Below are 57,671 nucleotides of genomic sequence, written 5' to 3'. Positions count from 1 at the left end.
CCGATATTTTGCGTGCGGTAGCAGAACAAGGCTACCAAGAGCCGACGCCGATTCAGCGTCAGGCCATTCCTGTGGTGCTGGCTGGTCGTGACCTGCTGGCGAGCGCCCAAACCGGCACCGGTAAAACCGCCGGCTTTACGCTGCCGTTGCTGCAGCGTCTGACTGCAAAACCGTCCACGGCGCGTGGCCGCCGCCCGGTGCGTGCGTTGATCCTGACTCCGACCCGCGAACTGGCGGCTCAGGTTGGCGAGAACGTGCGTGAGTACAGCCAATATCTCGATATCCGTTCGCTGGTGGTATTCGGCGGCGTGAGCATCAACCCGCAGATGATGAAACTGCGCGGCGGCGTTGACGTGCTGGTGGCGACACCGGGCCGTCTGCTCGATCTGGCGCACCAGAACGCGGTTGATCTGTCACAGGTTGAAATCCTCGTGCTGGATGAAGCGGATCGTATGCTTGATATGGGCTTCATCCACGACATCCGTCGCGTGCTGGCGCGTCTGCCTGCTAAGCGTCAGAACCTGCTGTTCTCTGCCACCTTCTCTGACGAGATCAAAACGCTGGCGGAAAAACTGCTTACCAACCCAGAACAGGTTGAAGTTGCGCGTCGTAACACCGCCTCTGAGCAAGTTTCACAGCAAGTGCATTTCGTGGATAAGAAGCGCAAGCGGGAACTGCTGTCGCTGATGATTGGTCGTGATAACTGGCAGCAAGTGCTGGTATTCACCCGTACCAAACACGGCGCCAATCATCTGGCTGAGCAGCTGAACAAAGACGGCATCACCGCCGCCGCGATCCACGGCAACAAGAGCCAGGGCGCGCGTACCCGTGCATTGGCTGACTTCAAATCCGGCGGCATTCGCGTACTGGTCGCGACCGACATCGCGGCGCGTGGTCTGGATATCGAAGAGCTGCCACACGTGGTGAACTACGAGCTGCCAAACGTGGCGGAAGATTACGTGCACCGTATCGGTCGTACCGGCCGTGCGGCTGCTACCGGCGCGGCACTGTCGCTGGTGTGTGTTGATGAACACAAACTGCTGCGTGACATTGAGCGTCTGCTGAAGCGTGAAATCCCGCGCATCGAGCTGCCTGGTTTCGAAGTCGATCCCAGCATCAAAGCCGAGCCAATCCAGAACGGTCGTCAGCAGCAGGGCGGCGGTCGCGGTCAAGGTGGACGTGGTCAAGGCCAGGGTCGCGGTCAGGGCGGCAACGTTTCTCGCCCGCACAGCGGCAATGCGCCACGTCCGCAGGGTGAAGCGCGTTCCGCGCGTCGTCCAGCGCAGGGCGCAAGCCAGGCTGCGCCAGCCGCCAACAGCGGTCGTCGTCGTCCGGCACCAAAGAAAACCGGGAACGCCTAACGTCATGAGGGTGTTGCTGGCGCCGATGGAGGGCGTGCTTGATTCGCTGGTGCGTGAGCTGCTCTCCGGGGTGAATGATTATGACTTGTGCGTGACCGAGTTTTTGCGCGTGGTCGATCAGCTGCTGCCGGTAAAATCCTTCTATCGTTTGTGTCCTGAGCTGCATAACCACAGCCGCACGCCGTCAGGCACGCGCGTTCGCATGCAGCTGCTCGGGCAATACCCCGAGTGGCTGGCCGAGAACGCCGCGCGCGCGGTGGAACTCGGTTCCTGGGGCGTTGATCTCAACTGCGGCTGTCCGTCGAAGCTGGTCAACGGCAGCGGCGGCGGTGCCACCTTGCTGAAAGATCCCGAACTGATCTATCGCGGCGCGAAAGCGATGCGTGAAGCGGTGCCGGATCATCTGCCGGTGACGGTAAAAGTGCGGTTAGGCTGGGATTCTGGCGATCGTCGTTTTGAGATTGCCGATGCGGTGCAGCAAGCTGGTGCCAGCGAGCTGGTGGTGCACGGTCGTACTAAAGAAGACGGTTATCGCGCCGACAGCATTAACTGGCAGGCGATTGGCGAAATCCGCCAGCGTCTGCGCATTCCGGTGATCGCCAACGGTGAGATCTGGAACTGGCAGGACGCGCAGGATTGCATGCGCATTACCGGCTGCGATGCGGTGATGATAGGGCGCGGCGCGCTCAACGTGCCGAATCTGGCGCGCGTGGTGAAGTACAACGAAGCGCCGATGGCGTGGCCCGACGTGGTTGCCTTGTTGCTGAAGTACACTCAGCTGGAAAAGCAGGGCGATACCGGCATGTATCATGTCGCGCGCATCAAGCAGTGGCTTGGCTACCTGCGCAAGGCGTATCACCAAGCCGACGGCTTGTTCAGCGAAGTGCGCACCCTCAAAGTCTCCGCCGACATCGCCACCGCAATCGAGCGCCATGCCGCAGCAATAATCAAATCCTCGTAGAGTCGCCATTCATGGCGACCTTCTCAACAAGTGCATAAACTTTATAACTAAAAAACCCGCGATCTCTTAGCACGCTAAGGTTATAGTGACCGCCTACTTTAATCCTGATCCCCGACGCCACTTTCCATGTCTGACGCCGCTGTACTGAGTAACGCTCAGTTAAATAAACGTATTCTCTCCGTCATTGTTTTCACCTTCTTTTGCTACCTTTCGGTGGGTTTGCCGCTCGCGGTGCTGCCGGGATTCGTGCATAACCAGCTTGGATTCAGCTCGTTCATCGCCGGATTAATCATCAGCCTGCAATATTTCGCTACGTTATTAAGCCGCCCGCACTCCGGTCGTCTGGCGGATCGCTTTGGTCCGAAGCGCGTGGTGATGATGGGATTGGTGTTCTGCGGCATGAGCGGCGTGTTATCGATTATCGCCGCGCTGTGCAGCGACATGCCGCTGCTGAGCCTGGCGCTGCTGGCGGCGGGGCGCTTGTTCCTCGGCGTGGGCGAAAGCTTCAGCAGTACCGGATCGACGCTGTGGGGCATGAACATTGTCGGTCCGCTGCAAACCGCGCGGGTGATCTCGTGGAACGGCGTAGCCACCTATTTCGCCATGGCGATTGGTGCACCGCTCGGCGTGCTGCTGAATCAGTGGTTTGGCATCAGCGGCTTTGCTGGTTTAGTGGCGATCATGGGCGTTGCCGGATTCTGGATGGCGAGTCGCAAAGCGGGCGTCAGCGTCTCCGCCGGCGTGCGCATTCCGTTTCATCGCGTGGTCAGCCGCGTGTGGATGTTTGGGCTGGCGCTTGGCTTTGGCACCATTGGTTTCGGCGTAATTTCCACCTTTATCACGCTCTATTTCGCCAGCCGCGACTGGAGCGGTGCGGCGTTCGCGCTGACGCTGTTCAGCCTCGGCTTTGTGATTGTGCGTCTCGGTTTTGGTCGCTACATCACGCGTTTCGGTGGCCTGAAAGTGTCGCTGGTGTCATTTGTGCTGGAGTGTGCCGGACTGCTGCTGATTTGGCAGGCCGACAGCATCTGGCTGGTGGATTTGGGCGCGTTCCTCACCGGCGGCGGTTTCTCGCTGGTGTTCCCGGCGCTGGGCGTGGAAGCGGTGAAGCGTGTACAGCAGCAGGATCAGGGTTCGGCACTCGGCACCTATTCGGCGTTTCTTGATTTAGGACTGGGATTAACCGGTCCGGTGGCGGGCTTGCTGATTGGGCATTGGGGCATGCAATCGGTCTATCTGGCGGCGGCGCTGATGGTGCTGGGCGCGTTTGCTATCACGCTGCGTCTGCACCAGCAACACGGCCGGCAGACGGCCGCGCAAGCGCTGAGCGAATAACGCTTCATCGGCAAACCCCCGTGCGCCGCCGTTGTTTACCGCAGTTAAAAGTGGATAAACAGGGCGTAAAGCAACCCCGAAAGTAACACGGACACCGGCAGCGTCAGCACCCACGCCATCGCCAGATTGCGGATGGTGGCAAGTTGCAGACCTGAACGGTTGGCGGCCATCGTACCTGCGACGCCGGATGAGAGCACATGCGTAGTAGAAACCGGCAGGCCAAACGCGTCGGCCGCGCCGATGGTCGCCATCGCTACCAGCTCAGCGCTGGCACCTTGCGCGTAGGTCAGATGGGTTTTACCGATGCGTTCGCCCACTGTCACCACAATGCGACGCCAGCCAACCAGGGTGCCGAGACCCAGCGCGATCGCCACCACCACTTTCACCCACATCGGGATAAAGCGCGTGGCGGCATCCAGCTCTTTCTTCACCGCCGCCAGGTTGCGCGCGGTCTCTTCCGGCAGCGCTACTTTGGCGCCTTGCAGATGCTTAATGGTTTCGGAGGCCAGATACATGTCGTTTCGCGTGTTGGTCACCGCCTGCGCCGGGATATTCTCCACTGCGCCGTAGCGACGAATCTGGTCGCCGATATCGCCCAGCATCATGCCGAGCGCCGGCAACACCTGTGGACGAGTCTGGCTGGTGCGCACGAATTCGGTCAGCACCTCGCGCGGCGCGGGCATGGCGGCGGGCGCCGGTTGCAGCGTCAGCAGCTGCTGTTCCGTCACCTGGGTCAAGGCGGCGACGCGCGGAATCTGCTCCGGCGGCAGCGAGCGGTTCAACGCGTAGGCAATCGGCATGGTGCCGACCAGAATCAGCATGATTAGGCCCATGCCCTTCTGCCCGTCATTCGAGCCGTGCGCGAACGATACGCCGGTGCAGGTGAGGATCAGCAAGCCGCGAATCCATACCGGTGGCGGCTGATTACCTTTCGGCGCTTCATACAGCTGGCGATTGCGGATAAAGGCTTTCATCGCCAGCAGCAGCAGCGCGGCGCAGACGAAGCCAACAATCGGCGATAGCAGCAATGCGTAACCGACTTTAATTGCCTGATCCCAATCCACGCCGCTGGTACCGCTGCGGCCATGCAGCAAGGCGTTCGCCACGCCAACGCCGATAATCGAACCGATCAGCGTATGCGAAGAGGAGGCCGGCAAACCAAAATACCAGGTGCCGAGGTTCCAGATAATCGCCGAGAACAGCAGCGCATAGACCATGGCAAAGCCGTGGCCGCTGCCCGCTTGCAGAATTAACTCCACCGGCAGCAGCGAGATGATGCCGAACGCCACCACGCCGCTGGAGAGCAGCACGCCCAAAAAGTTACAGAAACCGGACCACATCACCGCCACGCCCGGCGACAGTGAATGGGTGTAGATCACCGTGGCGACGGCGTTGGCGGTATCGTGGAAACCGTTCACAAATTCAAAACCGAGCGCAATGATCAGCGCCACGCCGAGCAGCAGGAACGGTATGTAGCTGGTGACCGGCGCACCGGTCTCTTCAACGTCATTAAACAGGTTGATGCCGGCATACAGCAGGCCAGCGATCAGCAACAGTACAAAGATCAGACGTGAGGCAGGGCCGTTGCCGCGGTTAAGGTTCGGGCGTCCGCTGTGGGACGAGGAGGTCGATGCAGGTAAACTGTTTTCAGCCATAAAACACCTCAGTGTTAACTCACGATGCTCGAACGGCACCCGTTAATGGCAGTGTGATACGTGGTTTGTATGACAGAATGATGATGGCGCACGCCCGGTGTCATCTTGCTGCAACATCCCTGTCGCACGCTGTGGATCTGACCGCTCGGGAATGACCTGCTAATGCTCCAGCCCGTACTACCGCTCGCCTCGCTGCCGGACTTCAATAACGACGTCGCCGGACTGATTCATGGTTATCTGTTTACGCCCGCGTCGCTGCCACAGCGGCTCAATGCACGCGAAGCGGCCCAGCTATCGCAGCAGCAGCTGCCGGAGTCGACCTTTATCTGGCTGCACATCAACCTTAATCACGCGCGTGCTGAACGCTGGGTTCAGGACCACTTTGGCGTAGACCACGATTTTTTCGACGAGATACATTCTGCTTCGCCGCGCACCCGTTTAGCCCAGCAAAACGATGCGCTGCTGGCTGTACTCAATGACGTCACCTTCAGTAAAGAGGAGCGCAGCACCCAGAACGCCACGTTGTGGATGTGGTGCTGCCCGCGTGTGGTGGTCACCGCGCGTTTTCGCCCGGTTGGCATGATCGAACGCATGCATCAGCAGATGAATGAACTGAAGTTCGCCGAGCCGGATGCGATGCTGCTGTGGCTGCTTGGCGAGCAGGAAGCGCAGCTGGAGCAAGTGGTGCGGCGTTCCAGTCAGGCGGTGGATGCGATTGAAGAGCGCTTGCTGAGTGCGGCGATCAAAACCAATCGCCGCGAGCTGGGACAACTGCGTCGTATGCTGCTGCGCGTGCAGCGTTTGCTGGCACCGGAACCGGCGGCGCTGTTCCGCTTGCTGAATCGTCCGCCCAAATGGCTAAAGCGTGAACCCCTGGGCGAGCTGCGAATTTTCACCGAAGAGTTCAGCGTGGCGCTGAATGATTTGGCGAGTTTGATGGAGCGGATTCGTTTGCTGCAGGAAGAGATTGCCGCACGATTGATGGAGCAGAGCAACCGCACGCTGTTTTTGCTGACGGTGATCACCGTGCTGGCGCTGCCGATCAATATCGTGGCGGGATTTTTTGGCATGAACGTGGGCGGGATTCCGCTGGCGAATAATCCGCACGGCTTTTTGCTGCTGGTGTTAGTAGTACTGGCGTTTACCCTGGTGGCGGGTTGGCTGGCGTTTCGACGACCGCGTGATTGATTGACGTTGCGCGATGAATCGCGCCGCTACGGTAGGTGCATGTATCTGTAGCGGCGCAATTTATTGCGCTTCTTAACTCACGATTACAGGCTGGTGGCCGGCTGCGCTGCTGGCGCTGCGCCGTTGATACCTTGCGGCGTCATTGGCTCTTCTTTCGGCAATGCGTCAGAAGACTCCTGAACCGGCACCGGTGCTGGCTGCACTTCGCCAGCTGGACCGTTGATTTTGATCGGCATACCGTTACGCGCCTGGATAGCGTTGTTGACCGCATCCTGGTTGGTGCTGGCATCGGCAATCACTTTGGTCACAGCGGAAGTCAGGTTGATCGGCACCACTTCGCGTGAATTGAACTGCTCTTCGGTGGTCGACAGCGGATTGTGTACTTCCACGTAGCGCGAACCATCTGGCTCAACGGTGGCTTTCACCGGCTGATCGATGAACTGTACGCGGGTGCCAACTGGCACGTTGTCGAACAGCCATTTGATGTCGTCAGCACGCAAACGCACACAGCCGTGGCTTACGCGCAGGCCGATACCGAAGTTGGCGTTAGTGCCGTGAATCGCATACAGGCGGCCGATATAGAGCGCGTGCAGGCCCATCGGGTTATCCGGACCCGCCGGGAACACCGCAGGAATGCTCTCGCCGCGTGCCGCATATTCTGCGTGCATCGCTTTGGTTGGCGTCCAGGTTGGGCCATCTTTCTTACGCTCAACCTTGGTCGTCCAGTTGACCGGCGTATCTTTACCCAGCTCGCCGATACCGATTGGCAGCACGACCACGGTCTTGGTGCCTTTCGGGTAGTAGTAAAGACGCATCTCAGCGCTGTTGATCACGATGCCTTCACGCGGCGCGTCAGGCAGAATCAGCTGCTGTGGGATGATCATTTTAGTGCCAGCTTTTGGCAGATAAACGTCAACGCCCGGATTGGCTTCCAGCATATTGCTGAGGCCCATCTGATACTGTGCAGCAAAGGCTTCCAGCGGAAGTTTGCTGTCATCAGGGACAGTGATTTCAATGTTTTCGCCGATCAGACGGCTGTTAGCCGGCGGCAGCGGATAGACTACTGCAAATGCCGACTGGCTGAACGCCGCCAGTGCGAGGGCGAGTGAAGCGAACGCGCGAATGCTCATTTTCATGTTTTTCAAGTCGTTATGGCCATGTTTCAGGCTTGTCAGTGTGTCGAATCCATCGTGGTCAGTATGACCCGCTGCGCATTATATGTGCATTGGCGCATTGATGGAAATCAGGATTTTTACTGGCTGCATATACTTTACGCAATTCCTTGTCTTTACCCGACAATTCCCTTCGATCCGCAGCCCAAAATGTGAATTTTCACGGCTGCCACAGCGTCACTTCATTACTCAGTTTGCGATTGAGGAAAAAAGCGGCACTGATTAACGCCAGATGCGTCAACGCCTGCGGCATGTTACCCAACGCTTCGCCGTGTGAAGTGAACTCTTCGGCGTACAAACCAAGCGGATTGGCGTAACTCAGCAGCTTTTCAAACTCAAAATGCGCCTCATGTACGCGACCGGCTCGCGCCAGACACTCCACATACCAGAATGAGCAGGCACCGAAAGATCCTTCTCCGCCGGTTAAAGCATCGGCAGGCGTCTCGTGAATGTTATAGCGTCGGACTAAACCGTCGCTCACCAGATGCGTTTTAATCGCGTCCAGCGTCGAAATCCAGTCGGGATCGGTGGAGCTGACAAAGCGCACCAGCGGCATCAGCAGCATTGAAGCATCCAGGAAATTGCCGCCGCGCGTCGCGGTGAAATGGCCCAGCTCCGGGTTCCAGAAGTTCTGCCAGATATCGTCGCGGATCTCGCTGCGCACCTTATCCCAGCGGTCGTACGGCATCGGTAGCGAACGTTTCAGGCCAAGGCGCAGTGCGCGATCGAGCGCGACCCAACACATCAGGCGTGAATGCAGGAAATGTTCCGGCTCGCCGCGCATTTCCCAGATCCCGGCATCGGGCTGATTCCAGTTCACGCAGACGTAATCGATCATATCGGACACATACTTCCAGCCGCGATGCGAAATTGCCTCGCCATATTTATTGGCGAGGTAGATGGCATCCATCAATTCGCCGTAAATGTCGAGTTGCGTCTGGCGCCAGGCATCATTGCCGATGCGCACCGGACGTGAATTGGCGTAGCCGGAAAGATTGAGCAACTCGGTTTCGTGCAGTTCGGTACCGCTGTCGAGGCGATACATCACCTGCAGATGCGGCGTATCGTCGTGGCTGTGCTCGACGCAGCGGCCGACCCATTTGGTAAAGTCGCGCGCTTCTTCGGTGTAGCCGAGGCGCATCAGCGCGTACATGCTGAATGAGGCATCGCGGATCCACGAGGCGCGATAATCCCAGTTGCGCTCGCCGCCCAACTCTTCGGGTAAGCCGAAAGTAGCGGCGGCGGCGATGGAACCGTGCTGATGCGAAGTGAGTAACTTCAGCGCCAGCGCCGAACGCGTCACCATCTCCTGCCAGCGGCCGCGGTAGGAACTGTGGCTGCTCCAGCGTCGCCAGTACTCCAGCGTGTCATGAAAACAGTGCTCGGTGGCGATGGTGGCCACGTTAGGATCGTCATCGTTACCAAAGACAAACTCAGCGGTTTCCCCGGCTTTCAGGGTAAATTCCGCTACCGCGCTGTGGTTCTCGCGCGTCATCACCACCGAAGCGCTGAGGCGCAACGCCGGTTGCCCCGACGCAAGGAAGGCGATACCGCCGGGCCGCAGTTCGGTGGTGGTTTCGGCACGCGCGTAGTCGTGGCGTGGCGCACACAGCAGATGAAAGGTGGCGGTGCCGCGTACCATCTTTACGCGGCGCACGATACGCGGCACTTTGCTCTGCTCATCGCAGATCGGCATGTAATCGGTGATCTCTGCCACGCCCGCGTCATCCAGCCAGCGGGTTTGCAGAATATTGGTATCCGGTAAATAGAGCTGTTGCTGGCGGGCATTTTTCCAGTCCGGCGCGAGGGAGAACAGGCCGGCCTCATCGCTGTCCAGTAGCGCGGCGAAAACCGACGGGCTATCGAGCGCCGGCCAGCAGAGATAATCGATGGTGCCATCGTTAGCAATCAGTGCGCAGGTGCGTAAATCACCAATCACGCCATGGTCGTCTATTCTGCGTTTAATCTCGCTCATCGTGCCCCCTTTGCCGTAGGTAATTGGTAACTATAGACGAAACGGCAGATTCGGCGGCCCCGAGGCACAGAAGGATAACTTCTATACTGTAAAGACACCCTCAATCAGGAGAATGTTATGAGCTTAGGAAAACAGAAAGTCGCTGTGGTTACCGGATCCAGTTCAGGCATTGGCCGCAGCTGTGCGGTGATGCTGGCCGAAGCGGGTTATACGCTGGGCATCACCTGGAGTTCGGATGAAGAGGGCGCCCAGGAAACCGCGCGCATGGTGGAAAGTCGTGGACAGCAGGCGCAGGTGCGGCAGGTTGACCTCTCCGATCCGCAAGCCGGCGCACAGCAACTGACGCAGCTGATCAACTCACTGGGGCGCATTGACGTATTGGTGTGTAATGCCGGCGTGATGACCAAAGCCGACTTTCTCGATGTCACCTTTGAGGATTGGCGCAAAGTGTTCAACGTGGATGTCGATGGCGCGTTTCTTTGCGGGCAGATTGCCGCGCGTCATATGGTTGATCAGGGCGACGGCGGACGCATCATCAACATTACGTCGGTGCATGAACACACGCCGCTGCCGGATGCCTCCGCCTATACCGCTGCCAAACATGCGCTCGGCGGCTTGACCAAATCGATGGCGCTGAGTCTCTTACCGCACCATATTCTGGTGAACGCGGTCGCACCGGGCGCAATTGCCACGGCGATGAACGATATGAAAGATGACCAGCAAGGACGACGTATGCCGGAAATCCCGATTGGGCGTCCCGGCGATACGCGTGAAGTGGCGAGTTTAGTGACATGGCTCTGTTCGGAGTGGGCAACTTATACCACCGGACAATCGTTTATTGTCGACGGTGGTTTTATGTTGGCCAATCCGCAGTTTAAGGGGTACCACGCGTAATCAACCGGCGCGGCGGTGATTCCAGTGGCGAATGATGTAACGCAAGACGATGCCAAAAATCACCGCCGCCGCCAGCCACAATAGCGGCTTGAGGTGCTGATCGATCTTGTGCAGCCACGGCGCGACAATCTGTCCGGCAAAGTAGCCAAGCGAGACAAAGATCAGCGCCCACAGCGCCGCACCAACCACGTTCAGAATGAAGAAACGCAGCGGCTTGAGGCGGCTGGTGCCAATAATGATCGGCCCGACAATGCGGAAGCCGTACATAAAGCGCACGCCAATCACGAACAGGCTCGGGTGTTTTTGAATTAGCCGCTTAGCCTTGCCAATTGTTTCCTGATGTTTACTGAAACGGCGCAAAATGCGCGTGCCATAACGGCGTCCCAGCCAGAACAGCAGCTGATCGCCAATAATGCCGCCGACCATCGCCGCCAGCACCACGCCGCTGAAGTGCAATAAGCCTTCATGCGCCGCCACACCGCCTAACAACGTGAACGTTTCCCCTTCGGCAATACAACCAATCAGCAGCGCCAGATAACCGTATTGGGTGATTAATCCATTGATATCGAGATGCAAATTATCCTCCCTGCAAAGTGTGAAATCGCTATTAGTGTATACCAGCGGCTTAATTTGTGTGGTGGCCCGCAAAAACGGTGACGACGATTATACTTGAGCTAACGCTGCCTCCGTTGATCAGGCCGTTGGCTGTAAGGGCAGCCCATCGCAGCAAAGGAGTAAATGTATGAATCATGTCTGGGGTTTACTGGCGCATCCAGGTCAGGAAATGCGCGATATTAAACAGGAAAATGAGAGCGTTTCGCACCATTACACCCATCATGTTCTGCTAATGGCGGCGATCCCGGTGATCTGCGCCTTTATCGGTACCACGCAGCTGGGCTGGAATCTGGGCGAAGGGCAGTTTGTACAACTCAATCTACTGACCGGTATCGGTCTCGGCATTCTGTTCTATCTGATTATCCTCGGTGGCGTGGCGGTAATGGGCCGCGTGATCCACTGGATGGCGCGTAACTATCCGCAGCGTCCCAGCTTGCAGCGCTGTACGGTGTTTGCTGGCTATGTGGCCACGCCGCTGTTCCTCAGCGGGCTGGTGGCGCTCTATCCGCTGGTGTGGCTGTGCGTGCTGGTGGGCGCGATGGCGCTGGTTTACACCGGTTATCTGCTTTACGTCGGCATCCCGGTGTTCCTGAGCATCGACCGTGATGAGAGCTTGCGCTTCTCCGGATCGACATTGGCGATTGGTGTGCTGGTGTTTGAAGTGCTGCTGGCGCTGACGGTGGTTCTGTGGGGTTACGGGCCACGGTTGTTCTGAGGAAGGCCTGGTCGGCATCAATGGCGACCTTCCCGCAACACGCACCCACCTCGTAAGGTCGTCATTCATGGCGACCTTTTTAACGCCCGGAAACAATCTCAATAAGAAATTTCTCAGGTAAGTGCGTATGATACTGCTGCCAGCCCGCATCCCGTCTGGATTGTTGCGGGCGGCCTGTGTCTCAACACAGCGCAAAACTCCTGACCGGATTTTTTTGACACGATGTCTGCAAAAATGCGTATTTCCTTGCTGTCGCTGGCGCTGTTTGTCGCCGCGCCAGCCGCTATAACGCCCGCGCTCGCTGCGCCGGCAGCACTCGCAAACCTGGCGCCGATTGCCCAACCGCAAATCGCCTCCGGCAGTGCCATGATTGTCGATCTGGAAAACAACAAAGTGCTGTTTTCCAGCCATCCTAACCGCGTACGTCCGATCGCCTCACTCACCAAAGTGATGACGGCGATGGTGGTGTTGGATGCCAAACTGCCGATGGATGAAATGCTGTCGGTGGATATCAGCCATACCGCTGAGATGCGCGGCGTGTTCTCCCGCGTCAAACTGAACAGCGAAATTAGCCGCCGCAACATGCTGCTACTGGCGCTGATGTCCTCGGAAAACCGCGCTGCCGCCAGCCTGGCGCATCACTATCCGGGCGGTTACGATGCGTTTATTCGCGCCATGAACGCCAAAGCACGCTCACTTGGCATGACGCACACGCGCTATGTCGAGCCGACGGGCCTGTCGATTCAGAACGTTTCCAGCGCGGAAGATCTGGTCAAGCTGTTGAAAGCCACGCGACAGTACCCGCTGATTGGCGAACTGAGCACCACCAAAGAAGACACCGCCGTATTCCAACATCCGAGCTACGCGCTGCCGTTCCGTAACACCAATCATCTGGTGTACAAAAACGACTGGCGCATCCAGCTGACCAAAACCGGTTATACCGATGAAGCCGGGCACTGTCTGGTGATGCGCACGGTGATCAACAACCGTCCGGTGGCGCTGGTGGTGCTGGATGCCTTTGGTAAATACACCCATTTCGCCGATGCTAACCGTCTGCGCGACTGGCTGGAAACCGGCAAAGCCGCACCAGTTCCGGCCGCTGCGCTGGCGTACAAAAAGCAGAAGTCAGGTTTGACCGCGAATAATGAATAACTGGATTTAAAGCACGCACATACCGTAGCGGCGCAATCTATTGCCCATTGCAGATTCTGCAGGATGCGCAATAGATTGCGCCGCTACAGATTGAGCGTTGTGTTGTTACGCTCATCTGCAAAAACGCTTATCGTTAGCGCCAAAGTTTTACACCTTCATTCCTATAGTTTCAGTGTCGGCAACGTCTTAAACTAGCCGCCATTCACGATCGCACTTGCGTTTATCGGCTGTTATTACGCTGGAATCTCATTCATATGTTCAAGTTTCGTCATCTGTTTACCCCGTTTTTACTGCTGCTTGTGCTGTTAGCTCCCACGCTGAGCGTGGCTGCGGATACGCCGCCCAACGATCAGGCAGAGGACGCCGCACCCAAGGTGAATGCCTCGGTCGAGCTGCCTAAGATGCAGAAAATTCTCGACAAAATTAAAGGCCAGGTCTCGGGCGATACCAATGAAAGCCAGCTCAACCAGCTTAATGAGATGGCGCTGGAGCTTTCCGGTAATGCCGAAACCCTCGGCCAGGCGTTGATCCCGCAGGGCCAGCAATTGGATGCACAATTGGCGGTTCTTGGCCCGGCACCGAAAGCCGATAGCGGCGTGAAAGAGACGCCTGAAGTGACGCGCAAACGTGCGGCGCTGGAGAGCCAGAAAGCCAAGCTGGACGATCAGATCAAACAAGCCGATGGCATCAAAAACGGTGCGCTGGTGCTGTCATCGCAGATCGTCAACCTGCGTCGTGACCAGCTGAAAAGCCAGCTGGCGCTGAACTCTGGCAGTATCCTTGGCCCGCGCTTCTGGGCGCCGCTGGTTAGCAGTCAGGATCTTGATGGCGAGAAGATCAGCGAGTTCATTACTGAATTGCAGGACACCGCCGCGCTGTCGTGGGAATCTGGCTGGCGTTTCGGCACCGTGGCCTGGCTGTTTGCCGCGATGCTGGTGATGACGCTGGGCCGTCGCTACAGCGAAGAGTTCTTTGCCTGGGTCAGCATTCATAAGATGCCGGAAGGGCGCTTACGTCGCAGCTTCCTCGCCGCCACCACCGCGCTCACCACGCTGGCCGCGGTGGTGATCACCTTTAACTTCATCGCGCTGGCCTTTACGCGCCGTGATGAAGTCTCGGGTGATGTGCAGGATTTTGTTGATCGACTGGTGCAGCTCAGCGTCTATTGCGGCTTGATTGCCGGCTTAGGCCGCGCGTTCCTCTCCACACGTCGCCCAAGCTGGCGTTTGCCGGCCATCTCCAACGAAGTCGCGCAAGCGCTGAAGCCGTTCCCGCCGTTCACTGCGGCGCTGGTGTTTATTTTCCAGACGGTGGAAGCCTTCAACTACAGCGTCGGCACCAGCCTGAATACCACCATTTTTGCTAACGGCTTGACCGCGCTGCTGATTGGCAGTACCGGACTGGCGATCGGCATGCGCATCAACCGCGTACGCCGCCGCATGGTGCAGGAAGGTCAGCAGCCTGAAGCGCGTTCAACGTTGGTGGGATTGGTGCAGCTGGCGCTGATGCTGACGGCGCTCGGCATTCTGATTTCACTGATCATCGGTTACGTCACGCTGGCGCGCTTCCTTAGCTATGAAGTGATTTGGTGCGGCATTTTGTTTGGTTCGTTCTACTTCCTCAGCCATCTGGTGAATGACGGCTGCGAAAGCCTGTTCTCCACCAGCAATGCCACCGGCAAGCGCCTGCAAACCACGCTGAATATTGATGAGCGTTACCTGCAACAGGCGGCGACGCTGCTCAGCGCGCTGGGTAAAACCGTGCTGATTGCCATTCTGGCGCTGGCACTGCTGAACGGCACCTTTGCCTCATCAACGCCGATTGAGCTGATCCAGAAGGTGATTGAGTTCTGGGGCGGCAAAGGGCTGGAGTCGCTGAACATTGTGCCGGCACACATGGTGAACGCGATTCTCTGTCTGGTGGTGGGCATTTACGTGCTGCGTTCGGTGCGTCGCTGGCTGGATAAAGATTTCCTGCCCAAAACCACCATGGACGTCGGCATGCGTGTGTCGCTGGTGACGCTGTTCAGCAATATCGGTTACGTGCTGATTATCCTGCTGACGCTGTCGATTATGGGCCTGCAGTGGAACAAACTGGCGTGGATTGTGAGCGCCTTGTCGGTCGGTATCGGTTTCGGCTTACAGGAGATTGTGAAGAACTTTATTTCCGGCCTGATTCTGTTAACCGAGCGTCCGGTGAAAGTGGGCGATCTGGTGAGCATCAGCGGCATTGAAGGGGATATCCGTCGTATTAACGTGCGCGCCACCGAAATTCAGCTCGGCGACAAATCGACGGTGATTGTGCCGAACTCGCAATTTATTTCGCAGAACGTGCGTAACGCCACCATGGGTAACGCGCAGGGCGTGGTCACCATCTTGCTGACGTTCCCGCTGGATATCGATCCGGTGCGGGTGCGTGAAATTCTGCTGGAAGTGTATCAGGAGAACGAACGTATTCTGGAGACGCCGGAGCCGTCCGTGTCGTTCAAAGATTTGACGCCAGCGGGTATCGTGTTGAGCGTCACCGGCAACGTTGCCGGCCAACGCCAGATTTCCGGTGCCAAGAGCGATCTGCTGTTCGATATTCTGACGCGTCTGCGTAAAGAGGGCATTATGCTGTCGACGCCGCAGACCATGATCATCGAGCGCCGCGCCGTGGCCGCAGCACAAGATCAGCAAAGCGATCCGTTGCCATAAATGCGTAGGGTGGCCATTTATGGCCTAATGCTCGTCAGTTAAGCCGACGACGAGTGCGCAGGCCGGGGCCACTTTTGGTCCGGCGGTCCTCGCGCCGCTTGCGCGGTACCTTCACTTCGCTCGTTTGCCTGACGGACCGGCGGAGACGGGACGTCCCTGTCCCGGCTCCGCCTTTCGCCCGCGTCCTGCGGGCTCTCCTGGCTTCCTCGTTTCGTTCAGCGCTGCGGATTGCCGGTCCAAAAGCGTCCCCGGCCTGCTCCTAAGCTTCAGTGAGTGCTGCTAAAAAGGGCACATTTACCGCCACCGCCCGGTCTCAAACTTTCACCGCCCAACCCTTCTGCTTACTGGTTTTCCCAATTCCTGGATTAAAACTGTTGGTGGGATCGAGCTGCTGATAAAACGCCTGCAGCTGCGGTTTTGCCTGATACAGATGGCCCACGTTATGCTCGGCCGGATACTCGGCGCCGCGCGCGGCTAAAATCGCCAGCATCTTCTCTTTTAACGCATGCGCATCCACGCCTTTTTTCACGATGTAATCCTGATGGAACACGTGGCAGAAGAAGTGGCCGTAGTAGAGACGGTGGCTCAGATCGTTATCGAACTCGGGCGGCAGGCGTTCAAACCACGCTTCATCATTACGACGCAGCGCGATATCCAGCGCCAGAATGTCTTCCACTTCATCGGCATGCACCGCGTGATAGCGTACCGCAGCACCGGCGGCGGCAAAGCGATGCAGGAACGCGTGCGCACCCTCTTTGGCGTCACAGGCGAAGAACGCGCCGCCGCCTTCGCGGAAATATTCGGTCAGATAGGCCTGCGCTTCGGCAACGCCGTCGCCGGACATCTTCAGCATCAGGTGATGCTCATATTTGTCGCGATACTGCTTAAGGCGTTTAGGCAGATGCGCCGGTAGCCAGCTGCTGACGCGCTGCAATAAACGATCGGTGAGATGCGGTTTCACCCAGCTCAGCTTGCCCAGCCAGGCATCCACGCGGCCTTTCAGGGTGAAAAACAGCGGCATTTTGTCGGTGCCGAGTTTATCAATCATCACGAAGGTATCTTTGCCGTACACCTCGGCGATGTCGAAAATGTCGCGGTGCATATATTCGCCCGCCACCGGCAGATGGGTAAATTCCGCCAGTATATGGCGGCGAATATCGCCCAGTTCCGCCGGATTATTGGTGCCGATGTAGAACACCTGTTGCTGCGGTTCGGTGGGGAAGGTATCCAGACGCACGGCAAACACCGCCAGCTTACCGGCGCAGCCGGAGGCTTCAAACAGGCGACGCTCATCGGCGTTGAAGCGCGCTGGCGTCTCTGCATGGATATCGCGTACACGGTCGGCGTATTCATGATCCGAGGCGTGACGTTCATCCCAGCGCACATCGCTCTGCTGCCAGCGATCGTCATCCAGCCGACCCAACATCTCTTCCGGCGAATGGCCTAGATCGATGCCGAGATGGTTCACCAGCTTGAGTTTGCCGCTGGCATCAATCTGCGCAAACAGCGCCATTTCGCTGTAGGCCGGACCGCGTTTGATCAGCGAACCGCCCGAGTTATTGCAAATCCCGCCCATTACCGAGGCGCCAATGCAGGAGGAACCGATCACCGAATGCGGCTCGCGGCCAAGCGGCTTCAGCGCTTTTTCCAGCTGATACAGCGTGCTGCCGGGGAAGGCGAGGATCTGTTTGCCGTTGTCGATCAGCTGCAACTTATCCAGACGCAAGGTGCTGATGATCACCACTGGACGATCGTAATCGTTGCCGTTTGGCGTGGAACCTTCGGTCAGGCCGGTGTTGGCGGCCTGCATCAAAATGATCGCATCGGCGCTCACCAGCGCCTGCAACGCACGCCACAGCTCAAGCAGCGAACCGGGGAAAATCACCGCCAGCGCTTCGCCTTCGCCCGAGCGAAAACCTTTACGGTAGCGCGCGGTCTGTTCCGCGTCGGTTAACAGGTTCGACGATCCGACCAGACGACGCAGTTCGGCGAGCAGAGTAGGGTGCGAAGTGTTGTTATTCATTGGCCTATCCTTGTCTTTAACATGGCGCTTTTACTGTAGCATGCGCCAGCGACAGGAGCGCGGTGTGACATGGTGGCTACCTGCTATCCTCATCTTGTGGCAAACTGCCCCGGTTATTTCGATATTGCGCAGTCACTTAAGAGAACCCGACCTGATGAAATGGATTTACTCTGTTAGCCTCGCTGTCTCCTTAGCCATGCAACCCGCTTTCGCGGACGATCTGTTTGGCCCACATCCGATGACTGAACAGGCGCGCGACGCCTTTGTGAATCAGCTGCTCAGCAAAATGACCCTTGATGAAAAAATCGGGCAGATGCGTTTGATCAGCGTAGGACCGGATACGCCAAAATCGGCGATTCGCGACATGATTCAGCACGGTCAGGTCGGGGCAATTTTTAACACCGTGACGCGTCAGGATATTCGCGCCATGCAGGATCAGGTGATGCAGCTCAGCCGCCTGAAAATTCCGCTGTTCTTCGCCTATGACGTGGTGCACGGTCAGCGCACCATTTTCCCGATTCCACTTGGCTTGGCGGCAAGCTGGGATCTGGATGCCACCGCTGAGGTGGGACGCGTCTCTGCTTATGAAGCCGCGGATGACGGCCTCAACATGACGTGGGCGCCGATGGTTGATGTGTCCCGCGAACCTCGTTGGGGACGCGGCTCGGAAGGCTTTGGTGAAGACACCTTCCTCAGCGCGCAAATGGGCAGCAGCATGGTGAAAGCCATGCAGGGCAAAAGCGCGGCGGATCGCTACTCGATCATGACCAGCGTGAAGCACTTCGCGGCCTACGGCGCAGTGGAAGGTGGACGAGATTACAACACCGTCGACATGAGCCCGCAGCGCCTGTTCCAGGATTATCTGCCGCCGTATAAAGCCTCATTGGATGCGGGCAGCGGTGGCGTGATGGTGGCGCTTAACTCATTGAATGGCACACCGGCCACGGCAGACAGTTGGCTGCTGAAAGACATCCTGCGCGGCGACTGGAAGTTCAAAGGCATCACCATTAGCGATCACGGTGCGATTAAAGAACTGATTAAACACGGCGTAGCCAGCGATCCACAGGATGCGGTGCGCATTGCGATGAAATCAGGCATCGACATGAGCATGAGCGACGAGTACTACAGCAAATATCTGCCGGGCCTGGTGAAGAGCGGCGCGGTGAGCATGGCGGAAGTGGACGATGCCGCGCGCCATGTGCTGAACGTCAAATATGACATGGGCTTGTTTAACGATCCTTACAGTCATTTAGGGCCGAAAGAGAGTGATCCGCAGGACACCAATGCGGAAAGCCGTTTGCATCGCGCCGAAGCGCGTGACGTGGCGCGTAAAAGCATTGTGCTGCTGAAAAACTGGCGCGAAACGCTGCCGCTGAAGAAAGACGCCACCATTGCGTTGGTGGGTCCGCTAGCGGATAGCCAGCGCGACATCATGGGCAGCTGGTCGGCCGCCGGCGTGGCGAAACAGTCGATTCCGCTGCTGCAAGGCGTGCGCAATGCGATGGCGGGCAAAGGCACGGTGCTGTACGCCAAAGGCGCTAACATCACCGACAACAAAGGCATTCAGGACTTCCTCAATCTGTATGAGCAGGCGGTCAGCGTGGACAAGCGTTCACCGCAGGAGCTGATTGACGAAGCGGTAGCGCAGGCGAAAAAAGCTGATGTGGTGGTGGCTGCCGTGGGTGAAGCGCAGGGCATGGCGCATGAAGCCTCCAGCCGCAGCGATTTGGTGATCCCGGAAAGTCAGCAGAAGCTGCTGGCCGCACTGAAGGCCACCGGCAAACCGCTGGTGATCGTGCTGATGAACGGCCGTCCGCTGACGGTGGTGAAGGAAGATCAGCAAGCCGATGCGATGCTGGAAACCTGGTTTAGCGGCACCGAAGGCGGTAACGCGATCGCCGATGTGCTGTTCGGCGATTACAACCCGTCGGGCAAGCTGCCGGTCTCCTTCCCACGTTCGGTGGGACAGATTCCGATTTACTACAACCACTTGCCAACCGGTCGTCCCTACAACTTCGCCAAGCCGAACAAGTACACCTCGCACTACTACGATGCGGTGAACGGTCCGCTTTATCCGTTTGGTTACGGCCTGAGCTACACCACCTTCACGGTGTCGCCGGTGAAGATGTCGTCACGCACTATGCCGCGTAACGGCTCGGTGGAAGCGTCAGTGACCGTGACCAATAGCGGTAAACGCGATGGTGCAACCGTGGTGCAGCTCTATCTCAACGATCCGGTCGCCAGCATTAGCCGTCCGGTGCAGGAGCTGCGCGGCTTCCAGCGCATCATGCTGAAAGCCGGTGAATCGCAGACCGTGAAGTTTAAGATCGACGTTGATGCGCTGAAATTCTGGAACCAGAAGATGCAGCAGGTTGCCGAGCCAGGCAAATTCAACGTGATGATTGGACTGGATTCAGTGCGCACGCAGGATGCGCAGTTTGATTATCTGTAAGTAAGATTGTTGCGCTCTTTCGCTCGGTCAGCATGAATGCTGACCCTACATGTTATGCTTCGGTGATTTGTAGGGTCGGCATTCATGCCGACCAGGCCAATGAGCGCACAAACCCATGAACATCCGCGAACGCATCCAACAGCAAGTCTTCCGCCTCAACGGCCTGTCACTCAACGAATTCGACATCTCGCAACCGCCTGGCGATCCCGGTTTATTTGGCCCGGACCACGTTATCTGGCGCGTCCATGGCGACTTCCCCTCGATGCTGTGCGGCGGTATCAGCGCCTTAATGCTGCAGATGCTGCATCCGGCGGCGCTGGCGGGCGTGTGGGATCACTCCAATTTCCGGCAGGACATGATGGGCCGCCTGCGGCGCACCAGCCAGTTTATCGCCGTCACCACCTTCGGTAACACCGCCGATGCCAACATCCTTATCGACCGCGTCAAACGGATTCACCTGCGCGTCACCGGCGTCGATAACGCGGGCAAGCCGTATGCCGCCAGCGATCCGCATCTGCTTACCTGGGTACACGTTGCGGAAACCAGCCGTTTTCTGGCGGCGCATCTGCGCTACAAAAATCCGCAGCTCAGCCTGGCCGATCAGGATCGTTACTATCAGGAAGCGGCATTAGTTGCCGAGGCGCTTGGCGCACAGCGGGTGCCGAAAAGCGTGCAGGCGGTTGAGGCGTATCTACAACTGATGCGGCCCGAGTTGCTCTGTGATGCGCGCACGCTGGAGGTGATGCAGTTGCTGATTAACGCGCCTGCACCCAGCTGGCAGGCGAGACCGGCAATGCGCGTGATGCTGAAAGCGGGGATGGGATTGTTGCCTGACTGGGCACAACAGCAGATTCAGCAGCCGGTTGGGCCGCTGACGCAGTGGCGTGTGGATCGGGAAATGGCGGTGATTGCCGGGCTGCTGCGCTGGTCGATTCAGCGCGGCGCTTATACCCGCGCCATGCAGCGCATGGGCCGCTAAGCGTTACAAATGCAGCTCATCCTCTTTCTGCGTGTAGGTGCGCGGTGTGCGCGCTTCACGTTTTAGTGCCTGCTGACGTTGCTGATAATGGTGCAGCATCATGCCAAGTCCGAGGCCAATCAGCGCCAGCGGCAGCAGGCTGTAATAGATATCAAGCGGTAATAACACCAGCAACGCCACGCCGCCCAGCAATAGCGTCAGCGACGTCATCACCCATGTATAACGGATAAACAGCCACACCAACATCGCGAAAATAACCATGTCACGCAGGTTCAGATCGAGGTTTTGCAGCACCATGATGGCAGCTCCAAAGAGGTGAATGCGCAAACCATATCACGCGAAATGGTAAAAGAATCGCAAATTAATCTGAAGCTTGTCAGCGTGTTAAGCGGCAATTGATAAGCCGCACTCATCTTTCCCTTCTGGCACTTTGAGAGTTTTACCCTTGTGTCACATGGCACGAGTGCCGATCCTGCTCTATTCTCGGGGAAAATGGATTCCTCCAGGTAATATCGAGGCGTTATGACCCACCAACCTCTGATTGCTGAGGTGCCGAATCAGCAACACACACTAACCGCGATCGTCGAGCAGGATGCGCGTACGGCCTATTTTTATATCTGGCCGAATGACCTGTTTCGCAGCCAATACGCGGTGCGCGGCTGCTGGCTGCGTAACCTGCTGCCTGCGCCCGCGCAGGAAGATCGTGAAGCGATGGAGCAGGGCATCGCGCCGCTGCTCAGTGCCGAGTATTGCCGCACGCTGGAAGCCGAGCCGATGCTCGATCCCGCCGGCTTGCAGGTGCTGTGGGAGCCCAGCGACGACGGCGCCGCGCTGTGGTATTACGGTCAGCTGCTGGCGGTGATCCCTGGCTGGAGCCTGTATCAGGATAAGCAGGTGAGTTTTTCTGCTGCCTGCATCAAAGAGAATCGCCTGACCGCACCGCTGGGATCGGCCTCCACCAACGATTACTACGCGCGCGCTGAACAGCAGCGTCACTTCTGGCGTGACTGGCACGACGGACACTTGTGGGATGTGGTGCAGCGCGAGCTGATGCAGTGTTATCAGGCGCAGTTTGGCGAATCGGTAAAATATTACTCCATCGATCAAGGCAACTGGCCGCCAATGGCGATTTCGCAGCACTTGCACAATGGCGTTTGGTATTTCCTGACGCTGGGCATGGGGATCCGTCCGATGCCGCAGGTGGATCACCTGTTTGACGAGCTGGCGCCGCAGTATCGCCGCGTCGAGCTGGCGATGGCGGTAGACGGTGAAGTGATGACCGAAGCCAATGCGGTGCAGATGGCGAGCGCGCTGGCTGAGTTTGCCCATCTGCCGTGGGCGCGCCTGACCTGGATTGGCGAAGGGCATACGCTGGCGTCGGAAGTGGCGCCGGTTGGCTTTGAAAGCTTCCTGCTGGCCAACGATCTCGCTCCCGAAGCGGCGCAATTCCGCCTGCCGAAACGCGATGGCGATCGCGTGAATCTGCTGTGGTCCACGCCAATTACTGAAGCCGAACGCCAGTTTGCGCAGGCTGACGATCGCGGTGGGCAGCAGCTGCTGCAACGTTTGCTGGCGGACGGCAATAATCATGTGTTCCGGCCGCGCCAGGAAGTGGTTGAAACTCCCGCTCCGTAAATCAGGTCGGCATCGATGCCGACCCTACGATTTTAAATTATCACCCAAATCAACTATTTCACTGCTTTGTGATCGTGCTCACCTCAAGTTCCCCATTAACACGCCGTTAACCTCGATCAGGCAACTCGCCAACCAGGGTAAGGGCACACATAATGTTCAAAACAACACAATCCCGTTTCACCGCGACGCTGGTCGCCTTTTTTGCCGGTCTGATGCTGGTTACCGTGCTGGTAATTAATCAGTTTATCGCTCCGCAACTCTCCGAAAATGAAAGTCGTCTGGTACGTTACGAAGTGGACGGCCTGGCCGGACGCATCGTCGAGCAGATGAACCGCGTCCAGGCACAGCAGCGCGCCATTACCGAAGCCGCAGGCGTGATGGACAGCGCAGCCATTGATACCTTGCTGCCCGCCTTAGTTAACCAATATCAGGACAGCAACGTGTTCGGCGGTGGCATCTGGCCGTTACCGAACCGTCGCGATCCGGCCAAAGAGAAAAACAGCTCGTTCTTTGCGCGCAACGCCAGTAACCAGCTGCAGGTCAACACTTACTGGAACTCGGACGCCGCCGACAAATACTGGGAGCAATCCTGGTACAAAGATGGTTTGGCTGCGCCGAAGGGCCAGTGCGCGTGGGCGAAAGCGTATCAGGATGCCGCCAGCCCGCAGCCGCGTACCAACTGTGCAATGGCGATCTATCGCGATGGCACCGTATGGGGCGTAGCGACCATTGACGTAACGCTCGGCTTCTTCAACCAGCTGGCAAAACAGATGGGTGAGGCGATTCAGGGCCGCGTACTGATCGTTGAAGCTGACGGTAAAGTGGTGGGTAACGCCGCGCTGGTGGATGGTGCGCCGAAGCTGGAAAACCTCGCCGATACCCAGCTGCCGATGGCGTCCGCGTTAAAAGGTCTGCTGGCGCAGGCGGGCAGCCAGCCCGCGCAAACCACCTTTGCAGGTGAAGATGGCGAACACACGCTGTTCGTGCAGGCGATTGCCGGTAGCCCGTGGTATCTCGCCAGCGATGTGCCGTCGAGCTTGCTGGATGCGCAAACTCACAGCATGTTGACGCGTCTGGGTCTGGTGCAGATTCCGCTGGCGGTGATCCTGCTGTTGGTGCTGCTGGGCTTTGTGCGCGCCATGATGAAACGCCTCGCGGTGCTGAACAGCAACATTGAAGCTTTATCGACCGGCGGTGCCGATTTGACGCAGCGTCTGCCCGCCAGTAATAGCCCGGAATTCAACGCCGTGGCGCAGAGCTTCAACCAGTTCATCGCCTATCTGCAAGGCCTGATGCGTCAGGTGGGCGATAGCGCGCTGGCGATTACGGCGGCTTCGCGTGAAATTGCCAGCGGCAACGCCGATCTCTCGGCGCGTACCGAATCGCAGGCCAGTTCGATTGTTGAAACGGCAGCATCAATGGAAGAGCTGACCGGCACGGTGCGTCAGAACGCCGATAACGCCACGCATGCGAATCAGCTGGCGGATGGCGCGTCGCAGGTTGCGGCACGCGGCACCGAAGTGGTGCGTCAGGTGGTCACCACCATGGGCGCGATTAATCACTCTTCGCGCAAAGTGGTTGATATCATCAGCGTCATCGACAGCATCGCCTTCCAGACCAACATCCTGGCGCTGAACGCCGCGGTAGAGGCGGCGCGCGCCGGTGAACAGGGGCGCGGTTTTGCCGTGGTGGCCTCGGAAGTGCGCAACCTGGCACAGCGCTCGGCTAACTCGGCGCGTGAAATTAAGAAGCTGATTGAGGAGTCGGTGGCGAATATTGATACCGGCAGCCAACTGGTGGAGCAGGCCGGGCAAACCATGGATGAGCTGATGCAGGGCGTCAGCAGCGTGACTACGCTGATGAGCGAAATCATGTCAGCGAGCCGCGAGCAGAGCATGGGCATCGATCAGGTTAACGTGGCGATTACCCAGCTGGACGGCAGCACTCAGCAGAACGCCGCGCTCGTCGAGCAGGTTTCAGCCGCCGCGCAGTCGATGCAGCAGCAAAGCGTGCAGCTGGAGCAGGTGGTGCAAAGCTTTAAGCTGTAAGTTTTGTGGAGTCGGTCGCCATGCATGGCGACCGCTATCAAACCGCTTGCGAAAACTGATTACGAATCTCTTCACGCACGGTATGCAGCGTAGTATTGGCACCTGTGCAGCGATCAACTAACTTACCCTTCAATAAAAGATCAAAAATCGGCGATTGCGGGCGATTCAGTCGATTTTGAATCAACTGCACCTCTTAACAACTCATCATTAACTTTTTTGTTGAGGCATGTAAGTCGAAGGCATTTAGATCCCATAGATTTGCTTAACCAAGCTTTCACTCCTTTGTAATGGAAACCATTATTTTGACGTGGGGAACGTTAACAACGTTTACGTGAAAAAAAGCTTATACAACTAATTCGATGGTATGTAGTGGACCTTTTCATCAGAATACAATAAAATCCCCGGGTTACCGCTTGGGATATCTACTTTGCATAACTCTTCGTATTAGCTTTATACAAAGGGTGTAAAGGCTGCTATTGGCAACAATGGTGCTTGCATGGAGATTACCTCATGTTAAAACTAGTGAACGTACGTCAGTACAATCGCTATCGTTTTGGTCGTTGGGAGACGGTGTGTAAACACCGTCGTTCTTACCCAACCCGATGATATGCGGCCTAAGCGGTAGCAACCTCATCTTCCTCGTCCGGCTCATCTATTTCCATCATTTTAATATAATGCTTTTCGTCGCCAGTCATGATAAATATTTTCTTTAATTGATCTATATATTTTTGAGGTGAAATGTCACCCATGTCTGAAATGTTTACTGCATCTGAATGTGAGCCTCTATTAATAAAACGATAGAATGCTCTAAAGCTTTGGTTATTTTCATCTTTAGCAAGCTTTATGAGTTCAGCTTGAAGTGCATCTGTTTTATGTACGAATGCAAAGTAATATTCAAGTATATTTCTCATTATGTTAGGTATAATAATTTTATTAATTTTTCCATCTTGAGCATCTTTTAATAACTGCCATAAAGATTGATATTCATTTTTCAAACTACTTTTTTCAATTTCCTCGAAAGTACTATGCGTGTTTTTGCTTATTCTTCCTAGACTATAATCTCTCTTGAAAATTTTATCATTTCTGCTTCGGGGCGCCAATTTAACCAATTCATGGAAAAAGTATAAGTTATGGGTAAGTATTATTATCTTCTTAGGTTGAGGAGTTTCCAGAACTTCAAAGTGAATCATTGATGCTATATCATAAATGTAGTTTTGCGATAAGCTTGAAATTGGATCATCAATAACTATAAGCGATTCCCTGTTATCATAATCTAATTTATCAGTTTTCCCTTTGCAGTATTCTATAAAATAAAGGAAAGTAATTAGGGTTTTTTCACCTTCACTAAGTGAGCGATATACCCCTTCAGTAGAGGTATTGTCTGCACGCGAGATGACATATTTATCTTCGCTAGATAAGTGTTTTTTTATGCTGAAATTGTCAATGCCAAGGTTTTTAAGTCTGTTGTTAATAGAATCTATTGTTAAATCAATGTTCGAGACATTAGTACGTAATTCTGATATCCGATTGTTATTATCCTTTCCTTTCTTAATTATTAAATCTAAATCTTTTCTTGCGATCTCTATTAATGATTTATTTTTCAAGCTGCTTTTGTTTAGGTCATCAAAGTCTATATGGCAAAAATCTTTCGCTCCTGCCCATATTTTTCCTTGAATAATGTTTTCACTACGTTTGAAAGTTTTAGACTTTGCGTTAATGTCGTTAATTTTAATATTATATTTAACTATGTCTTCGAAAATATTATTGTAGGATTCGTTGTCGAAATTTAAAGTAATCGATATCGAAGGGTTGTTTATTTTATCATTGAGTAATGAAATGTTTGCACTAAGAATTTTATGCAATACTTTTATATATGTTAAAGATTTATTTTTTTCATCGTCAGTTAAAATTAAGCATTGTGTTAGCTCAAGTTCGACCAGTTGTAAGTTATCTTCCATTTCCTTGCTTAATTTGTTTTTAATTATCTTTATTTGATTTGTTTTTTTGTTATAGCTTTCATCAAAGATTGATTCGATAGCTTTTGTGAAGTCATCGCTTATTGTTTTTTCTTGGCAAAAAGGGCAAGTTTTTTCTCTAAGATATAGCTCTTTACCAGTTTTCACCCAGTCAAGGTTATTCAATTCTTTTATATTATCAGAAAGGTAACTATTACTGAGGTCAATAATAGGTGTTGCTAATAGGTCATGTTCACTAGGTAATAAAAAGTCTTTTATTGGTAAGGTAATTGTTGGGGATTCTATATTGTTATGTCTTAGTAACTCATCATATTCTTGAATGAGTGAGTTAAGATCTATTCCAGGAAGCCTTTGAGAAGGCTTTAATTTTTCGAAGAATGATTTTTTGCTGCCTAGACTTCCTTTCATTAATGATTTTAAAGAGGATGCTCTGATATTTTCTGTTTTACTCCAGACTGCATCAATACATTTAATTTCTGCTTTATTTTCATTTTCAACTAAATTATCCAAATAAGCCTTTTTTTCTAAGTATTGTTTTGTAAGTGATTGTTTTTCTGATTCTTTTTCGGCTATTTCCTTTTCGATATCAGCATTTTCTTTGCTAAGGGTAAAAACTCCTTTTTGTTCGGCAGTATTGAAGAAGTTTTCTTCAATAAATTTAGCATTATATACAAAAGGTCGATAATGTTGAATGAATGTACACTCACATTCCTTAAAAGATGCATCGCTCATGTTATAGAAAAAATTGGATATTGTTGACTTCCCAGCGCCATTTTGTCCATAAATAATGTTTATTTTTTTTCTTAAGTCTATTTTTGTGGTTTGTTCTTTACTATAACTTGTTATGTTTTTTAATCTAAGTTCCATTTTGATATCTCACATTTAATTAAGTTTATGGCATGCTGTTTAAATTACATGTTGATATTTATTCAATTAGATAATCGTTAGTTTAATGCGTCGGTGTCAAGTTTGGTACTTCATCTCATACATTATCCCAAATCCAATCCTCCGTTGACTGATTCGAACCTCCACTATCCTTAAAAAGTTAACATATGTATATATTCAATAATATGCATACTTAGAGGGTTGTCATGAATAGATAAAAGAAATGTTGCTATATTTTAACAAGTTAGCTGATAGTAAGGTACGCAGGGCTTCAACTAGCCATATACAATCTACTAAATCATAACTGGGATAGTTAATAACGGTATATGTTCAGATATAATAACGCTGGATCATTAAAATGTTCAAGTAATTAATGACATCATTCATGACTCGACTAAACGCTTGGCTGAACTATGAGGAAAGCAACTTTGGAAAGATATTGCCGCACTTGATGTCATTTCACCTTACATTCAAAATTCAAACTGACGCAGCGTAGGCTTTAAATTCATATTAAAGGAATAGCGCAATGAAAGTTGGGTGGCACATCGGCACGTTGTGATCTCGAACGCGTGTGTGATCGAAGGTTTGACAGACTTCATTTACAACCAGGTGTGGGGCGCTTCATGCGATAAGCTGCCCGCGCATCCTGCTACTGTCCGCCAATTGAGCTGAAAGAGTTAGGGCGATAACGTCAATCTACCCTCTTTTACGATGAATCCTCCGCAGGCTGCTACGCTTTAATGTGCCCACGTTAACGCACGGAATGTGCGCTATTTCCTCCATCAACCCCTTGGAGGTTGTGTACAATAGCTGCGAATTTTCCGAAGGAGTTGTCATGCCCGCCATTGAAGTTATTCTCGTTGACCACCTCGATCGCCCTATCGGCAAAATGGAAAAGCTGGAAGTGCATGAAAAAGGATTGCTGCATCGCGCGGTGACGGTTTACGTGTTCAATTCGCGCCATGAAGTGCTGCTGCAACGCCGTGCCAGCACTAAATATCACTGTGGTGGATTGTGGAGTAACACCTGCTGCAGTCATCCCTATCCGCAGGAATCCACGCGCGATGCCGCCGAGCGCCGTTTGCGTGAAGAGATGGGCATGAATGTTGCGTTAACGCCGGTGTTTGAGCTGAGCTACAACCTGCCGCTGAGTAACGGCTTGACCGAGCATGAATATGGGCACGTGTTCTTCGCCATCAGCGATGAGCAGCCGGTCCTCAACCCGGAAGAGGCGGATGCATGGTGCTATCGCTCGATTGCGCAGATTCAGCAGGAGATGCAGGAGAATCCGGCGCAGTTCACGCCGTGGTTTTTGCATACCTTCCCGCGCATTCCCAATACGCTGGGCGAGTTTCGCCTGACGGCTTAAAGACGAAGGTCGCCATTTATGGCGACCTCTGTTAATCCATCACTGAAAATCTTCCGCATCCACGTCGTAACCCGACGGCTCCCAGCGAATCGCCAGTAGCGCCAGTAAGCCAATCAGCGGCGCAAGGAAAATCACCCAGAACACGCCGGTACCAAACGCCGCCACCAGCAGCGGGAAGGTGAACAGCGACACGGTGGAACTGCCGCGCATCAGCGTCTGGTTGAAGCCGACGCCCACGCCGCGCAGCGAAGCCGGATAGCTTAGCGAGGCAAATGTCATGGTGTGCGAGCCGGGACCAAAGCCCTGACCAAACAGGAACAGCGCCAGCATGGCAATCGCCACCGCCGCCTGTTCGCCGCCTTCCGGACGACCAATCAACGCCAATCCCAGCAGCGCCACGCACTGACAAGCGTAACCGGCCACCGACATCTTCCACGCGCCCAGACGCGGCACCAGCCGCACCGCCAGCAAGCCGCCGACAAAAGCAAACAGCAGATTCAGCGCCAGCGACACCAGAATGGTGGTCAGCATCGATTGCGCAAAGAAGCTGGAGATAATCACCGGCAGGCCAAACGCCACCGCGTTATAGGCAAATGACGAGGCGATGGAGGTGACGGTTGCCAGAATGGTACGACGACGATAGACGCCCTGCAGCAGCGCGCCGTAGTTGCGCCAGCTGGCTTTACGTACCGCTTTCTGCGGCGTCAGATCGGCGTCATCCGCCACCTGCGCGTTGATGTTGTAAGAGTTGCGCAGAATCTCCGCCGCGCCTGTGAGGTTGCCCTGATTGGCTGCCCAAATCGGCGACTCACTCATGTAACGGCTGCGAATGGCGATGATCAGCAGCGCAGGCACCGCACCAAAACCCAGAATCAAACGCCACAGCCAATCGGTGTGGCTTTCGGGCAACACCGCATACAGCAGCAGGACCAGCAGGTAGGAAATACTGATCGCCGCGTACCATGTCGGACACCACATCGCCACGCTGGCGGCCTTATTGCCTTGCCCGCGCAGCTTCGAAAACTCGGCGAGAAACGCCATCGCCACCGGTAAGTCGATCCCGACGCCGAGGCCCATCACAAAGCGCGCACCGGCCAGCACATATTCGTTTGGCGCAAACGCACAGGCTAACGCTGCCACCACGAAGAAGAACATGTCGGCCATAAACACGCGATAGCGGCCGATTTTGTCGGTGAGGTAGCCGCCAATCAGCGCCCCAACAATCGCACCGAAGGTAATCGCCGATGCCACCATGCCGGTGCCTGCGGGCGTCAGCTGGAACTCGCGCGTCACGTCTTTGATGCCAAACGCCAATGCGCCGAGATCGTAGGCGTCAAGGAACACGCCGCCCAGCGCAATCGCGATGACGATGCGCGCGTTGCTACGTGATTCGTTGCTGTTGTTCACCAGCCCGGAGACATCGGCCGCGCTGCGGATCCATTTGGTCTCACCGGTGGGGACATTCCCTGCCTGCGCGACATGCGCTGGAGAAGCTAAGTCGGTCATGATGTTTTGTAATTTATTGTAAGGAGTGGGACTGTGAGCATAAGCCGCCGTCTTAACATCGAAAATTCCAATTGGTTATATGTGCTGCGTTTTGGTTATAACCGATAGGCAATTGATAGCAAAAAAAGCACGAAGTAAGCCGCTTGACCGCGCCTATCCCCTTTCGCCAGGCTACGCTTGATAGTCACACAATGAAAACAAATGAGGGAAGCGGGATGATAAAGCAGGGTTTATTGGGAATGATGGCATTGGCAATGAGCATGGGTGCAGCGCAGGCGGCGGATCCGGTGAAAGTTGGTTCCAAAATTGATACCGAAGGCTCGCTACTCGGCAACATTATTCTGCAGGTGCTGGACAAACATGGGGTAAAAACCGTCAATAAAATCCAGCTCGGTACCACGCAAGTGGTGCGCGGCGCGATCACCGCTGGTGAGCTGGATATCTACCCGGAATACACCGGCAATGGCGCATTCTTCTTCAACGATGAAAAAGACACGGCGTGGAAGAACGCTCAGCAGGGCTACGAGAAGGTGAAAAAACTCGACGCCGAGAAAAATCATCTGGTGTGGCTGACGCCCGCGCCAGCTAACAATACCTGGACGATTGCGGTGCGCGGCGACGTGGCGCAGAAGAACAACCTCAACACGCTGGACGATCTCAGCGCTTACCTGAAAAAAGGCGGCACTTTCAAACTGGCTGCCTCGGCGGAATTTATTGAACGCAGCGATGCGTTACCGGCGTTTGAAAAAGCCTACAACTTCAAACTGGAGCAGGCGCAGCTGCTGTCGCTGGCCGGTGGCGACACCGCCGTGACCATCAAAGCGGCGGCGCAGCAAACCTCTGGCGTGAACGCGGCGATGGCCTACGGCACCGACGGTCCGGTAGCGGCGCTGGGCCTGCAAACGCTGAGCGATCCGAAAGGCGTGCAGCCGATTTATGCCCCTGCGCCGGTGATCCGCGAAAGCGTGCTCAAGCAATATCCGGACATCGGCAACTGGCTGCAGCCGGTCTTCAGCAAGCTGGATGAGAAAACCCTGCAGCAGCTGAATGCGCAGATCGCGGTGGATGGTCAGGATGCCAGCCAGGTCGCGAAACAGTGGCTACAGACCAATAAGTTGCTGTAAGCAGTGTCGTCGTTGTTATTCCGACCGCGCCAGCAGCCGGTGCTGCTGGTGTTAATCGCGCTTATCACGCTGGCGCTGTTTGCCTTGCCGCTATTGAGCTTTGCCGCCAATCGGCTGGTCTCTGGCCAGCCGCTGACGTTATGGCAGGTGACCAACAGCATACTGCTGTTCATCCCGTTGCTGTGGCTGTGGCAGAGCTTGTGGTGGCCGCCGCGCCGCATTCACGCGATATCGGTGCTGCTGGCGGCGGAAGTGCTGCTGGCCTTACTCATCTGGTTGGCCGGACAACAGGCCACGCAACTGGCGAACAGCGGGAGCCCGCTGGCGCGCACCGCGTTTGGCAGCGGCTTGTGGTGTGCGGCGGCGCTGGCGCTGCTGCTGGCGGCGGAAGCGGTCCGGCAAATCACCCGCAGTACCCCGTGGCGCATTGTGCTCAACCTGCAAATCTGGCTGCTGCCGCTGGCGCTGTTACTCAGCGGTCATCTTGATCGTCTCTCGCTTTTGAAAGAGTACGCCAACCGCACGGCGGTGTTTGATGCGGCCTTCACGCAGCATTTGTGGCTGCTGGGCGGCACGCTGCTGCCGACGGTAATCATCGGATTGCCGCTCGGGCTGGCGATTGCGCGGCGTCCGCGCTGGCAGAATGCCGCATTTAGCGTGCTTAACCTGATTCAAACGGTGCCGTCGGTGGCGCTGTTCGGTTTACTGATTGCGCCGCTGGCGGGATTGGTGGCGCATTTTCCGCTGCTGGCCCGTTGGGGCATCAGCGGCATCGGTATTGCACCGGCCTTGATTGCGCTGGTGCTCTACGCGCTGCTGCCGCTGGTGCGCAGCGTGGTGGCCGGTTTGCAGCAGGTGCCGCAGGAAGTGCGTGAAACCGCGCGCGGCATGGGCATGAGCGCGTGGCAACAGTTCTGGCACGCCGAACTGCCGCTGGCGCTGCCGGTGTGGCTCTCCGGGCTGCGCGTGGTGGTGGTGCAAACCGTGGGCCTGGCGGTGGTCGCGGCGCTGATTGGGGCGGGCGGATTCGGCGCCATTGTTTTTCAGGGATTGCTGAGCAGCGCGCTGGATCTGGTGCTGCTGGGCGTGATTCCGGTGGTGGCGCTGGCGGTGATTTTTGATGCGCTGCTGCGTTTACTGTCGGCACTGCTGGAGAGACGTCATGATTGAATTTCACCAGGTGAGCAAAGTGTTCGCTGGCAAAGAGGCGATACGTAACCTGTCGCTGAAGATTGAGAAGGGCAGTTTTACCGTGCTGATTGGCACCTCAGGTTCGGGCAAATCGACCACGCTGAAGATGATCAACCGGCTGGTGGAGCACGACAGCGGCGAAATACGTTTTGCCGGAGAAGCCATCGAAACCATGGATGCGCGCGCGTTGCGCCGCCGCATCGGTTATGCCATTCAGTCGATTGGCCTGTTTCCGCACTGGAACGTGGCGAAGAACATCGGCACCGTGCCCTCGCTGCTCGGCTGGCCGCAGGCGAAGATCACTCAACGCGTCGAGGAGCTGCTGGCGCTGCTCAATCTCGACAGCCATCTGGCGACGCGCATGCCGCATCAGCTGTCGGGCGGACAGCAGCAGCGCGTCGGCGTGGCGCGTGCGCTGGCGGCCGATCCCGAGTTGCTGCTGATGGATGAACCTTTCGGCGCGCTCGATCCGGTTAACCGTCTGGCGCTGCAACACGAGATGCTGCGCATTCAGAAAATGTCCGGTCGCACCGTGGTGCTGGTGACGCACGACATCGACGAAGCGCTGACGCTGGCCGATCAGCTGGTGCTGATGGACGGCGGCGAAATCGTGCAGCAGGGCAGGCCAATCGATCTGCTGACGCAGCCGGTGAACGACTTTGCCCGCGAGTTCTTTGGTCGCAGCGAGCTCGGCGTGCGTTTGCTGGCGCTGGGACGTGCGGGCAGCGCGGCGCGACGCGGTGAATGGCTGGACGCCGAACCGATTGCTGAATCGCTGACGCTGCGTGAAGCGCTGTCGCAATTTATTGCGCGCCGCACCGACAAATTGCCGGTGATCGATCAGCAGCAACAGCCGCTGGGCGTGCTGCACTTCAGCGATCTGCTGCGCCAGCAGGAGGCGAGCTGATGCGGCTGTTACGCGATCCGCTCTATTGGCTGCTGGCGGCCTTTCTGCTGCTGCTGTGGGGCTTGCCGCACAGCGGTCCGCTGTTTGCTCACTGGTTTCCACAGCTGGAGCGTCCGCTCTATCAGCAGGAGAGTTTCTGGCGGCTGGCGCTGGCGCATCTGGCGTTAGTGGTCAGCGGCAGCCTGCTGGCGTTGCTGGTCGGCGTTGGCTGTGCGGTGTTTGCTACGCGTCACGCCGGGCGCGCCTTTCGTCCGCTGCTGGAAACCGTGGCGGCGGCCGGGCAAACCTTTCCGCCGGTTGCGGTGTTAGCGATTGCGGTGCCGGTGATGGGGTTTGGTGCCACGCCCGCGGTGATGGCGCTGTTTCTCTACGGCTTGCTACCGATTTTGCAGGGCACGCTGGCAGGTTTAGATAGCGTACCGGCCAGCAATCGTGAAATCGCGGTCGGCCTCGGCATGGGGCCGTGGCGACGCTTGTGGCAGATTGAGCTGGCGCTAGCGGCACCGGTGATCATGGCGGGCGTGCGAACCTCGGTGATGATCAACATCGGCACGGCAACTATCGCCTCCACGGTGGGCGCGGAGAGTCTGGGATCGCCGGTGATAATCGGTCTTAGCGGCTTTAACACCGCCTATGTGATTCAGGGCGCGCTGCTGGTGGCGCTGCTGGCGTTGATTTGCGATCGCCTGCTAGAGCGCGTGCAGCGCAAACTTAGTGGGTATGCACAATGAGGCTGTAGCCGACCAGCATCATGCCGCCCATGCCGCCAAGCGCCATGATGGCAAACAGGGAACCGATAAGGAGTTTATTCCAGTTCATGAGGAGACCTGAGAAAAGAAATTTAGGGCGGCATGATAACGCGCACACCACGCCAGGCAAAGGCCGTGTGTGCGATTTTACTTATGCGGGATCGTGCAGGTGAATGGCAAAACCCTGCGCCTGCCAGTGTTCAAACTGCTCGACCTGACGACGCGTCGGCTTTTTGCCGGTCCAGATAAACAGGTTTTGTCCGGGGAATAACTCAGGGCGCGGCATGTCCAGCGGCTCCGCCAACACATCCATGCGCCAGCCTTGCTGCGACAAACGCCAGGCTTCCAGCCAGATGCGGGTACGATCTTCCACCGCCCAACCCAGCATCAAGGCATCTTTACCGGCTTTTTTACGTCCACAGGCCAGACAAAACGCCACATAATCAATCAGCGCGCCATCAAGCAGACTGCACATGGTGCGCGCGGTGTTCTGATCTAAACCAAGACGCTGGCGAACCGGCACAAACACGTGATCGATCAACGCATCCACCGGATGTTCCCGGCCAATATTGGCAATTTTAACGCGCAATTTCGCCGGGCGAACGTGGCGCAGTACGCTCATCAACTCTTCCTGCAGCGCCGACCAACCGTCATCCACATTGACCGTCGCGCCTTCCAGCAACGCTTTCACTTTGCCAACGGGCACGCCGCTCTCTATCCAGCGTTTTATCTCTTCGATACGCTGAACATCTTCATCATCAAACTGCCGATGACCACCTTCGGTACGCTGGGGTTTTAACAGACCGTAACGTCGCTGCCAGGCGCGAAGCGTTACCGGGTTGATTCCACAGCGTTCGGCCACATCCCCGATACTGTATAAGGCCATAAAGTCCTCAAAAATTCTGACCTGCATAACAACACCTTAACCCCCACGACTGGGTTGTACAATGATTTTTTAATTGTACAACTTGACCGCTTTATTTATTTAAGGTCATATCTCATATGTGAGATTTATTTCCCGTATATGAGAGGTGAAGATGTCTGCTTCGGATACCGACGATCGACTGGCGGCGCGACTGGCTGAATTACGCGTACAACGCGGTTGGTCATTAGATGAATTGGCGATGGCGACCGGCATCAGTCGGGCGTCGTTGTCGCGCATTGAACGCGCCGAAACGAGCCCCACAGCCGCTTTGCTTAACCGCCTTTGCGTGGCCTACGGCTTGACCATGTCGCGCCTGCTGAGCGAGGTGGAAGAGGAGGCCGCGCTGCTGCTGAAAGCGGCGCAACAGCCGGTATGGCGCGATGACGCCAGCGGCTTCCAGCGCCGCAACGTATCACCGCCCGCCAGCCACTTTAAAGCGGAAGTGGTGGAAGGTGTGCTGCGTCCTGGCGCGCGCATTGATTACGATGCGCCGCCGATTCAGGGACTGGAGCAGCACATCTGGCTGCAATCGGGCGAGCTGACCATCAGCATGGACGATCAGCACTGGACGCTGCAGGCAGGCGACTGTCTGCGCTTTCATCTCACTGGCAAATCCGCGTTTGCCGCCCATGCCGAAGGCGGCGCGCGCTACATTTTGGTGGTATGCAAACCATGATTGACATCGAACCTCTCAGCGCCACCCAGGCGCAGCCGCTGCTGGCGGCATTGTGTGATGTGCTGCAGGGCTGCGTCGCCGATGGCGCCAGCGTGGGCTTTATTGATGCGGACGATCGCGCGGCCATTGAGCGCTTCTGGCAGGACAAAATTTACAGCCTGGCGAGCGGCGACAATCAGCTGCTGGTGGCGTATCAGCAGGGCGTGATTGTGGCGACGGTGATGGTGGGATTCAGCGCAATGCCGAACGGTCGCCATCGGGCGGAGATCAGTAAGCTGCTGGTGCATCCCCGCGCCAGACGTCAGGGCATCGCGCGCCGCCTGATGCAGCAAGCCGAACAGCTGGCGGCACAGCAGGGGAAAACCCTGCTGGTGCTGGACACGCGCAGCGGCGACGTGGCAACGGATCTCTATTTGTCGATGGATTGGCAGATTGCTGGGTCGATTCCGTTCTATGCGGAGTCAACCGAAGGTGTGCTGGATGCGACTACGGTGATGTATAAGGTGTTGGGGTGATTGTGCTTGTGATTGTGCCTGCTGTCCCCCTCCTCGGTCCTCCCCCATAAATGGGGGAGGAAGATGCTGCCATATGTCAGTGATGAAGCTGCATGTGGCAGCGTCTCCTTCCCCCGCTTGCGGGGGAAGGCCGGGATGGGGGACAGCGAGCACAGACCGGGGAAAGCGAGCACAAACCTGGACGGACAGCGAGCACAGACCGGGGACAGCGAGCACAATCCCAAAATGCACCAACTCAGTGCGGTCCTTCCGCCTCGCCAATCCCCAGCGCCTGCATAAACAGCCGGATAATCGGGTTTATTTTGCGACCCTTCTTCATCATCAAACAAAACGGGTTTTCACGGCGAGTCGAATCATCACCCAACTCACACAGCTGCCCACGCGCAATAAACGCGGCGGCATAATGTTCCGGTAAATAACCAATAAAATGGCCGGTTAAAATCAGCATGGCGACAGATTCAACCTGAACCGCCTGCACGCCGCTGTCCTGTAAGGGAATGATGCGACGATCGTCGCGCGGCGTCACATATAAATGATTAATAATTTTCTGCTCACGTAATATGTCCAGCGATATATTTTTATCGCACGATCCCGAATATAAAGGATGTGACATAGAGCAATATAATTTTGAATATTCCTTATAAAGCGGGAAGTAATCAAAATCATTTTTCATTTCATAAACCGGTGCAATACCACAATGAAAACGGCCTTCACTGATGCCGCGCTCAATATCATCTAATTGCGCGGTTTGCAGTCGAATTTGTACCTTTGGCGCTTTCTGGTGCAGCTGTTGCACCGCTGCGGTGACCGGAGATTGCAGGTCGGAGATGGTGTTATCCACCACGCAAATGGCAATGTCGCCCAGCAGTTCATTGCGACTGTTGTGCAGCCGCTCGCGAAACAGATTCAGCGAGACGAACAGTTCCAGCGTGGCCTGGTAGACGTTGATGCCGTACTGCGTTAGCTCAAAACCTTCGCGTCCGCGGCTGCATAACGTCATGCCGAGACGAATTTCCAGATCGGAAACCTGTTTACTGATCGCCGCCAGACCAATATTCAATTCGTGGCTGGCAGCAGTTAATCCGCCCGCTTCTACCACGCATTTAAATACCCGCAGTAATTTTAAATCGATATTACTCAGTGCCAGAACCGCATTATCGCTGCGATTATTTGCATTGTTTCCGGACTGGGAAACTTTACTTTCCATTTTTGCTATTCAACTCCGGAATAATTGCGGTGAAAGTACAGTGAACCTGAAATAGGCCCTATTTACCAGTGTAGCCATAAAATAAGTTTTTATTATTTCAACTGGCTCATCCATATCTTTTTCATATCGCTGATGATTATCTGTAAGGGGAAATAGCATGTCTGATAATGCCGAACTGTTATGGGGCGCGCGTTTTAAAGCGGCACCGGCGGCGAGTTTAACCGCGCTGTCTCGTAGCCCGGATTATTACTTTGCATTGGCACCTTACGATCTGGCGGGCTGCCGGGCGCATGCCCGTGAACTGGCGCGCGGCGAGTTGCTGAGCGCCGAAGAGCTCAGCACCATGCTGGCGGCCATTGACGCGTTAGACGCCGATTATCGCGCCGGTCAGCTGCATCCGATTGCCGCCGACGAAGATGTGCACACCTTTATCGAACGCGCGCTGACCGAGCGTTTAGGTCCGCTGGGCGGCAAGCTGCGCGCCGGGCGTTCGCGTAACGATCAAACCGTTAACGACCTGCGTCTTTACCTGCGCGACAACGGTCGCAAGGTGGTGAGCGCGCTGCTGGCCTTGCAGCAGGCGCTGGTCGAGCAGGCGGCACAGCACACCGAAAGCGTCGCGCCCGGTTTCACACATCTGCAGCAGGCGCAGCCGATTGTTTTTGGTCATCAACTTTTGGCTCACGCGCAATCCTTTGCCCGCGATATTGAACGTATGCAGGATTGGGATCGCCGCAGCGCACGCTGTCCGCTCGGTGCCGCTGCGATGGCCGGTTCCGCCATTGCGCGCCAGCCGGAGCAGGCCGCCGCCGATCTTTCCTATCTCGCGCCGTGCGAAAACTCCATTGATGCCGTTGCCAGCCGCGACTATGCCGCTGAATTCCTGTTTGTCACCAGCATGATCGGCATCAACCTGTCACGCCTGTGCGAAGAAGTGTGCATGTGGGCATCGCGCCAGTTCCGCTGGGTCGAGCTGCATGACAGCTACGCTACCGGCAGCTCCATCATGCCGCAGAAGAAAAACCCGGACATCGCCGAACTGACGCGCGGCCGCGCTGGCCGCCTGGTCGGCAACCTGATGGCGCTGCTCACCACCATGAAAGCGATGCCGCTCTCCTACAACCGCGATCTCAGCGACGACAAACGCAATGTGATTGATGCGGTGGATACGCTGCTGCTGGTGCTACCGGCGATGGCAGGCATGATGGCGACGCTGAAATTCAACACCGACGTGATGCGCGAGCAGGCACCGGACGGCTTCACGCTGGCGACCGAAGTGGCCGACTGGCTGGCGATGCGCGGTGTGCCGTTCCGCGAAGCGCATGAGATCACCGGCCAGCTGGTGCAATTGTGCGAGCGCGAAAACTGCGGTCTGTCGGATCTCAGCGATGCGCAACTGCAGGCGGTGGATGTCCGCTTAACGCCGGAGGTGCGCAGTGCGCTGACGCTGGAAGCCGCGCTGGCGGCCCGTAGCGGCTACGGCGGTACCGCACCGGCACGCGTACGTGAGCAACTGGCACGTCTGCAAACCCTGATGCAGGACCAGCAGCGCTGGACCGACGATTACGCTGGCCCACGCGCCTGAGGAGAACTTATGTCGCAATCAACGCCGATTGAGCCGGGTTTGAACAACAGCCGCGAGCAGACGCATTACGATCTCGATCGTTACCAAGTGGTGCCGCGCCGTTACTACGGCCGTATCACCGCGTCGGCGGTGATTCTGCTGCTGCTGGCGCTGCTGGTAAACGCCTTTGCGCACGGCAATATCGAATGGTCGTTTGTCGGCCAGTTCTTTACCGCCCAGGCGATTCTCAACGGCGTGGTCAACACGCTGATCATGTCGGTGCTGGCGATGGGGCTCGGCGTACTGTTTGGCGTCATCACCGCCATCATGTACATGTCGCCGAATCCGGTGCTGCACTACATCGCCGTGGGCTACGCGTGGATTTTTCGCGGTACGCCGCTGATTCTGCAGCTGCTGCTGTGGTTCAACCTCGCGCTGGTGTTTCCCACCATCAGCATTCCCGGCGTGTTCAGCGTGCAAACCGTCACCATCATGACGCCGTTCCTCGCCGCGCTGCTCGGTTTGAGCATCAATCAGGGCGCGTACACCTCGGAAGTGGTGCGCGCGGGCTTGCTATCAGTGGATACCGGGCAATACGAAGCGGCGAAAGCCATCGGCATGCCGCGTCTGCAGGCGCTGCAGCGCATCATTCTGCCGCAGGCGATGCGCGTGATTCTGCCGCCGGTCGGCAACGAATTTATCAGCATGATCAAAACCACCAGTCTCGCCAGCATGATTCAGTACTCGGAACTGCTCTACAACACGCAAACCATCTACTTCGCCAACGCGCGCGTCATGGAACTGCTGTTCGTGGCAGGCATTTGGTACCTGATTGTGGTCACGGTGTTGTCGTTTGGACAGAGCCGACTGGAACGTTACTTCTCACGCGGCCATCGTCAGCGTCAGTAATCAGGAGCCCAACATGAGAAACATCGTGCGCGCCGTCAAGGTGAACAAATATTTCGACCAGTTCCACGCCCTGAAGGATGTCAGCCTCGAAGTGAACTACGGCGAGGTGATGTGCATCCTCGGCCCATCCGGTTCCGGCAAAAGCACCTTTTTGCGCTGCATTAACCAGCTGGAGAAGGTCGATAAAGGCGGAATTTGGGTCGACAACGAGCTGGCGGGCTATCGCATCGCCGGTAACAAACTGCATGCGCTGAGCGACAAACAGATTGCGCGCCAGCGCCTGCAAACCGGCATGGTATTCCAGCGTTTTAACCTGTTCCCACACAAAACCGCGCTGGAGAACATCATCGAAGGGCCGTGTCGCGTGCTGCTGCGCCCAAGGCGCGAAGCCAGCGAAGAGGCGATGGCGCTGCTCGATCGCGTGGGTCTGGCGCACAAAGCGCACGACTATCCGCAGTCGCTCTCCGGCGGCCAGCAGCAGCGCGTGGCGATTGCTCGTGCGCTGGCGATGAAACCCAAACTGATGCTGTTTGACGAACCCACCTCGGCGCTGGATCCGGAGATGGTGGGCGAAGTGCTGGCGGTGATGCGTCAGCTGGCAAAAGAGGGCACCACCATGCTGGTGGTCACGCACGAAATGGGCTTTGCCCGTGAGGTGGCCAATCAGGTGGTGTTTATGGACGAGGGACGGATTATCGAGCAGGGCGCACCGGAAGACATTCTGCTGAACCCGCAAAATCCACGGATGAAAAACTTTATTAACGCGATTCTTCTTTAAACATTACCGGGGTGAATATGAAAAAGCTGTTATTGAGTGCCATCAGTGCCGCGCTGCTGCTGCAATCCTCTGCCTGGGCAGACATCGCCGTACCCGCGGCGATCAAAGAGAAAGGGCTGACGGTAGCGATCATGCCGAACTATCCGCCAATGGATTTTAAAGATCCGGCGACCAACCAGCTGACCGGCGTGGACTACGACCTCGGCCAGGCGATTGGCGAAAAGCTCGGCGTGAAGATCAACTGGCAGGAGATCGCCTTCGAACAGATGGTGAACGCGGTGGTGACCAAGCGCGTCGATCTGGTGATGTCCGGCATGACGGACACCAAAGAGCGTCAGCAGGTGGTGAACTTTATCGATTACTTCAAAACCGGCCCGCAGTTCTACACCCAATCCGCGCGCAGCGACATCAACAGCGCGATGGATCTGTGCGGTAAGAAAGTCGGTACCAGCCGTCGCACCACCTTCCCGCAGGAGATTGCCAACTGGTCAAAAGCGCACTGTGAAGCGGCCGGTAAGCCGGCGATCATTGTGGTAGGTGCTGAAGGCACCGCCGATGCGCGCACCCAGCTGCGTCAGAACCGTCTGGATGGCGTGGTGCAGGGCAGTGAAACGCTGCCGTACATCATGGATCTGGAAAAGGGCAAATATAAGGCGCTCGATAAAGCCTTCTCCTTCCAGTACACCGGCATGGCGATTGGTAAAGATGCGGGCGAGCTGACCACCGCGATTCAGGCGGCTATCGACGCGATGATTGCCGATGGCACTTACCAGAAAATCCTCGGCAAATGGGGTCTGGCAGACAACGGCGTGGCGAAGGCGACCGTCAACCAGGGCTAAGGAGCGCGCAGATGCAACAACCGGGCGCAGTGCGCTGGCCGCAGGGTAAACGCGGCTGTATGGCGCTGGCGTTTGACCTCGACGGTCCCACCGGCGATGCCATGCTGAATGGCAGCCTGTGGTCAACGCCAGAGTATTTTACCTTTGGGGCTTACGGGCCGTACCGCGCGCTCGGGCGTCTGCTTGACCTGCTGCGCGCCTTCCACCTTCCCGCCACCTTCTTTGTGCCGGCGTGGGTGGTGGAGCAGTGGCCGCAGCAGTGTCAGGCGATTATCGAACAGGGCCACGAAGTGGCCTATCACGGCTATCGCCACGAATCCTTTTGGGCGATTTCACCGGATGAACAGCGTGCAGTCATGGCGAAATCCGCTGAAGTCTTTCACCAACATCTGGGCATCACCGCCTGCGGTTTTCGTACGCCGTCGGGCGACTGGCATGCGGAAACGCCACAAATCCTGCGTGACGCGGGCGTGATCTACTCCAGCAGCATGCGCGGCGACGATCGCCCCTACAGCATTCCGGTGGCGGGCCATACGCCGCTGGTGGAGATCCCCGGTAAGTGGGAGATGGATGATTACGCCTCGCTGGCCTACACGCGCCAGCCCGACTTCCCCAAAGGTGGCGACCGCATCGCCAGCTATGCGCACACGCGTGATAACTGGCAGCGCGAGTTCGATGGCGCGATGGATGAAGGCTTGTGCCTCACCACGCTGTTCCACCCGAAAATCTCCGGCCAGCCGGGACGCTTGCTGCTGCTGGAACAGCTGTTTGCACATATGACGGCGCGCGATGACGTTTGGTTTGCGCGCTGCGACGCGGTGGCGCAGTGGTATTTGCAGGAGCAACAGCATGACTGAACCTTCACGCTGGCCGCTGGGTTTCCAGTCGGCGGCGATCCTCACCATCGATTTCAACGATATTCACGGCATTCTCACTCAGGCTCCGGCAGTGGCGGGGCGCGATAAAACGCTGTCGGTGTGGCGCTACGGCACACTGCGCGGCGTCGATCGCTTGCTGGCGCTGCTGGCAGAAAAGAAGCTCAAAGCCAGCTGGTGTATGCCCGCGATTGTCGCCGAACAGCAGCCGGAACTGGTGCAGCGCATCGTGACCGGCGGCCATGAAATCGCCTGCAGCGGCGATACCCACGAAGATTTCTCGCTGCTGACGCTGGAGCAGCAGATCGCCAGCGTGACGCGCGGCTGCGAAAAACTGGCGCAGATAACCGGACGCAAAATCACGGGGTTCCGCACGCCCGCCGGGCAGTGGAAACCGGGACTGGCGCAGGCGTTGATCGCACGCGGCATTCAATGGTCATCGAGCTGGCGCGGCGACGATTTGCCGTATTTCCATCCCGGTACGCGCTTGGTGGAATTGCCGATGCACTACACGCTGGAAGATGAGCCGTACTTCGCCTTTAACCTCAGCCCGGCTATTCCGCCGGGACAATCGCGCATCGCGCCGTATGGCGAAACCCTGGCGAATATGACGCAGGATTTCCACGGCTTCCACCGCTTTGGCCTGTGCTACTTGCTGCGACTGCATCCGGAAATCATCGGCACCGCCGGACGCATTGGTTTGTTGCGGGCGCTGCTCGACATGCTGCAACAGCACAATGTGTGGATCGCCACCGCTGAGCAGGCGGCGGCGCACTGGCAGACGCAGCCGGATAACGATTTCTGCCATCCGGCGGAGGTGTTTACCCGCATCACTGGAGGTGCGCATGGCGAACTCGCTTAATCAACTGGCGGCCTTTATCGCCGGGACGCGTTTTGCACAACTGCCTGAACCGCTGGTGGAGCAGGCGAAACGCCATCTGCTTGATACGCTCGGTGCTTCGCTGGCGGGCTGCGACAGTCCGATCTGGCGCGAGTGTCTGGCGCTGGTGCAGGCCGAAGGTGGCCGCGAACAGGCGCAGATTTGGGGCAGCGCGCAGCAGGCCAGTCCGCGTCAGGCGGCGTGGCTGAACGGCGTGGCGGCGCACATGTATGAACTCGACGATACCGGCGGCTGCGATCACTCCGGTGCGGTGGTGATCCCGGCGCTGCTGGCGGCTTTGCCGCTGGCGACGCAGCCGGTGGACGGGCAAGCGCTGCTGGTGGCGATGGTGATCGGCTATGACGTCGGCCGCCGCGTGTTAGAAGCCTGCGGCGGTTACTCGGCGCACAACGGCGCGGGCTGGCACTCTACCGCCAGCTGCGGGGTGTTTGGTGCGGCGGCGGCGGTCTGTTCGCTGCTGCAGCTCGACCGCGCGCAGTGTGCGTCTGCGCTGGGCATTGCCGCCAGCTTCAGCGGCGGTTTGTGGGGCTTTATTCACGACGGATCGCACACCAAAAAACTGCATGCCGCGCGCGCAGCAGAAGGCGGCGTACAGGCCGCGCTGCTGGCACAACGCGGTATCAGCGGCCCTTCAGCGGTGTTTGAACCGCGCTGGGGCGGCTTCCTGCAAACCTTAGCGGCGGAAACCCAGCAGCCGCAGGCCTTGACGGCCGATCTCGGCGAGGTGTGGAAGCTGGCGCGCTGCTCGATCAAACCTTACGCTTCGTGCCGTGGCACCCACGCGGCCATTGATGCGCTGGGTATTCTGCTGCAACAGCATGATGTGCGGGTAGAGCAGATTGCGCGCATCGTGGTAGGCGTTAATCCGTTCCTGCTGGAGATGTGCGGCGGACGCGAGTTACACAGCCTGGCGGCGGCGCAGATGAGCCTGCCGTATGCGCTGGCGGCGCGCGCACTGTACGGCTCGGCGGAGCTGGCCAGTTATGACGACGCCAAGCGCCTGCATCCCGATGTGGAAGCGTTGCTGGCACGTATTGAGCTGGTGATCGATGAGCAGCAGAGCCGCGACGACGAGCCGTGGGTGCGGCTGGAAACCGGGCAGGGCGCGCAGTGGCAGCAGCGTGTGCCGGTGCCGTCAGGCGCGCCAACCAATCCGCTCACGCTGGATGCCTTGCTGGCGAAATACCGCAGTTTGGCCGCGCGCGTATTGCCGCTGGAGCAGGTCGAACAGCTCGAGGCGGTGTGTCTGGAGCTGGATGAAGTGGCGGATGTGCGGGAAGTGGTGGGGTTGTTGGGGATTGGGTGATTTTTTCCTTTTTGGTGTGTGCTCGCTGTCCCGTTGGTAGGTGCACGCTGTCCCCCTCCTCGGTAGGTGCACGCTGTCCCCCTCCTCGGTCCTCCCCCATAAATGGGGGAGGAAGATGCTGCTATATGTGAGTTGGGAGCTGCATGTGGCAGCGTCTCCTTCCCCCATTTATGGGGGAAGGCCGGGATGGGGGACAGCGTGCACATTCACACCACAGCGAGCACAAACTAAACCCTGCCTGCTAACCCCTCAATCCGCGCTATCGCTGCCAGCAAGCGCGCTTCGGTCACCGTTTCGGCCATGTTCTCCATATCCGGCGCATGCACCGATTCGCGCACAATCAGCGCCAGCTCACTTTCATCCAGCTCGGCAATCTCGCTCAGCGTCAGCGGCACGCCGCAATCGCGCGCCAGGCGCATCTCATCCAGCACTTCCTCATCGGTGCGGTTCTCCAGCGCCAGCAAACAGAGATTGCCAAAGCCGACCAGCAAGCCGTGCCCAAACTCGCGGGTTTTATCGCAGAAGGTAAAGCCTTCATAAATCGCATGCGAAGCCGCCGCGTGTGCGCCGTTGCTCATTAGCGAGGTTAATCCCGCCCAGGTGAAGATCGCATCCAGCACCTGATCGAGCGACGCGCTGCTCTCACCACGCAGCACTGCGGCATAGGCTGCCGGTCCATGTTCACCAATTACGTCATAACAGATCTGGCTGTGCGCCAGTGACGAGAGCGCATTGCCCTCGCGTGCCGGATGACGTGCGCTGACCGCGCGGAACTCGTACCACTTCGCCAGCGTATCGCCCAGCCCGGCGGCCAGCCAGCGGGCAGGCGCTTTAGCCAGCAGCTCGCTGTCAATGATCACCGCCGCCGGTGCCTGCGGCAGCGGGAAGATGTCGAAGAAATTGCCGTTATCGTCATAGCGAATACTCAGCGGCGTCACCGCGGAACAGGTGGCGGCGATGGTTGGCAGCGTGATCACCGGCACGCCAATCTGTGCGCCTACCGCTTTCACCGTATCCAGCGATTTACCGCCGCCCACGCCAATTAGCACCTCAGCGTGCAGCTCGCTGGCCATCGCCGCCAGACGATTGATCTGATTGATCGAGGTTTCACCGCCAAACCACTCTTGAGCTAACAGCGTGACGTTGGCCGCCAGCAGCTGCGCGCGAACCTGCGCTTCTACTGCCTGCAACGCCTGATGGCCGCCAATCAGCAGCGCACGCTGTCCCAGTCCGGCGCAGATCGCGCCTAATTGGTTGATCACGCCCGCACCGCGCAGCACGCGCGCCGGGAAAACCAGATTTTGTTGTGTCATCACTTGTTCTCTGTGTAACGGACGCCGGGCAACACGCACAGCATCTCATAAAGGATATTGGCCGCCAGCTGCGAGGTCATACCGCTGATGTCGTACGGCGGCGAGACTTCCACCAGATCGCCGCCCACCAGATTGAGTCCACGACAGCCGCGCACGATCTCCAGCCCTTGCATCGAGGTTAAACCGCCCACTTCCGGCGTGCCGGTGCCGGGTGCCCACGCGGGATCGAAACTGTCGATGTCGTAAGAGAGATACACCGGGCCGTCGCCGATACGCGCGCGCACCTCGGCCATCAGCGGCGTCATGGAGCGATACCAGCACTGTTCGGCGGGCACCAGATGGAAGCCCTGATCGACGCCCCACTGAAAATCATCGGCGGCGTAGCCTTGCGCACGTTGCCCGATTTGCACCACGCGCTGGCAGTCGAGCAGGCCCTCTTCCACCGCGCGGCGGAACGTGGTGCCATGCGCGATCTTCTCGCCAAACATCTCGTCGTTGGTGTCGGTGTGGGCATCAATGTGAATCAGCCCCATCGGCCCATGCTTCTTCGCCAGCGCGCGCAAAATCGGCAGCGTCAGCGTGTGATCGCCGCCCAGCGTTAACGGGATAATCGGCCAGTTATTCAGCTCGGTATAATAGTTTTCAATGATATCGACTGATTTCAGCAGGCTGTAAGTGTTGATCGGCACATCACCGAGATCGCCGACGCGCAGCGAATCAAAGGGCGCGGCGCCGGTGGCCATGTTGTAGGGTCGGATCATGACTGAATCGGCGCGGATGGCGCGTGGGCCATAGCGCGTACCGCTGCGCTGCGAGGTGCCGATATCCAGCGGAATGCCGACGAACGCCACATCCAAATCGGCTGGTGATTCAGCGGCGGGTAAACGCATCATGGTGCCGCGTCCGGCGAAACGGGGCATTTCGTTGCCGCCTTGCGGCTGGGGGAAATCGGTCATCACGCACTCCTTCAGTCAGGTAAAACCCATCATTACCCAGCCCGCGCGCCGGAAAAATCCTTGACAGCTGATAATCACTTCAGAGATTACTTAACTTTAGTCAGCAATCTCTGAAGGAAAATCGGTGCAGACGCTTCCCAATCTTAAACTGCTGCAGGTGTTCGCCAGCGTGGTAGAAAATCAGGGCTATTCGCGCGCGCAGCAGGCGCTGAACATGACCACGCCGGCCATCAGCGCCTACATGAGCGAGCTCGAGAGCCAGCTCGGTTTTATCCTCTGTCAGCGCGGGCGCGGCGGCTTTACCCTGACCAGCAAAGGCGAGCAGTTTTATCGCTACAGTCAGGAGATGCTGGCGACGCTGGCGGGTTGGCAGGAGCAGGTAGAGACGCTGAAAAGCGCGCAGGGCGGCACTTTCTCGCTTGGCGTGGTGGACGCCACCGTCACCGATAGCACGCTGGATCTGCCCGCTGCCATTGCCCGCTTTAATCAGCGCTTTCCGGCGGTGTTCTTTAATCTGAGCGTGCGCGATCCCAATGAGTTGCAGCAGCAGTTGCTGGAGGATCGGCTCGATTTGGCGATTGGGCACTTTCCGCTGCGCGCCAGCAATCTGGTGACTATTCCGCTTTACGAAGAACAGCATTGGCTCTATTGCAGCCCGCAACATCCGCTGGCTGAGGGTCATCCGGATGTGCGCACCGTGCAGCAAACCGGCATGGTGACGCGGCGTTACTGGAATCAGCAGGAGCTGAATAAGCGCGGCTTCCGCCAGAGCAACGCCTCAGTGGAGAGCATCGAAGCGCAGCTGACGCTGATTCTCTCTGGCCGCTTCATTGGCTATTTACCCGAACACTACGCGCGCAGCGGGGAACTGCAGGGCACGCTGCGCCGCCTGCTGCCGCACCATTTCCACTTCCGCGCGCCTTTCTCTTTTGCGTTCCGCCGTGGGCGCGCGCGTGAAACCTTAATCCGCGCGATGCGTGAAATTCTGAATCCAGCGCGAAAAAATAGCAGCGAAAGCTGACGCTGCGCCAATACTGTGTAAAAATACAGGCCAATTCAGCAAACAGTAACGAAAATGGCCCTGACAGCAGCGATAAAAAGCCAGATTGCGCAATGGTATAAGGCGCTGCAGCAGCAGGTTCCTGACTTTATCCCGCGCGCGCCGCAGCGCCAGATGATTGCCGAAGTGGCGAAAAGTCTGGCCGGTGACGAAGGTCGTCATCTGGCGATTGAAGCGCCCACCGGCGTCGGCAAAACTCTCTCTTATTTGATTCCCGGTATTGCGGTGAGCCGCGCCGAGGAGAAGCGGCTGGTGATCAGCACCGCCAACGTGGCGTTGCAGGACCAGATCTTCAGCAAGGATCTGCCGCTGCTGAAGAAAATCATCCCCGATCTCACTTTTACTGCCGCCTTTGGCCGTGGACGCTATGTTTGTCCGCGCAACCTTGCGGCGCTGGCGGCGACCGAAGATCAGCAGGGCGATTTGCTGCTCTATCTGGATGAAGAGGCAGTCACCGGCTCGAAAGAGGAGCAGAAATTCTGCGCCAAGCTAGAGAAGCAGCTCAGTAGCTACCGCTGGGATGGCTTGCGCGATCACACCGATGTCAACATTGAGGACAGCTTGTGGCAACGCCTCTCCACCGACAAAGCCAACTGCCTTGGCCATCACTGCCGCTGGTATCGTGAATGCCCGTTCTTTGTCGCGCGTCGCGAAATTGAGCAGGCGGATGTGGTGGTCGCCAACCATGCGTTGGTGATGGCGGCGATGGAGAATGAATCGGTGCTGCCACCGGCGAAAAACCTGATGCTGGTGCTGGACGAAGGCCATCATCTGCCGGAAGTGGCGCGCGATGCGCTGGAGATGAGCGCGGAGATCACGCCCGGCTGGAGCAGTTTGCAGCTCGATCTGTTTGTGCGGCTGGTGGAAACCATCATGGCGCAGTTCCGCCCAAAATCGCCGCCGCCGCTCACCAACCCGGAGCGCCTGAAAGGTCACTGCGATGAGATGCGCGAGCTGCTGCAGATCCTGTGCGATGCGCTCAATCCACTGCTGCCGGGCCATAATCAGCCGGGCGAGTTCCGCTTTGTTCTGGGTGAATTGCCGGAAGAGCTACTGAGCCTGTGCGCGCGGCTGTTCAAGCTGAGTGACGCGCTGCGCGGCTTAAGCGAAGGCCTGCTCAACGAGTTGGGCGAGCAAACCGGGAAAGCCGATATCATGCGGCTGCATAAAGCTATCATTCAGCTCAATCGCCACTTCGGCTGGTTCGAGTCGATCAGCAAACTGTGGCGGCTGGCGGCGATGGAGAAAGCTTCCAATGCGCCGGTGTCGAAGTGGATTACGCGTGAGATCCGAGAAGGCCAGGCGCATCTGCTGTTCCACTGCGCGGGCATTCGCGTGAGCGATCAGCTGGAAAAAATCCTGTGGCGCAAAATCCCGCATGTGGTGGTGACGTCAGCCACTTTGCGCTCGCTCAACAGCTTCAACCGTTTGCAGGAAATGTCCGGCCTGAGTGAGAAAGCCGGCGACCGCTTTGTGGCACTGGATTCACCGTTTAACCATATCGACCAGGGCAAGCTGGTGATTCCGCAGATGCAGTTTGAACCGCAGATGGCGCAGGAAGCGGAGCACATTGCCGAGATGGCGCGCTTTTTCCGCCAGCAGATCGCCGAAGAGAAGCACAAAGGGGTGCTGGTGCTGTTCGCCAGCGGCCGCGCGATGCAGCAGTTTGTCGCACATATTCCTGATCTGCGCCTGTCGATGCTGGTGCAGGGCGATCAGCCGCGTTCGCGCCTGGTGGCGCTGCATCGTGAACGCGTCGAAGCCGGTAAAATCAGTATTCTGGTCGGGCTGCAATCGTTCGCCGAAGGGTTGGATTTGAAAGGCGATCTGCTGTCGCAGGTGCATATCCATAAAATCGCTTTTCCACCGGTAGACAGTCCGGTAATTTTGACCGAGGGCGAATGGCTGAAGAGCCTGAAACGCTATCCGTTCGAAGTGCAGAGCTTGCCGAGCGCCTCCTTTACCTTGATTCAGCAGGTAGGACGCTTGATTCGCAGCCACAGCTGCTTTGGCGAAATCGTGATTTACGATCGCCGCCTGCTCAACAAAGCCTATGGCAGCCGACTGCTGGCCGCGCTACCGGTGTTCCCGATTGAGCAACCGCCGATGCCGGAAGCCAGCAGTGACAAGACGAAAAAACGTCGCAGTAAGAAAATCTAACGATCAATTTTTGGCAGCCGCACGGCGGCGCGCCCTGGAAGCGGGAATGCCTGATGGAACTGAATAAAATTATTAAAGAGATTGGGCGCGGTAAAAATCACGCGCGCGATATCGATTTCGCCACCGCGCAGGCGCTCTACAGCGCGATGCTGGCCGGTGACGTGCCGGAGCTGGAGCTGGGTGGCGTGCTGATTGCGCTGCGCATCAAGGGCGAAGGCGAAGAGGAGATGCGCGGTTTTTATCACGCGATGCAGCAGCAAATGATGCAGTTGCAGGCACCCGCTCATCGTCCCATGCCGATTGTCATTCCCAGCTACAACGGCGCGCGTCGTCAGGGCAATCTGACGCCGCTGCTGGCGCTGCTGCTGGTGAAGCTGGGCTTCCCGGTGCTGCTGCACGGCGTCAGCGACGATCCTACGCGCATCACCACCGAAGCGGTGCTGGCAGCGCTGGACATCGCGCCTGTCACCTCCGCCGCACAGGCGCAGGCGAAGCTGGATAACGGCGAACTGGCGTTTATCACCATCGACCATCTGTGTGCGCCAATGGCGCAGCAGCTGTCGCTGCGCTGGCGCATGGGCGTGCGTAACAGCGCGCATACGCTGGCGAAACTGGCGACGCCGTTTGCCGAACGTGCTGCGCTGCGCCTGGCCAGCGTCTCGCATCCGGAATATGTGCCGCGCGTGGGGAAATTCTTCCAGGATATCGATGCACCGGCGATTCTGCTCAACGGGACCGAAGGCGAGGTGTATGCCAATCCGCAGCGCTGCCCGGCGATTAACTACATTCGTGGCGCGGGTGCAGAAGCGGAAGTGTGGGTTGAGCGCCAGCCGGAAGTCAGTGTGGAACTGCCGGAAAGCAAAAGCGCACAGGACACCGCCGCGTGGATCAATCAGGTATTAGCCGGGGAACGCGCGGTGCCGCAGGCGCTGCGTTTGCAGCTGGCGTGTTGTTTGATGGCGACCGGTGAATCGGCTAGCCTGGCGGATGCAGAAGTGAAGTTACAGTTGGCGGGGATGTGAAGAATAAAGCCATTGAATTAAGCGCCTCATTTACAGCGCACACAAGCTGTAGCGGCGCGATTAATCGCGCTGTTCAATGGCGGCAATGTCGCCATCCAGCGATTGCGCAATAAATTGCGCCGCGACGGCACGAGCAAGCATCCGCCATTCCTGGCGACCGCCCTCACGCTTTCGCCAGCACGCGCTCTACCAACTGCTGCCAGAAGGTAATACCAATCGGCAGCAGCTCATCATTAAAGTCGTAATTGGCGTTATGCAGCGGTGCGGACGGCGTTGCGCCATCGGCACCCAGCCAGAAATAGGCGCCGGGGCAGGCTTGCAGCATGCAGGCAAAATCTTCCGAAGCCATTGAAGGGTTCACCTGCCAATGCACCTGCGCCTCGCCAAGCACATCAACCGCCACCGCACGCACCTGTTCGGCTTGCTCCGCATGATTGGCGGTGACAGGATAACCGGGATACCAGTGAATCTCGCCGCTGACGCCAAACGGGCGCGGCAACGTCGTGACAAAATCCTCAATCAGACCGCGCACGCGATTACGCACGTCGGTCTGCAAACATCGCACCGTGCCGCGCAACACAATCTGCTCAGGAATGACGTTAATCGCTTCGCCGCCGTGAATCTGCGTCACGCTCACCACCGCCGAAGCCAGTGGCGACAGACGACGCGACGGAATGGTTTGCAGCGCCAGAATCAGCTCGGCAGCAACCACCATGGGATCGGCCCCGCTTTCCGGCATCGCCGCATGGCAGCTTTTACCGTGCAGCGTAATTTCGAACGAGTCGAGTGACGCCATCATCGCATCCGGATTCACCGCCAGCGTGCCCACCGGCATGCCCGGCCAGTTGTGCATGGCGTAAACCGCATCCATCGGGAAGCGCTGGAACAGGCCTTCTTCCACCATCTTGCGCGCGCCACCGAGATTCTCTTCGGCGGGCTGGAAGATGAAGTGAATGGTGCCGCTGAAGTTACGCGTAGCCGCCAGCTGACAAGCCGCCGCCAGCAGAATAGAAGTGTGACCATCATGGCCGCAGGCGTGCATGACGCCGGCTTTTTGCGACTTCCACTGCGGCGCGCCTTTTTCGGTGATCGGCAGCGCATCCATATCGGCGCGCAGACCAATAACCGGGCCGGGACCGTTCTCTAAGGTGCCGATTACGCCGGTGCCCGCTAAGCCACGAAATACCTGTAATCCGGCCTCGGTGAGGACCTGTGCGACGAGCTCGCTGGTCTGCTGCTCCTGGTAACCAAGCTCAGGATGTTGGTGTAACTGACGACGCCAGTTGAGGGCGTTTTCCAGCAGTGCAGCAGGCAGGCTCATAAGGTAAGACTCTCCATTAGCAGCGTGAGCTGCAAAATAATGTATTTACTGTAGTGGCAAGCGTATGGCGGCGTCTATCGCGGAACGGAATAATTTGGCTATAGGGTATAGCGGAATGGAATATAGCGAATGGGCTGGTGAGCGCCTTCTCCCGCTTGCGGGAGAAGGCTGGGATCAGGGGAATGCTGCACAATGTTGAAAGGTGCGCGCTGTCCCTCACCCTAACCCTCTCCCGCAGGCGGGAGAGGGGATTGATCGGCGTGCGCGGGTTGAACGTTATTTCTGCATCGGCAGGTTGATACCGTGCTCCTGCGCGCAGCTTTGCGCTAATTCGTAACCGGCATCCGCGTGACGCATTACGCCGGTGGCCGGATCGTTCCACAGCACGCGGCCCAGACGCGCATCGGCTTCTTTGCTGCCGTCACATACAATCACCACGCCGGAGTGCTGCGAGAAGCCCATGCCGACGCCGCCGCCATGATGCAGACTCACCCAGGTCGCGCCGCCTGCGGTGTTCAGCAGGGCATTGAGCAGCGGCCAATCGGATACCGCATCCGAGCCGTCTTTCATCGCTTCGGTTTCACGGTTCGGTGACGCCACGGAACCGCAATCCAGATGGTCGCGACCGATGACGATCGGCGCTTTCAGCTCGCCGTTACGCACCATTTCGTTGAACGCCAGCGCCGCTTTGTGGCGCTCGCCGAGACCCAGCCAGCAGATACGCGCCGGTAAGCCCTGGAAGGCGATACGCTCCTGCGCCATGTCGAGCCAGCGGTGCAGATTCTGGTGATCCGGGAACAGCTCTTTCAGCTTGGCATCGGTTTTGTAGATATCTTCCGCATCACCTGACAGCGCCACCCAACGGAACGGGCCTTTGCCTTCGCAGAACAGCGGGCGAATATAGGCCGGCACAAAACCCGGGAAATCGAAGGCGTTTTTCACGCCCTCATCCAGCGCCACCTGACGGATGTTATTGCCGTAATCCACGGTCGGGACGCCCATGTGATGGAAATCCAGCATCGCCTGCACATGTACCGCCATTGAGGCGCGCGCGGCTTTCTCCACCGCTTTCGGGTTGCTGACACGCTCGGCTTCCCAGCGCGCCAGATCCCAGCCGACCGGCAGATAACCGTTAATCGGATCGTGTGCTGAGGTCTGATCGGTGACGATGTCCGGCTTCATGCCGCCCGCTTTGGCACGTTTCACCAGCTCCGGCACGATTTCAGCGGCGTTGCCCAGCAGACCAACAGAAATGGCACGCTTCTCTTTGTTGGCCTGATCAATCAGCGCCAGTGCTTCGTCCAGCGTATAGGCTTTGTGGTCGACGTAGCGGGTGCGGATGCGGAAATCGATACGTGATTCCTGGCACTCAATCGCCAGCACGCTGGCACCGGCCAACACACCCGCCAGCGGTTGTGCGCCGCCCATGCCGCCTAAACCGGCGGTGAGGATCCAGCGGCCGCTGAGATCGCTGTCGTAATGCTGACGACCCGCTTCAGCGAAGGTTTCGAAGGTACCTTGCACGATGCCCTGCGCACCGATGTAGATCCACGAACCGGCGGTCATCTGGCCGTACATCATCAGGCCTTTTTGATCCAGCTCGTGGAAGTGATCCCAATTGGCCCAATGCGGCACCAGATTCGAGTTAGCCAGCAGCACGCGCGGCGCATCGGCATGCGTACGGAACACGCCCACCGGTTTACCGGACTGGATGAGCAGCGTCTCTTCCGGCTGCAGGGCGCGCAGCGAACGCAGGATCTGCTCAAAGCACTCCCAGTTACGCGCGGCTTTACCGATGCCGCCGTACACCACCAGATCTTCCGGGCGTTCTGCCACGTCAGGATCGAGGTTGTTCTGGATCATGCGGTAAGCCGCTTCAATCAACCAGTTGGCGCAGTGCAATTCATTACCGCGCGGCGCACGGATTTCACGGGCTACAGCCTGAGTCAAAGTTTCGCTCATCATCGATTCCTTAATTAACAGTCTTACGCTGGCTTGGCAGCAGCGCGGTAAGGGATTCAGGCCATGCAGGTGCGCTGGCCCACAGACGCATGGATTCGATATCCGGCGCCAGTAAACGGTCGTGATCGAGGAAGGCCACCTTCTCGCGAATGCGGCTCATCTCTTGCTCCAGCGTCGGCGAGCTCTGCAGCGGACGGTGGAAATCAATGCCTTGTGCCGCAGCCATCGCCTCAATGCCGACCACAGCGGCGGTGTTGAAGCACATGCTGCCGAGGCGGCGGGCCGCGTAGGTCGCCATCGAGACGTGATCTTCCTGGTTAGCGGAGGTTGGCAGGCTGTCAACGCTGCCCGGATGCGCCAGCGATTTGTTCTCAGACGCCAGCGCTGCAGCAGTGACCTGCGCAATCATAAAGCCGGAGTTAACGCCGCCATCATTGACGAGAAACGGCGGTAAACCGGAAAGGCCGGTATCCAGCAGCAGCGCCAGACGGCGCTCGGAGATCGCGCCGATTTCGGCAATCGCCAGCGCCAGAATATCAGCGGCGAAGGCCACCGGCTCGGCGTGGAAGTTACCGCCGGAAATCACATCGCCACTGTCGCTGAACACCAGCGGATTATCGGAGGCGGCGTTGGCTTCAATCTGCAACACGCGCGCGGCGTGCGACAGGTTATCGAGGCAGGCGCCCATCACCTGTGGCACGCAGCGAATCGAGTAGGGATCCTGCACGCGGCCGCAGTGAGTATGCGAGCCGAGGATTTCACTGCCGGCTAATAAAGAGGAGACGGCGGCGGCAACGTTGATCTGTCCCACCTGGCCGCGCGCTTCGTGAATCCGCGCATCGTAAGGTTTCACCGAGCCTTTAATCGCTTCCAGCGACAGTGCGCCGGCCATCAGGCCCGCCGCGAACAGGTTTTCCGCTTCGAACAGCCCGCGCAGCGCCAGCGCATTCGAAACCTGCGTGCCGTTGAGCAGCGCCAGACCTTCTTTGGGGCCCAGCACAATCGGCTGCAGGCCAACGCGCGCTAAGCCTTCGGTCGCGGGGATTAACTCGCCATCGACGCGTACCTGACCTTCGCCCAGCAGCATCAGGGAAAGATGTGCCAGCGGGGCCAGATCGCCTGACGCGCCCACCGAACCTTTCTCCGGGATGCACGGCATCACACCGGCGTTGAACAGCGCCAGCAGCGCTTCAATCAGTTCGATACGCACGCCAGAGTGACCGCGCGCCAGGCTGATAATTTTGGTCGCGACCACCAGACGTGCCACGTTGTCCGGCAGCAAATCGCCGAGGCCAACGCTGTGCGACAGCACCAGATTGCGCTGCAGCTCGGCCAGCCGCGCCGAGGGGATCTGCGTCTGCGCCAGCTTGCCAAAACCGGTGTTGATGCCGTACACCACGTTGCCGGATGCGACAATGGCATCGACGGTTTCATGGGCACGCGCAATCGCTGCGCGCGCATCATCGGCCAACGTGAGCGTTACCTTGCTTTGATAGATGGTGCGCAAGGTAACGAGGTCCACTTCACCGGGAACGAGGCGAATTTCCTGAACCGAACCTGACATAGTCTACTCCTGTCTATACAAGTGATCTGGCATGAATGGGACGCCGATATTTTGCGATGTGGCTGTCCGATTTGCCGTGGATTGCGATGAGTGAAGCATAAGTGTCTAATCTTGTCTATACAAGTAGCAAGCGCTATGCCAGATTGTTCTTGTTCTGTGAAATACGACGCAATGCGCGTTATGCAGTGTAAACGCAGCGGGATTGCACCTGAGCAGGGCGAAAGCTGCACCAATACTGGGCGACTTGCACAATTAGATGTATATACATTTACGGGCTGAGACAGTAAACTTTGGGCATTATTCTTTAAAGGAACAGGAAATGGCGGAGCAAACAGCAGTAGCACAGCTGGCTGCGGCGATGGGCGATGAGCCTGCGCCGATTTACCAGCGGGTGAAGCAGGCGATCGTCAGCCAAATCCGCGAAGGTCACTGGAAAGCCAACCAGCGCGTGCCGTCTGAAAGTGAACTGGTAAACGAGCTGGGCGTCAGTCGTATGACTATTAATCGCGCGCTGCGTGAACTCACCAGCGAGGGTTTTCTGGTGCGCATGCAGGGCGTGGGCACCTTTGTCGCGGAGATGAAGGGCTACACTGCGATGCTGGAAGTGCACAACATCGCCGATGAGATCGCGCAGCGCGGCCATCGTCACAGCTGCAAGATTTTGTCGATTGGGCAGATGAAGGCCGATCCGGAACAGGCGGCGGTGCTGGGATTATCCACCGGGCAAACGCTGTTCCATTCGCTGATTGTGCATTACGAAAACGATCTGCCGGTACAGCTGGAAGATCGTTTGGTCAATCCGCTGGTGGCGCCGGATTATCTCAGCCAGGATTATCATCAGCTGACGCCGTACACCTATTTGATGCGCGTTGCGCCGCTGACCGCTGGTGAGCATATTGTGGAAGCGGTGCTGCCGGATCTGCGTCAGCGTAAGCATCTGGCGCTGGATGAACATGAGCCGTGCCTGCTGATTCGTCGTCAGACGTGGAGCGACAACAAGATTGTGACCTACGCGCGCCTGTTGTATCCGGGATCGCGTTATAAGTTGCTGGGACGCTTTAGAGGACATGGTTGAGCAAAGATTTCCCTCACCCTAACCCTCTCCCGCAGGTGTACAGTCCGGGGACATGGTAAACAGGTGTTCGGGGACATGGTGAACACTTTTTAACATCCTTTACCCATGGTGATCGACTTTTTCTTCAGGTCGATCACCCCCACTTTTGTGCTGTACCACCATACCTCGTAGCACCCGTCT

45 protein-coding genes (1 of these 45 running past the window's edge) are annotated in these 57,671 nt (G+C 57.2%); 30 read left to right on the top strand and 15 right to left on the bottom strand.

Annotation, left to right across the window (positions count from 1 at the left end; translation table 11 throughout):
* The 3 genes from rhlE to PZBJ_RS15210 all read left to right on the top strand — a co-directional run.
* A protein-coding gene (rhlE, locus tag PZBJ_RS15220; protein WP_008102680.1) for an ATP-dependent RNA helicase RhlE crosses the window boundary here: on the top strand, window positions 1-1,361 show its 3' portion. Its footprint begins 28 nt before the window's first position; only the last 1,361 of its 1,389 coding nucleotides appear in the window; its start codon lies off the left edge, out of view; its stop codon occupies window positions 1,359-1,361.
* 4 nt (window positions 1,362-1,365) lie between these two features.
* Window positions 1,366-2,322, top strand: a complete 957-nt coding sequence (gene dusC, locus PZBJ_RS15215) for a tRNA dihydrouridine(16) synthase DusC (protein ID WP_101763167.1) — start codon at window positions 1,366-1,368, stop codon at window positions 2,320-2,322.
* A 126-nt stretch (window positions 2,323-2,448) separates the two neighbouring features.
* Window positions 2,449-3,657, top strand: coding sequence for an MFS transporter (locus PZBJ_RS15210; protein WP_101763166.1), 1,209 nt, complete (start codon window positions 2,449-2,451; stop codon window positions 3,655-3,657).
* 44 nt (window positions 3,658-3,701) lie between these two features.
* Here the strand turns inward: PZBJ_RS15210 and PZBJ_RS15205 are convergent, their stop codons facing one another.
* Window positions 3,702-5,312: an inorganic phosphate transporter gene (locus PZBJ_RS15205; RefSeq protein WP_101763165.1), complete on the bottom strand. Its 1,611-nt coding sequence runs from the start codon at window positions 5,310-5,312 to the stop codon at window positions 3,702-3,704.
* A gap of 162 nt (window positions 5,313-5,474) precedes the next feature.
* Here PZBJ_RS15205 and PZBJ_RS15200 point away from each other — a divergent pair, with 162 nt between their 5' ends.
* Window positions 5,475-6,500 carry a transporter gene (locus tag PZBJ_RS15200; RefSeq protein WP_101763164.1) on the top strand — a complete coding sequence of 342 codons (1,026 nt, stop codon included), beginning with the start codon at window positions 5,475-5,477 and terminating at the stop codon, window positions 6,498-6,500.
* 83 nt (window positions 6,501-6,583) lie between these two features.
* Here PZBJ_RS15200 and PZBJ_RS15195 read toward each other — a convergent pair whose 3' ends face one another.
* Together PZBJ_RS15195 and PZBJ_RS15190 are read right to left on the bottom strand one after the other, a co-directional pair.
* Window positions 6,584-7,636: a L,D-transpeptidase family protein gene (locus PZBJ_RS15195; protein WP_101763163.1), complete on the bottom strand. Its 1,053-nt coding sequence runs from the start codon at window positions 7,634-7,636 to the stop codon at window positions 6,584-6,586.
* Between the two features lie 196 nt (window positions 7,637-7,832).
* A complete protein-coding gene (locus PZBJ_RS15190) occupies window positions 7,833-9,647 on the bottom strand; it encodes a glycoside hydrolase family 15 protein (protein ID WP_101763162.1) in 1,815 nt (604 codons plus the stop codon).
* 117 nt (window positions 9,648-9,764) lie between these two features.
* On the opposite strand from PZBJ_RS15190, the gene PZBJ_RS15185 reads away from it, so the two are divergent.
* Window positions 9,765-10,541, top strand: coding sequence for an SDR family oxidoreductase (locus PZBJ_RS15185; protein ID WP_101763161.1), 777 nt, complete (start codon window positions 9,765-9,767; stop codon window positions 10,539-10,541).
* Here the strand turns inward: PZBJ_RS15185 and PZBJ_RS15180 are convergent, their stop codons facing one another.
* Window positions 10,542-11,117: a DedA family protein gene (locus PZBJ_RS15180; protein WP_101763160.1), complete on the bottom strand. Its 576-nt coding sequence runs from the start codon at window positions 11,115-11,117 to the stop codon at window positions 10,542-10,544.
* 166 nt (window positions 11,118-11,283) lie between these two features.
* Between PZBJ_RS15180 and PZBJ_RS15175 the strand changes: the two genes are divergently transcribed.
* The 3 genes from PZBJ_RS15175 (at window position 11,284) to PZBJ_RS15165 (ending at window position 15,719) form a co-directional block, all read left to right on the top strand.
* Entirely contained in the window at window positions 11,284-11,871 is a 588-nt protein-coding gene (locus PZBJ_RS15175; RefSeq protein ID WP_101763159.1) for a Yip1 family protein, read from the top strand.
* 222 nt (window positions 11,872-12,093) lie between these two features.
* On the top strand, window positions 12,094-13,023 hold the full coding sequence (gene pbpG, locus PZBJ_RS15170) for a D-alanyl-D-alanine endopeptidase (protein WP_101763158.1): 930 nt from the start codon (window positions 12,094-12,096) through the stop codon (window positions 13,021-13,023).
* 254 nt (window positions 13,024-13,277) lie between these two features.
* Complete coding sequence (locus tag PZBJ_RS15165) at window positions 13,278-15,719, top strand: DUF3772 domain-containing protein (protein WP_101763157.1); 2,442 nt, start codon at window positions 13,278-13,280, stop codon at window positions 15,717-15,719.
* 313 nt (window positions 15,720-16,032) lie between these two features.
* Here PZBJ_RS15165 and dld read toward each other — a convergent pair whose 3' ends face one another.
* Window positions 16,033-17,742 carry a D-lactate dehydrogenase gene (gene dld / locus PZBJ_RS15155; RefSeq protein WP_101763156.1) on the bottom strand — a complete coding sequence of 570 codons (1,710 nt, stop codon included), beginning with the start codon at window positions 17,740-17,742 and terminating at the stop codon, window positions 16,033-16,035.
* Between the two features lie 154 nt (window positions 17,743-17,896).
* Here dld and bglX point away from each other — a divergent pair, with 154 nt between their 5' ends.
* Window positions 17,897-20,194: a beta-glucosidase BglX gene (bglX, locus tag PZBJ_RS15150; RefSeq protein WP_101763155.1), complete on the top strand. Its 2,298-nt coding sequence runs from the start codon at window positions 17,897-17,899 to the stop codon at window positions 20,192-20,194.
* A gap of 115 nt (window positions 20,195-20,309) precedes the next feature.
* The gene (locus PZBJ_RS15145; protein ID WP_101763154.1) at window positions 20,310-21,173 is read left to right on the top strand and encodes an oxygenase MpaB family protein; all 864 of its coding nucleotides are present in this window, start codon (window positions 20,310-20,312) and stop codon (window positions 21,171-21,173) included.
* Between the two features lie 3 nt (window positions 21,174-21,176).
* Here the strand turns inward: PZBJ_RS15145 and PZBJ_RS15140 are convergent, their stop codons facing one another.
* Window positions 21,177-21,470 carry a hypothetical protein gene (locus PZBJ_RS15140; RefSeq protein ID WP_101763153.1) on the bottom strand — a complete coding sequence of 98 codons (294 nt, stop codon included), beginning with the start codon at window positions 21,468-21,470 and terminating at the stop codon, window positions 21,177-21,179.
* A gap of 225 nt (window positions 21,471-21,695) precedes the next feature.
* On the opposite strand from PZBJ_RS15140, the gene PZBJ_RS15135 reads away from it, so the two are divergent.
* Both PZBJ_RS15135 and PZBJ_RS15130 read left to right on the top strand, forming a co-directional pair.
* Window positions 21,696-22,808 carry a suppressor of fused domain protein gene (locus PZBJ_RS15135; protein ID WP_008102641.1) on the top strand — a complete coding sequence of 371 codons (1,113 nt, stop codon included), beginning with the start codon at window positions 21,696-21,698 and terminating at the stop codon, window positions 22,806-22,808.
* Between the two features lie 152 nt (window positions 22,809-22,960).
* Window positions 22,961-24,856: a methyl-accepting chemotaxis protein gene (locus PZBJ_RS15130; RefSeq protein ID WP_101763152.1), complete on the top strand. Its 1,896-nt coding sequence runs from the start codon at window positions 22,961-22,963 to the stop codon at window positions 24,854-24,856.
* Window positions 24,857-25,470: 614 nt separating this feature from the next.
* Here the strand turns inward: PZBJ_RS15130 and PZBJ_RS15125 are convergent.
* The gene (locus PZBJ_RS15125) at window positions 25,471-27,699 is read right to left on the bottom strand and encodes an AAA family ATPase (RefSeq protein ID WP_101763151.1); all 2,229 of its coding nucleotides are present in this window, start codon (window positions 27,697-27,699) and stop codon (window positions 25,471-25,473) included.
* Window positions 27,700-28,552: 853 nt separating this feature from the next.
* Here PZBJ_RS15125 and idi point away from each other — a divergent pair.
* Window positions 28,553-29,086 carry an isopentenyl-diphosphate Delta-isomerase gene (gene idi, locus PZBJ_RS15120; protein WP_101763150.1) on the top strand — a complete coding sequence of 178 codons (534 nt, stop codon included), beginning with the start codon at window positions 28,553-28,555 and terminating at the stop codon, window positions 29,084-29,086.
* Window positions 29,087-29,125: 39 nt separating this feature from the next.
* Here idi and PZBJ_RS15115 read toward each other — a convergent pair whose 3' ends face one another.
* On the bottom strand, window positions 29,126-30,592 hold the full coding sequence (locus tag PZBJ_RS15115) for an MFS transporter (protein ID WP_101763149.1): 1,467 nt from the start codon (window positions 30,590-30,592) through the stop codon (window positions 29,126-29,128).
* Between the two features lie 215 nt (window positions 30,593-30,807).
* Here PZBJ_RS15115 and osmF point away from each other — a divergent pair, with 215 nt between their 5' ends.
* Genes osmF through PZBJ_RS15095 form a run of 4 tightly spaced genes read left to right on the top strand, consistent with a single transcriptional unit; the run spans window position 30,808 to window position 34,545 of the window.
* A complete protein-coding gene (gene osmF / locus PZBJ_RS15110) occupies window positions 30,808-31,716 on the top strand; it encodes a glycine betaine ABC transporter substrate-binding protein OsmF (protein ID WP_101763148.1) in 909 nt (302 codons plus the stop codon).
* Window positions 31,717-31,719: 3 nt separating this feature from the next.
* Window positions 31,720-32,886, top strand: a complete 1,167-nt coding sequence (locus PZBJ_RS15105) for an ABC transporter permease (protein ID WP_101763147.1) — start codon at window positions 31,720-31,722, stop codon at window positions 32,884-32,886.
* Window positions 32,879-33,814, top strand: coding sequence for an ABC transporter ATP-binding protein (locus PZBJ_RS15100; protein WP_101763146.1), 936 nt, complete (start codon window positions 32,879-32,881; stop codon window positions 33,812-33,814). Before PZBJ_RS15105 ends, PZBJ_RS15100 begins: the two co-directional genes overlap by 8 nt.
* Window positions 33,814-34,545, top strand: a complete 732-nt coding sequence (locus tag PZBJ_RS15095) for an ABC transporter permease (RefSeq protein ID WP_101763145.1) — start codon at window positions 33,814-33,816, stop codon at window positions 34,543-34,545. The genes PZBJ_RS15100 and PZBJ_RS15095 overlap by 1 nt, the downstream gene beginning before the upstream one ends.
* A 169-nt stretch (window positions 34,546-34,714) precedes the next feature.
* Here the strand turns inward: PZBJ_RS15095 and PZBJ_RS15090 are convergent, their stop codons facing one another.
* Window positions 34,715-35,449, bottom strand: a complete 735-nt coding sequence (locus PZBJ_RS15090; protein ID WP_101763312.1) for a MerR family transcriptional regulator — start codon at window positions 35,447-35,449, stop codon at window positions 34,715-34,717.
* 151 nt (window positions 35,450-35,600) lie between these two features.
* Here PZBJ_RS15090 and PZBJ_RS15085 point away from each other — a divergent pair, with 151 nt between their 5' ends.
* Window positions 35,601-36,164, top strand: a complete 564-nt coding sequence (locus tag PZBJ_RS15085) for a helix-turn-helix domain-containing protein (RefSeq protein ID WP_101763144.1) — start codon at window positions 35,601-35,603, stop codon at window positions 36,162-36,164.
* Window positions 36,161-36,679 carry a GNAT family N-acetyltransferase gene (locus tag PZBJ_RS15080; protein WP_101763311.1) on the top strand — a complete coding sequence of 173 codons (519 nt, stop codon included), beginning with the start codon at window positions 36,161-36,163 and terminating at the stop codon, window positions 36,677-36,679. The genes PZBJ_RS15085 and PZBJ_RS15080 overlap by 4 nt, the downstream gene beginning before the upstream one ends.
* Window positions 36,680-36,914: 235 nt before the next feature.
* Here the strand turns inward: PZBJ_RS15080 and PZBJ_RS15070 are convergent, their stop codons facing one another.
* Window positions 36,915-37,886, bottom strand: coding sequence for a LysR family transcriptional regulator (locus tag PZBJ_RS15070; RefSeq protein ID WP_101763143.1), 972 nt, complete (start codon window positions 37,884-37,886; stop codon window positions 36,915-36,917).
* A 157-nt stretch (window positions 37,887-38,043) separates the two neighbouring features.
* Between PZBJ_RS15070 and argH the strand changes: the two genes are divergently transcribed.
* Genes argH through PZBJ_RS15035 form a run of 7 tightly spaced genes read left to right on the top strand, consistent with a single transcriptional unit; the run spans window position 38,044 to window position 45,058 of the window.
* Entirely contained in the window at window positions 38,044-39,471 is a 1,428-nt protein-coding gene (gene argH, locus PZBJ_RS15065; RefSeq protein WP_101763142.1) for an argininosuccinate lyase, read from the top strand.
* 9 nt (window positions 39,472-39,480) lie between these two features.
* On the top strand, window positions 39,481-40,359 hold the full coding sequence (locus tag PZBJ_RS15060) for an amino acid ABC transporter permease (protein WP_101763141.1): 879 nt from the start codon (window positions 39,481-39,483) through the stop codon (window positions 40,357-40,359).
* 13 nt (window positions 40,360-40,372) lie between these two features.
* On the top strand, window positions 40,373-41,137 hold the full coding sequence (locus tag PZBJ_RS15055; protein WP_008102604.1) for an amino acid ABC transporter ATP-binding protein: 765 nt from the start codon (window positions 40,373-40,375) through the stop codon (window positions 41,135-41,137).
* A 17-nt stretch (window positions 41,138-41,154) separates the two neighbouring features.
* Window positions 41,155-41,976: an ABC transporter substrate-binding protein gene (locus PZBJ_RS15050; protein WP_101763140.1), complete on the top strand. Its 822-nt coding sequence runs from the start codon at window positions 41,155-41,157 to the stop codon at window positions 41,974-41,976.
* 11 nt (window positions 41,977-41,987) lie between these two features.
* Window positions 41,988-42,833, top strand: a complete 846-nt coding sequence (locus PZBJ_RS15045; RefSeq protein ID WP_101763139.1) for a polysaccharide deacetylase family protein — start codon at window positions 41,988-41,990, stop codon at window positions 42,831-42,833.
* Entirely contained in the window at window positions 42,826-43,713 is an 888-nt protein-coding gene (locus PZBJ_RS15040) for a polysaccharide deacetylase family protein (RefSeq protein ID WP_101763138.1), read from the top strand. Before PZBJ_RS15045 ends, PZBJ_RS15040 begins: the two co-directional genes overlap by 8 nt.
* Complete coding sequence (locus PZBJ_RS15035; protein ID WP_101763137.1) at window positions 43,697-45,058, top strand: MmgE/PrpD family protein; 1,362 nt, start codon at window positions 43,697-43,699, stop codon at window positions 45,056-45,058. The genes PZBJ_RS15040 and PZBJ_RS15035 overlap by 17 nt, the downstream gene beginning before the upstream one ends.
* A gap of 227 nt (window positions 45,059-45,285) precedes the next feature.
* Here PZBJ_RS15035 and PZBJ_RS15030 read toward each other — a convergent pair whose 3' ends face one another.
* Window positions 45,286-46,371 (bottom strand): iron-containing alcohol dehydrogenase family protein, encoded by a 1,086-nt coding sequence (locus PZBJ_RS15030; RefSeq protein ID WP_101763136.1) that lies wholly within the window; start codon window positions 46,369-46,371, stop codon window positions 45,286-45,288.
* Window positions 46,371-47,327, bottom strand: coding sequence for an agmatinase (speB, locus tag PZBJ_RS15025; RefSeq protein WP_101763135.1), 957 nt, complete (start codon window positions 47,325-47,327; stop codon window positions 46,371-46,373). Before speB ends, PZBJ_RS15030 begins: the two co-directional genes overlap by 1 nt.
* 124 nt (window positions 47,328-47,451) lie before the next feature.
* Between speB and PZBJ_RS15020 the strand changes: the two genes are divergently transcribed.
* The 3 genes from PZBJ_RS15020 to ybiB are packed head-to-tail and all read left to right on the top strand — an operon-like array spanning window position 47,452 to window position 51,569.
* Window positions 47,452-48,348, top strand: coding sequence for a LysR family transcriptional regulator (locus PZBJ_RS15020; protein ID WP_101763134.1), 897 nt, complete (start codon window positions 47,452-47,454; stop codon window positions 48,346-48,348).
* 54 nt (window positions 48,349-48,402) lie between these two features.
* Window positions 48,403-50,547 (top strand): ATP-dependent DNA helicase DinG, encoded by a 2,145-nt coding sequence (gene dinG, locus PZBJ_RS15015; RefSeq protein ID WP_101763133.1) that lies wholly within the window; start codon window positions 48,403-48,405, stop codon window positions 50,545-50,547.
* A gap of 53 nt (window positions 50,548-50,600) precedes the next feature.
* Window positions 50,601-51,569, top strand: a complete 969-nt coding sequence (ybiB, locus tag PZBJ_RS15010; RefSeq protein WP_101763132.1) for a DNA-binding protein YbiB — start codon at window positions 50,601-50,603, stop codon at window positions 51,567-51,569.
* A 163-nt stretch (window positions 51,570-51,732) separates the two neighbouring features.
* Here ybiB and PZBJ_RS15005 read toward each other — a convergent pair whose 3' ends face one another.
* The 3 genes from PZBJ_RS15005 to hutH all read right to left on the bottom strand — a co-directional run bounded on the left by PZBJ_RS15005 (window position 51,733) and on the right by hutH (window position 56,416).
* The gene (locus PZBJ_RS15005; protein ID WP_101763131.1) at window positions 51,733-52,890 is read right to left on the bottom strand and encodes a M20 aminoacylase family protein; all 1,158 of its coding nucleotides are present in this window, start codon (window positions 52,888-52,890) and stop codon (window positions 51,733-51,735) included.
* Window positions 52,891-53,166: 276 nt separating this feature from the next.
* Window positions 53,167-54,852, bottom strand: a complete 1,686-nt coding sequence (gene hutU, locus PZBJ_RS15000) for a urocanate hydratase (RefSeq protein WP_101763130.1) — start codon at window positions 54,850-54,852, stop codon at window positions 53,167-53,169.
* Between the two features lie 10 nt (window positions 54,853-54,862).
* The gene (gene hutH / locus PZBJ_RS14995) at window positions 54,863-56,416 is read right to left on the bottom strand and encodes a histidine ammonia-lyase (protein WP_101763129.1); all 1,554 of its coding nucleotides are present in this window, start codon (window positions 56,414-56,416) and stop codon (window positions 54,863-54,865) included.
* A 319-nt stretch (window positions 56,417-56,735) separates the two neighbouring features.
* Here hutH and hutC point away from each other — a divergent pair, with 319 nt between their 5' ends.
* Window positions 56,736-57,491, top strand: a complete 756-nt coding sequence (hutC, locus tag PZBJ_RS14990; RefSeq protein WP_008102577.1) for a histidine utilization transcriptional repressor HutC — start codon at window positions 56,736-56,738, stop codon at window positions 57,489-57,491.
* Window positions 57,492-57,671 lie beyond the last annotated feature (180 nt).

This window comes from Pantoea endophytica (assembly GCF_002858935.1).
Taxonomy (GTDB): Bacteria; Pseudomonadota; Gammaproteobacteria; order Enterobacterales; family Enterobacteriaceae; genus Pantoea; species Pantoea leporis.
Note: the sequence above shows the minus strand (reverse complement) of the source record. Positions and strands in the feature narration are given on the sequence as shown.

Coding starts and splice junctions, on each gene's coding strand:
- PZBJ_RS15190 (WP_101763162.1), bottom strand. CDS start 9,647: ATGAGCGAGATTAAACGCAGAATAGACGACCATGGCGTGATTGGTGAT.
- PZBJ_RS15210 (WP_101763166.1), top strand. CDS start 2,449: ATGTCTGACGCCGCTGTACTGAGTAACGCTCAGTTAAATAAACGTATT.
- PZBJ_RS15125 (WP_101763151.1), bottom strand. CDS start 27,699: ATGGAACTTAGATTAAAAAACATAACAAGTTATAGTAAAGAACAAACC.
- PZBJ_RS15045 (WP_101763139.1), top strand. CDS start 41,988: ATGCAACAACCGGGCGCAGTGCGCTGGCCGCAGGGTAAACGCGGCTGT.
- pbpG (WP_101763158.1), top strand. CDS start 12,094: ATGTCTGCAAAAATGCGTATTTCCTTGCTGTCGCTGGCGCTGTTTGTC.
- hutH (WP_101763129.1), bottom strand. CDS start 56,416: ATGTCAGGTTCGGTTCAGGAAATTCGCCTCGTTCCCGGTGAAGTGGAC.
- PZBJ_RS15040 (WP_101763138.1), top strand. CDS start 42,826: ATGACTGAACCTTCACGCTGGCCGCTGGGTTTCCAGTCGGCGGCGATC.
- PZBJ_RS15185 (WP_101763161.1), top strand. CDS start 9,765: ATGAGCTTAGGAAAACAGAAAGTCGCTGTGGTTACCGGATCCAGTTCA.
- idi (WP_101763150.1), top strand. CDS start 28,553: ATGCCCGCCATTGAAGTTATTCTCGTTGACCACCTCGATCGCCCTATC.
- PZBJ_RS15195 (WP_101763163.1), bottom strand. CDS start 7,636: ATGAAAATGAGCATTCGCGCGTTCGCTTCACTCGCCCTCGCACTGGCG.
- PZBJ_RS15140 (WP_101763153.1), bottom strand. CDS start 21,470: ATGGTGCTGCAAAACCTCGATCTGAACCTGCGTGACATGGTTATTTTC.
- PZBJ_RS15205 (WP_101763165.1), bottom strand. CDS start 5,312: ATGGCTGAAAACAGTTTACCTGCATCGACCTCCTCGTCCCACAGCGGA.
- PZBJ_RS15165 (WP_101763157.1), top strand. CDS start 13,278: ATGTTCAAGTTTCGTCATCTGTTTACCCCGTTTTTACTGCTGCTTGTG.
- PZBJ_RS15135 (WP_008102641.1), top strand. CDS start 21,696: ATGACCCACCAACCTCTGATTGCTGAGGTGCCGAATCAGCAACACACA.
- hutU (WP_101763130.1), bottom strand. CDS start 54,852: ATGAGCGAAACTTTGACTCAGGCTGTAGCCCGTGAAATCCGTGCGCCG.
- PZBJ_RS15090 (WP_101763312.1), bottom strand. CDS start 35,449: ATGGCCTTATACAGTATCGGGGATGTGGCCGAACGCTGTGGAATCAAC.
- PZBJ_RS15060 (WP_101763141.1), top strand. CDS start 39,481: ATGTCGCAATCAACGCCGATTGAGCCGGGTTTGAACAACAGCCGCGAG.
- PZBJ_RS15080 (WP_101763311.1), top strand. CDS start 36,161: ATGATTGACATCGAACCTCTCAGCGCCACCCAGGCGCAGCCGCTGCTG.
- PZBJ_RS15085 (WP_101763144.1), top strand. CDS start 35,601: ATGTCTGCTTCGGATACCGACGATCGACTGGCGGCGCGACTGGCTGAA.
- ybiB (WP_101763132.1), top strand. CDS start 50,601: ATGGAACTGAATAAAATTATTAAAGAGATTGGGCGCGGTAAAAATCAC.
- PZBJ_RS15030 (WP_101763136.1), bottom strand. CDS start 46,371: ATGACACAACAAAATCTGGTTTTCCCGGCGCGCGTGCTGCGCGGTGCG.
- PZBJ_RS15035 (WP_101763137.1), top strand. CDS start 43,697: ATGGCGAACTCGCTTAATCAACTGGCGGCCTTTATCGCCGGGACGCGT.
- dinG (WP_101763133.1), top strand. CDS start 48,403: ATGGCCCTGACAGCAGCGATAAAAAGCCAGATTGCGCAATGGTATAAG.
- argH (WP_101763142.1), top strand. CDS start 38,044: ATGTCTGATAATGCCGAACTGTTATGGGGCGCGCGTTTTAAAGCGGCA.
- PZBJ_RS15145 (WP_101763154.1), top strand. CDS start 20,310: ATGAACATCCGCGAACGCATCCAACAGCAAGTCTTCCGCCTCAACGGC.
- bglX (WP_101763155.1), top strand. CDS start 17,897: ATGAAATGGATTTACTCTGTTAGCCTCGCTGTCTCCTTAGCCATGCAA.
- osmF (WP_101763148.1), top strand. CDS start 30,808: ATGATAAAGCAGGGTTTATTGGGAATGATGGCATTGGCAATGAGCATG.
- PZBJ_RS15095 (WP_101763145.1), top strand. CDS start 33,814: ATGCGGCTGTTACGCGATCCGCTCTATTGGCTGCTGGCGGCCTTTCTG.
- PZBJ_RS15055 (WP_008102604.1), top strand. CDS start 40,373: ATGAGAAACATCGTGCGCGCCGTCAAGGTGAACAAATATTTCGACCAG.
- PZBJ_RS15175 (WP_101763159.1), top strand. CDS start 11,284: ATGAATCATGTCTGGGGTTTACTGGCGCATCCAGGTCAGGAAATGCGC.
- hutC (WP_008102577.1), top strand. CDS start 56,736: ATGGCGGAGCAAACAGCAGTAGCACAGCTGGCTGCGGCGATGGGCGAT.
- PZBJ_RS15050 (WP_101763140.1), top strand. CDS start 41,155: ATGAAAAAGCTGTTATTGAGTGCCATCAGTGCCGCGCTGCTGCTGCAA.
- PZBJ_RS15130 (WP_101763152.1), top strand. CDS start 22,961: ATGTTCAAAACAACACAATCCCGTTTCACCGCGACGCTGGTCGCCTTT.
- PZBJ_RS15200 (WP_101763164.1), top strand. CDS start 5,475: ATGCTCCAGCCCGTACTACCGCTCGCCTCGCTGCCGGACTTCAATAAC.
- PZBJ_RS15005 (WP_101763131.1), bottom strand. CDS start 52,890: ATGAGCCTGCCTGCTGCACTGCTGGAAAACGCCCTCAACTGGCGTCGT.
- PZBJ_RS15100 (WP_101763146.1), top strand. CDS start 32,879: ATGATTGAATTTCACCAGGTGAGCAAAGTGTTCGCTGGCAAAGAGGCG.
- speB (WP_101763135.1), bottom strand. CDS start 47,327: ATGACCGATTTCCCCCAGCCGCAAGGCGGCAACGAAATGCCCCGTTTC.
- dusC (WP_101763167.1), top strand. CDS start 1,366: ATGAGGGTGTTGCTGGCGCCGATGGAGGGCGTGCTTGATTCGCTGGTG.
- PZBJ_RS15070 (WP_101763143.1), bottom strand. CDS start 37,886: ATGGAAAGTAAAGTTTCCCAGTCCGGAAACAATGCAAATAATCGCAGC.
- PZBJ_RS15115 (WP_101763149.1), bottom strand. CDS start 30,592: ATGACCGACTTAGCTTCTCCAGCGCATGTCGCGCAGGCAGGGAATGTC.
- dld (WP_101763156.1), bottom strand. CDS start 17,742: ATGAATAACAACACTTCGCACCCTACTCTGCTCGCCGAACTGCGTCGT.